The organism is Brevibacillus sp. BD137, from assembly GCF_041644655.1.
Taxonomy (GTDB): domain Bacteria; phylum Bacillota; class Bacilli; order Brevibacillales; family Brevibacillaceae; genus Brevibacillus; species Brevibacillus brevis_D.
The window spans coordinates 1-57,671 of sequence record NZ_JAOTNO010000010.1; the positions used below are offsets into that span (position 1 = coordinate 1).

Below are 57,671 nucleotides of genomic sequence, written 5' to 3' on the forward strand. Positions count from 1 at the left end.
TCATTTCGTTTATATCAAATTCTCCGGGTTCAAGCCTTCCAGCTCTGGCAACACAAAGCGCCCATCTTTTCTGATCAGCACATCGTCAAACCAGATTTCGCCGCCGCCGTATTCAGGGCGTTGGATTTGGACCAAGTCCCAGTGAACGGAGGAGCGGTTGCCGTTGTCTGCTACTGTGTAAGCATTCCCTGGCGTGAAGTGGAAGCTGCCCGCGATTTTTTCGTCAAACAGGATGTCCAGCATCGGGTGGAGGATGTGCGGGTTGAAGCCGATCGCGAATTCTCCGATATAGCGTGCGCCCTCGTCCGTGTCGAGGATGTCGTTCAATGCTTTAGTATTGGAGCTGGTCGCCTCCACGATTTTGCCTTCTTTGAAAGTGAATTGAACATCATTGAAGGTAATGCCGTTGTAGATCGATGCCGCGTTGTAGAAAATCGTTCCTTCCACGGAATCGAGTACAGGAGCGGTGTATACTTCGCCATCCGGGATATTACGTTTGCCGTCACACTTGATGGCATTGATTCCTTTTATGGAGAAGCGCAGGTCCGTTTTTGGACCGACGATGCGTACGCGATCGGTGCGCTCCATCAGCTCTTTCAACGGAGTCATGGCAGCGGACATTTTCGCGTAGTCCAGATTGCAGACGGAGAAGTAGAAGTCCTCAAAGCTCTCGAGACTCATTTTGGACAGCTGTGCCATCGACTTGTTTGGGTAGCGCAGTACAACCCAGCGTTTGTTCGGAACGCGCTCGTTCGTATGTACAGGTTGATACAAGACACGAGCGTAAATGCCCATTTTGTCGTCCGGTACGTCGGCATACTCGTTGATGTTGTCGTAGGCGCGGATGGCGATGTAAGCGTCCATGTCCTTCATCCGGTCATACTCGTATTTTGCCATCAGAGCCATATGTTCTTCGCTCGTGCCTTGATAGAGTGCACGCATGACTTCCTGGTCTTTTAAGGTGACCAAAGGCAGAGCCCCAACTGCAAATGATTCACGCACAAGTGCACGAACGAGTTCAGGTTGCAGGCCTGTATTTTCGATCAGAACTTTTTCGCCTTTTTGCAAATGGAGTGAGTAACGGACGAGACGGCTTGCCAGTTCATTAATGCGTGGATCTGCCATGGTGGTAACCTCCGTAGTAAAATAATTTTGATTAATGATTAATTTGTATTATTACATAACTGAGCGTAGGCTCGCCAGTATGTTTGATCCTTCCATTACAGGCAAGCCTCGTAGATCGAGATTACATCGGAATCATTCAATTTTCGTGAGCTAGGCAGATGCCCGATTCCGCGTCCGCCAATGCGAACCGCTTCCTCAGCCATTTGGGCCAGTGATTGTTTGGTCACACCGAAGTCAGACAGACGTTCGGTGATTCCCATGCGCTCATACCAACGGCGAACGGCATCAATCGTTGCTCGTGCTGCTTCGCCCTCGTTCTCCACTGTAACGCCAAAACAATGACGTCCCATACGGGCTAGTCTCTCGGGACGGTCTTGCAATATCACCTGTTCGAAATACGGAAGGGAAAGGATCGCCAGTCCACGGCCGTGAGCCATATCGTAGATTCCGCTCAGTGGATGTTCAATTCCGTGCAACGGCATACCAGCACCACGTCCGCCAGCAGCGAAGGGACTGATGCCCAGCGTGCTCGCCCACAAAAGGGTGGATCGTGCTTCAGCGTTGTCTGGTTGCTGGATCGCTGTGATGGAGTGCTCGACGACAAGGCGAATGAGTGTTTCGGAAATCCCGTCTTGAACGTGGGTCCCTTCCGCGCTGATCAAATAGTTTTCAAACAGATGGGAAAAGATATCGGCGCAAGACTCTGCTGTGACGCGAGCCGGAACGGTAAAGGTGACAGACGGATCAAGAATGGCAATCTTCGGGTAAAGTGCTGGACCGTTGATCGAAGATTTTTCATGCGTGTCCCAATGAGTCAGGACGCTGATATGGTTTGCTTCCGAACCAGTAGCGGCTACTGTCGGGACGGTCATGATCGGCAGTGCTTCCTGAACGGGTACCAGTAATTGACCAGAACCGCTCGGATTTCCCCGCATGTAATCGTAAATCGGGCGTCCAGAAACGGCTGCTGCCGCAATCGCTTTGGAGGCATCCATTACGGAGCCGCCACCGATAGCCAGAATGAAGTCACACTGATGCTCACGCGCAAGCGCAGCTCCGGCATCAACCGTTGCCGTACGCGGATTCGGTTCGATTTTGTCAAAAACAAGATACGCCACTTGAGCTTCCTGCAACAGAGCCTTGGCGCGGTCCAAAAGTCCTGTACGTTTGGCAGCATTGCCGCCTGTAACGAGCAATGCTTTTTGGCCTAATAATTTTGCTTCTTGGCCCAAACGCTCCAGTTCGCCTATGCCAAAGTAAATTTTGGTAGGAAAAGACACTTCAAATGGAAACATCTGAAATTCCTTCTTTCACGTATTGGTTGTACCATGACAAGTTTATCATAAACAAACGAAAAGAGCCTGCTCCGTGGGTGGGCTCTATGTGTATATAAGGTAGTTTGGATAATGAGTTTGCGAATGTTAGTGAGGTTGAGAAGAAAAATATAGTGTAAATCCCGAACGTTTGTCGAAGTCTATTCCAGCATTTTTCGTTGATAAATGCGTATGTTTGTGTTTTAATGTAGTTGAAACGTTCGTGAATTAACCTAAACTCAACCTTTTTGACTGGGAAGGTGACTCCTACGGTGGAAAAACAGGAACAACTCTACGAAGGTAAGGCGAAACGTATTTATCGGACATCTTTGCCTGATCAGTACTGGGTAGAGTACAAAGACGACGCAACAGCATTTAATGGAGAGAAACGGGCGCAAATCACCGGAAAAGGTGAGCTGAACAACCGCATTACGGCAATCTTTTTCACCATGCTGAAGGAGCGGGGCATCGACAACCATTTTGTCCGTCTGCTGTCCGCCACAGAGCAAGTTGTTCGCAAAGTGGAGATTATCCCTTTGGAGGTAGTCGTTCGCAATATCGCAGCAGGCTCATTGGCCAAGCGTCTTGGCATGGAAGAAGGAACTGTGCTTCCGCAGCCCGTTGTCGAGTTTTACTACAAGGATGACGCACTGGGAGATCCATTGGTGAATGCCTCCCATATCAAAGTGTTGGGGATTGCAAGCGAGAGTGACCAAGCGACATTGGAGCGCATGGGTCTTGCTGTAAACGAGGTCCTCGTACCTTACCTGCGCGAGCGCAACATTACCTTGGTCGATTTCAAACTGGAATTCGGAAAAACAGCGGACGGGGAGATTCTCCTCGCCGATGAAATATCCCCGGATACATGCCGTTTCTGGGATTCAGTAACGAATGAAAAGCTCGACAAAGACCGCTTCCGCCGCGATTTGGGCAATGTGGAGGAAGCTTACAAAGAAATGCTTACGAGACTAGGAGGAGACGTACATGTTTAAAGCTGTTGTTTATGTAACATTGCGCGAGAGTGTTTTGGACCCGCAAGGACATGCTGTAAAAGGTGCTCTGCACACCTTGGGTTTTGATGAAGTAAACAATGCGCGTATCGGGAAGTATATGGAGCTGGAATTGAACACTTCTGACCGTGCGCAAGCCGAAGAGCGTGTACGTGAAATGTGCGAAAAGCTGTTGGCCAATACGGTGGTAGAAGACTATCGCTTTGATATCGTGGAGGGCTAAGGATATGCGAGTAGCCGTTATCGTCTTTCCAGGCTCGAACGCCGACGTTGATTTGTTTAACGCAGTTGAAGACGTAATGGGAGTGCCTGTGGATTACGTATGGCATTCCGATACGGATCTTTCTAAATATGATGCGATTCTTTTGCCAGGCGGATTCTCTTATGGAGATTATCTGCGCTGTGGTGCGGTCGCTCGTTTTTCACCCGTCATGGAACAAGTGGTGAAGGCAGCAGGAGAAGGCAAGCTGATCATGGGAATCTGCAATGGCTTCCAGATCCTGACCGAAGTCGGGCTGTTGCCAGGAGCACTCTTGCGTAACCGTTCACTGAAATTCCGTTGCAAGCTGTCCGAGTTGCGTGTGGAAAACAACGATACCTCCTTTACCCGTGATTTCGCGGCAGGGGAAGTCATCCAGATTCCGATCGCGCACGGCGAAGGCAACTACTACTGTGATGAGGAAACACTGGCGAAGCTTAAAGCGAACAAACAGATCGTTTTCCGCTATCATGGCGAGAATCCGAATGGTTCACTGGAAGACATCGCGGGCATTTGCAACGAACGTGGAAACGTACTTGGCATGATGCCTCACCCGGAGCGTGCCGTCCACTCTTGGATGACTTCCGATGACGGACGCCGCATGTTTACCTCGATCCTGAAGACTTGGAGGGAGCAGAACAGTGTCACAACTCACGCATAAAGAACCGACAGCCGAACAAATTGCCGATCAAAAACTATACAAAGAAATCGGTCTGACTGACGAAGAATATCAGCGTGTCGTAGAAATTCTCGACCGCAAGCCGAACTGGACGGAGACAGGTCTGTACAGCGTTATGTGGTCGGAGCACTGCTCCTACAAAAACTCCAAGCCTGTCCTGCGTCGTTTCCCGACAAAAGGGCCTCGCGTTTTGCAAGGACCTGGGGAAGGTGCGGGTATTGTCGACATCGGTGACAATCAGGCGGTTGTTTTCAAAATCGAAAGCCATAACCACCCATCAGCGATCGAGCCTTATCAAGGGGCTGCGACTGGCGTGGGCGGTATCATCCGTGACGTATTCTCGATGGGCGCGCGTCCGATTGCATTGCTCAATTCGCTTCGATTCGGGGAGCTCAAGTCTCCACGCGTCAAATATTTGTTCGAAAACGTCGTTGCAGGTATTGCAGGCTACGGGAACTGCATCGGGATTCCGACTGTGGGTGGCGAAGTGAATTTCGACCCTACGTATGAAGGCAATCCGCTTGTCAACGCCATGTGTGTCGGCTTGATCGACCACGAGAAGATTCAAAAAGGGGTAGCGTCCGGTATCGGCAACCCTGTTATCTACGTTGGTGCAAGTACGGGGCGTGACGGTATTCACGGGGCGACCTTCGCATCCGAGGAGCTCACAGAAGAGTCCGAGAAAAAACGCCCGGCAGTACAAGTTGGCGATCCATTCATGGAAAAGCTCCTGCTGGAAGCGTGCCTGGAGCTGATCGACACGGGTATCGTCGTCGGGATTCAGGACATGGGGGCGGCTGGCTTGACGAGCTCCAGCTCCGAGATGGCATCCAAGGCAGGGAACGGAATCGAAATGAATCTGGACCTCGTGCCACAGCGCGAAGCTGGCATGTCTGCATACGAAATGATGCTGTCTGAGTCTCAGGAGCGTATGCTCGTCGTCGTGGAAAAAGGCAAAGAGGCAGAAGCGATTGCGATTTTTGACAAATGGGGTTTGGCGTCCGCTGTCGTGGGCAAAGTAACCGAAGACAGCAAGCTGCGCTTGTTGCACCAAGGTGAGGTAGTAGCAGAGGTGCCAGTAGACAGCTTGGCAGACGACGCACCTGTGTACCATCGTCCATCTGCGGTGCCTGCTTACTACGAAGCAAACGCGAATGTAGATGTGCTGGCAGCCATCCAAGAACCGAAAGATCTGAATGGTACGCTGAAAAGCTTGCTGGCTCAGCCAACAGTGGCGAATAAAGCGTGGGTATATGAGCAATATGATCATATCGTGCGTGCAAACACAGCTGTAAAGCCCGGTTCTGACGCTGCTGTTGTCATGGTGCGCGGTACTCGGAAGGCCCTTGCTATGAGCACGGATTGCAACGGTCGCTATGTGTACCTCGATCCAAAAGTGGGCGGTGCCATTGCGGTTGCAGAATCTGCGCGCAACGTCGTCTGCTCCGGTGCAGAGCCGCTGGCGATTACGGACTGCCTGAACTTCGGAAGTCCTGAAAAGCCTGAGGTGTTCTGGCAATTTGAAAAATCGTGCGAGGGCATGAGCGAAGCGTGCGTAGCACTCGATGCTCCAGTTATCGGCGGAAACGTATCTTTTTACAATGAACGCAGCGGTGACGCGATCTATCCAACCCCAACGGTGGGAATGGTCGGCTTGATCACTGATGTTGACCATATTACGACTCAGGATTTCAAAAACGAAGGCGACGCGATCATCTTGTTGGGCGAGACCTTTGCTGAGCTGGGCGGTAGTGAGTATCAAAAGATGGCTACGGGCAGCATTTCCGGACGCCCTCCACAAATCGATCTGACTAAGGAAGCGGCAGTACAAAAGCTGGTTCTCACAGCGATTCGCCAAGGTCTGGTGAACTCCGCACACGATCTGTCCGAAGGTGGTCTCGGTGTCGCTCTGGCTGAATCTTGCTTCGGCAAAGGCGTCGGTGCGCAGGTGACTCTTACGTCTGAGCTGCGTACTGATGCGCTCTTGTTCAGTGAATCTCAATCTCGCATCTTGCTCAGTGCTTCTGGGGAGCAAGCGGCGGCGATTCTCACATTGGCAGGTGAACATGGCGTACCTGCTGAAAACATCGGTACGGTCGGTGGCGATCGTCTGGTAGTGAACGTGAACGGTACAGAAGCGATCAACGCTTCGACTCAAGAGGTGAAAGCAGCCTGGAAGGATGCGATTCCATGTTTGATCGGTTAATCTGGGACAAATTGAATGAAGAATGCGGCGTTTTTGGCATCTACAACCACAAAGAAGCATCCCAATTGACCTATCTGGGTCTGCACGCCCTTCAGCATCGCGGTCAGGAGAGCGCAGGTATCTGCGCCTCCGACGGTGAGAAATGGTATAAGCACCGCGGAATGGGTCTCGTGTCAGAGGCTTTTGGCAAGGGCGATCTGGAGAAGTTCAGTGGTCATATCGCAATTGGTCATACCCGTTATACGACTGCTGGTTCGAGTAAGATTGAAAACGCCCAACCGCTCTTTTTCCGCTATGCACAAGGCAGCATGGCAGTTGCCCACAACGGGAATCTCGTAAATGCCGCTGTGCTTAGAAAAGAGCTGGAAGCAAAGGGCTCCATTTTTCAGACGACCAGCGACACTGAGGTGATCGCACACCTGATTGCCCGCTCTGAGTGCAAGGATTTGCCAGGAGCGGTAAAGGACGCTCTGCAATACATCAAGGGAGCGTATGCGCTTCTCGTCATGAACGAAAACCAGCTCGTGATCGCCCTCGATCCGAATGGCTTGCGTCCGCTGTCATTGGGACGTCTCGGAGATGCGATCACTGTCGCGTCCGAGACTTGTGCGTTCGATATCATTGGCGCGCAGTACTGGCGTGACGTGCAACCGGGCGAGTTGATCGTCATCGACAAGGATGGCATTACCGAAAGCAAGCATACCGAAACGACACAGCGTTCGATTTGTACGTTTGAATACATTTATTTTGCCCGACCAGACAGTGACATCGACGGAATCAACGTCCATATGGCGCGCAAACGTCTGGGCAAGCAGCTGGCATTGGAATCCGCGATTGATGCTGATGTCGTCACAGGTGTACCGGATTCGAGTATCTCTGCTGCTATCGGATTTGCGGAAGCCACAGGAATTCCGTACGAAATCGGCTTGATCAAAAACCGCTATGTCGGTCGTACCTTCATTCAGCCGAGTCAGGAGCTGCGTGAGCGCGCTGTCTATCTCAAGCTGTCTGCGGTTCGCAAAGTAGTGGAAGGCAAACGCGTCGTGATGATTGACGACTCCATTGTTCGTGGTACGACGAGTAATCGGATCGTCCGCATGCTGCGTGAAGCTGGCGCCAAAGAAGTGCATGTGCGCATCAGCTCTCCGCCTGTTATGAATTCTTGCTTTTACGGCATAGACACCTCGTCGCGTGAGGAACTGATTGCGTCAACCAAATCCGTAGAGGAAATTCGTCAAATCATTGAGGCTGACTCGCTGTCGTTCTTGTCTATTGAAGGAATGATCGATGCAATTGGCCGCACAGATTCGGCTCCTAATAGAGGACACTGCCTCGCATGCTTTAACGGAGAATATCCGACAGAGATTGAGTTCGAAGAAGCGCTACCTGCGCTCAAATGCTAACCGTGCTACTTATGAACAACCGCTAATACAAGCACCTCTTGCTAGGGGGAGAAACGATGAGTGAAGCATATAAACAAGCTGGCGTAGACATCGATGCGGGCAACGAAGCCGTCGAGCGCATGAAAAAGCACGTCAAACGAACATTCCGCCCGGAAGTTATGACTGATTTGGGCGGGTTCGGAGCGCTGTTTCGCCTGGATACCAAAAAATACGAGAACCCGATTCTCGTTTCTGGCACAGATGGGGTTGGAACCAAGCTAAAGCTCGCTTTTGCCATGGACAAACACGATACAATCGGCATCGATGCTGTCGCTATGTGCGTCAATGACGTAGTGGTTCAAGGGGCAGAGCCGCTCTTTTTCCTCGATTATCTGGCTGTAGACAAGGTCATTCCGGAAAAAATCGAAGCGATTGTCAAAGGGATCGCGGAAGGCTGCTCTCAGTCCGGCTGCTCGCTGATTGGCGGGGAGACTGCCGAGATGCCTGGCATGTACGCAGAAGGCGAATACGACATCGCAGGCTTTACCGTAGGTGTCGTGGACGAGAGCAAAATGATTACGGGAGCTTCCGTGGCGGCAGGCGATGTACTGATCGGTCTGGCTTCCAGCGGCGTGCACAGCAATGGCTTCTCGCTCGTTCGCAAGGTTCTTTTGGCTGACAAAGGGATGTCCCTGCATGATCATGTTGACGTATTGGGCAAAAAGCTCGGCGAAGAGCTGCTGACACCGACCCGCATTTATGTGAAGCAAGTGCTATCCGTTCTCGAGTTACATGAAGTGAAAGCTCTGGTACACATCACAGGCGGCGGCTTTACTGAAAACATTCCACGCGTGCTTCCAGAAGGAATGCAGGCTGTGATCAACGTTGGTTCCTGGCCTGTGCTGCCAATTTTCGAGCTGGTACAAGGGGCGGGGAACATCTCTTACCCGGATATGTACAAAACGTTCAACATGGGCATTGGCATGATGCTCGTCGTGAAGCCGGAAGACGCAGTGAGTGTGATGGAAAAGCTGCAAGAGCTGGGAGAACAGGCGTATTTGATCGGACAAATTCAAGCGGGAGAGCGCAAAGTCGTATACAACGGGGTGGAATGGTGAGAAAGCTGGCCATTTTCGCCTCAGGCAGCGGCTCCAACTTTGAAGCGATCGTGCAGGCTGTACAGGACGGCAGGCTTGCAGGTGTAGAAGTTGCCTTACTCGTGTGCGACAAGCCCGGCGCCAAGGTTTTGGAACGGGCAGAGCGTTTAGGAATCGACGCCTTTGTATTTCAACCGAAGGAGTATGCAGACAAGGCTGCTTTTGAGCAGGAAATAGTGGCACAGCTCCAAAAACGTGATATATCGCTGGTTGTGCTGGCAGGCTACATGCGGTTGGTGGGCGACACTCTTTTGTCATCCTACGAAGAAAAAATCATCAATCTGCATCCGTCACTTTTGCCTGCTTTCCCTGGAAAAGACGCGGTTGGTCAGGCACTCGCATACGGGGTAAAGGTAACGGGGGTAACGGTACATTTGGTTGATGCCGGTCTGGATACAGGGCCGATCATTGCCCAGATTCCCGTAGCAGTGCAAGAAGCAGATACGGCTGAGACTTTGGCGGCTCGCATCCATGCTGTGGAGCATGAGCTTTTGGTGAAGGTCATTGGCTACTTAGCAGAAGAGAGAGTGAAGCTGGAAGGAAGGCTTGTCCAGCTGACGTGAATCGAGAGAGAAAGCAGTAACCGACATCCTTTTACGATGTCGGTTTTTTGGTCATCCGTTTTAGAAATACTTCTTTCTCCAAAACAGGAGAGCTGTTACGGACGTAATGGCGGTGGACATGATCATAATGATCGTGAATGCGTGCGGATGATTCTGAAAAGGAAGCCCGACGTTCATCCCGTAAAAGGTGCCAATCACCATAGGTAACGTGATGACAATAGTAATGGCGGTCAACAGCTTCAATACGCGATTCAGATTATTGGAGATGACGGAGCCAAAGCCATTCATGATGTTCCCTAAAATGGCGGTATAGATTTCCGTCATTTTGATGGCCTGCTTAGTTTCGATTTTTACTTCTTCCAGCAGCGCCTTATCTTCCTCGTACATTTTCAAATAACTGCCGCTCCGAAGCAGGGAGATCAACAGACTGTTCGTTTCCAGGGACGTCGAAAAATAGACGAGACTTTTCTGCAATTCAAGCAAGGTAAGCAGTTCATTGTTTTTCGTCGATTGCCGCAACGATTTTTCCAACGTCTCTGTCTGCTTGTTGATTTTTTTTAAGTAATGCAAATAATCATGCGACGTATTTGACAAAATTTGCAGGACAAACCGGTTTCGCATGTGCGTGTGAAAGCTTTTCACTTTTCCTTGGACGAACTCATTCATGACAGCCGTTTCTACCAGACAAACCGTTAAGATATAATCTTCCGTCACCATGATTCCCAATGGAACCGTCGTATAGTTGTCCTTCGTCGCTTCTTTCGTGGAGACCGGGATGTCCACGTAGAGCTTCACGCGGTTCCCTTCCTTGTCGATCCGTCCGATTTCTTCGTCATCAAGGGCATCCTGTAAAAAATGAAGGTCAATCGACAACTCCCTGACGACTTGTTGCTTTTCTTGCTCAGAAGGATCAGTCAGATGAATCCAGCAGCCTTTTTCAAATTGTTGCAGTTCTTCTATTTTTCCGAGGGTATTCGTTTTGTAAATGTTCAACATGGTTTTCTCATCCTTTCGCAAAGAAGGATCGGAGGGATACGACCATGTTGCGCAAGCATGTCTGCATATAGATATCTACATACACTCGTCCCATAAAAAGGGAGAATGATAAATAAGGTATGGGGAACATGCCGCAGCGCCACAAGGCCGGAAAATTCTCCGTACACAATCTTGATTGCAGTTATTCATTCCGCAACTTGGACTACTGTCCATTAAAACGTTCCCCCCTTTCGAAAATAAAAACCATCTTGCTTTCTCGTCCTTCATGCATGTTATTCATGTCCTTTCAGACGGTGTCGGCTTCTAACATGACCGACTCACCCTATTTTGCTGCTATTCATCCTCCGCGAATCATGACAAACCAAATCAACTCTTGTGACATACAGTAATAAAGAAGGATATTCCCACAAAGGGAGGGGCCGACTTGAGCGGAGATTTTGTTTCGAACTTGCTCGATAAGCTAAGCCAAAAAACAGGGCGGCAATGGACGCTTAACGATATTATGAAGCTCGCGGAAAAAATGCCGAAGGGCGGAGCCAATGTAGATGCGCTGCTCGATGAGCTGGGAAATATGGGATTCGAAGTGCCAGAGGAGACGAAAGAGCGCGTCAGGGATCGTGTAAAGGACGGCAATTCCATCTCCATGGAAGAGCTAGGGAACATAATGCCCAAAGAAGTAAAGGCGAAGAGCCGCAAGTCGAAGAAGCCGATCAAGCCAATCAGGGCGACTGCCAAAGGCAAATCAGTCTCCCTATCAGACCGCATCAAAAGGCTATCAGGCAAAGGCAAGAAAAAACGATAATTTCATCAAAGCAAATACAGGTGGATGCAGTCGCAAGTGCCGAACAGGCATGGGCGGCTGTGTTTGTTTTCCTTACGAAGTTATTGATAATAGCGTACAATTATTTTATAATATATAAGTATTGTTCGTGTTTTGGTCAATAGTTACTCATGTTTTCACTAAAATTCAGGAGGTTCTATCCGTGAGTGTGAAAAAAGCGTTGATCAGCGTTTCTGACAAGACAGGATTGATTCCGTTTGCCCGTCGATTGGTAGCCGCCGGGGTACAGATCATTTCTACCGGGGGTACGGCTTCTCTTTTAAAAGCAGAGGGAGTTCCCGTCATTGGCATTTCTGAAGTGACTGGATTTCCAGAGATTTTGGACGGTCGCGTCAAAACGTTGCATCCCAATATCCACAGCGGCCTCTTGGCTGTAAGGGACAGTGAAGCACATGTGCAGCAACTAAAAGACCTTGGGATTGAGACCATTGATCTGGTTGTCGTAAACCTTTATCCTTTCAAGGAAACAATAGCGAAGCCAGACGTGACATATGAAGATGCCATTGAGAATATTGATATTGGTGGACCAACAATGCTGCGATCTGCTGCGAAAAATCACGCGTTTGTCAGTGTAGTGGTCGATGCAGCCGATTATGAAAAAGTAGCAGAAGAAATTGAAGCAAATGGCGATACTACGCTAGAAACCCGTCGTAAGCTGGCAGCAAAAGTTTTCCGTCATACAGCTGCCTATGATGCCTTGATCTCTCGCTATTTGAGTGAGCAGGTGGGCGAACTGCTGCCTGAGAGCTACACCGTGACTTACGAGAAAGTACAGGATTTACGCTATGGGGAAAATCCACACCAACGTGCGGCATTTTACCGTGAGCCGTTATCGGATCAGTTGAGCATCGGGAATGCGAGTCAACTGCAAGGAAAAGAGCTTTCCTATAACAACATCAATGACGCAGACGCAGCGTTGGCGATTGTACGCGAATTCGCTGAACCTGCTGTCGTTGCAATCAAGCACTCCAACCCTTGTGGAGTAGGGATTGGCGCTGATATTCGCGCCGCTTACCAAAAAGCGTACGAAGCAGACCCTGTCTCTATTTATGGTGGGATCGTGGCAGCAAATCGCCCGATTGACCGTGACACCGCACTCGCGATGAAAGAGATTTTCTTGGAAATTATTATCGCACCAGACTTCACCGACGAGGCGTTGGCTGTTCTGGCTGAGAAAAAGAACCTGCGTCTGTTGCGTATTTCTGCGCTGAATGAACCAGCCAAAAAAGTGGACAACCTGTTCCGCGTGGCTCCTGTTGCAGGCGGGGCACTCATTCAAGACTTCGACTACAAGCAACTCGAAGAAAACGAGATTCAAGTGGTTACAGACCGCAAGCCTTCGGAAGAGGAACTGGCACAGCTGAAATTCGCGTGGAAGGTCGTCAAGCACGTCAAGTCGAATGCGATTCTCTTGGCTAAAGACAATATGACCATCGGCGTGGGTGCAGGCCAGATGAACCGCGTTGGGGCAGCGAAAATCGCCATCGAGCAAGCAGGTGCATTGGCAAGTGGCGCGGTTATGGCCTCAGATGCGTTTTTCCCGATGGGAGATACCGTGGAAGCGGCAGCCAAAGCAGGGATTACCGCTATCATCCAGCCAGGCGGCTCCATTCGCGACCAAGAATCGATTGATGCTTGCAACCGAGCGGGCATTGCGATGATCTTTACCGGCACGCGTCATTTCAAGCACTAAAAGAGGCTATTCGGGAGTAACTTTCGCTTTTTTAACACGTATGAAAGAGTGGATTACCTCTCACACAGGAGGAAATATGATGAAAATATTAGTGATCGGTGGCGGCGGTCGAGAACACACGATTGCCTGGAAGCTGTTGCAGAGTTCTAAAGTAACAAAGGTATACTGTGCGCCAGGAAATGGGGGCACCGCCCAAATCGCTCAAAACGTACCGATCGGCGTCCATGATTTTGCTGCACTGGTTCAATTCGTCAAGGATGAGGGAATCGATCTGACTGTCGTTGGCCCGGAAGATCCTTTGCTGGCGGGGATTGTAGACTTTTTCCAGGAGCGCAATCTGCCGATCTATGGCCCGAACCAAAAAGCGGCAATGATCGAGGGAAGCAAGTCTTTTGCGAAAAGTTTAATGAAACGCTACGAGATTCCGACGTCTGCCTATGAATCATTTTTGGATTACGAATCGGCGAGTGCGTATGTGAGAGAGCAGGGTGCTCCTATCGTTGTTAAAGCGGATGGCTTGGCAGCGGGGAAAGGGGTCGTTGTTGCAGAAACGGTGGAGGAAGCGGAAGAGGCACTTCGTCAGATTATGCAGGAAAGCGTCTTTGGTGAAGCGGGAGCGCGCGTGGTCATTGAGGAGTGCATGTTCGGCGAAGAGCTGTCGCTGTTGTCTTTCGTCGATGGAGAGACGGTTAAACCGATGATTACTTCTCAGGATCATAAGCGAATCTTCAATGAGGACCGCGGCCCGAATACAGGCGGCATGGGGACATACGCCCCGGTACCGCAAATGTCTGCTGAGCTGGTGGACGAGATCGTTAAAACGATTGTCCAGCCGATGGCGTCAGGGATGGCCAAGGATGGCATTCCGTTCAAAGGCATTCTCTATACAGGTCTGATGATTACGGAGCAAGGCCCGAAAGTCGTGGAGTTCAATGCGCGTTTTGGCGATCCAGAGACACAAGTGCTCTTGCCGTTGCTCGAAACAGATTTGCTCGATATTTTTGTCGGAACGATCAATGGAGAGCTCGATGCAGTCGATGTGACATGGCAAAAAGGAAGTGCTGTCTGTGTCGTCATGGCAGCGCCGGGTTATCCGGGAGAATATCCAAAGGGTGCGCTGATTCACGGACTGGGTCAGGCAAACGAGGGAGCTACGGTGTTTCACGCAGGTACGAAGGAAACCGAGGAAGGTATCGTTACGAGCGGTGGCCGTGTGCTTGGCGTCGTGGCAACCGGAGCGGATTTGGCGCAAGCGCGTGAGACGGCGTACGCGAAGGTGCAGGGGATCTCGTTTGATGGGGCACAGTATCGCACGGATATTGCGGCACGAGCGATGAAGTATCAGCAAAAGGGATAAAAAAAGAATAAGCTGTTCCTTCTGTAGAGATTTCTACTTGGGGAACAGCTTTTTTTAGTTATCACATACCCACGTTTTCACCCGCGATGGCCGCTTTTTTCGCTTTAGCCGCAGCCACCTGTGAGAGGAAATAAACGATGAGGAACAGCAGCAGGCACGCCGCCGACCAGCGGTACATGACAGAGTAGCTCGAATGTGTCGCGATGACGCCGAGGAGCATAGAGCCGACCGCGATCCCCAGATCGATGGAATTAAAGAACAGTCCATTCGCCATGCCGCGTTGCTCAGGTGTAACGACCTTCACCATCCACGCCTGGATAGATGGCTGAATCATGCCATAGCCAAGGCCATAGAAGGCAGCAGAGACGAGAAGCAAGGACTCTGTCGTTGTCAGGGACAGGAGCAAGAGGCTGATCCCGACGAAAATCGCACCGGGAGGCAGGACGGCAATGTGCCCTTTGCGATCATACAGCTTGCCAGAAAACGGGCGAATCAACACCATCGCCAGTGCATTCGTAAGGAAAAACCAGCCGACATTCTCAATGTGGGCTTCTTTTCCATACAAGGCCAAAAAGCTGAGAATCCCGCCATACGTAATGGATAAACAAAAGTTCAGTCCAGCTGGAAGCAGCAGCTTTTTATCATAAAATCGACGAATGCCTGTGACCGTTTGTGTGTTCCCGGACGACACTGGAAGCTGATTGTAGGCACGGATAAAATGCATTAACGGAAAAATAATAGCAACTAACAACACGAGAACCATGAGCATCGATCCGAATCCAAACCCATTTAACACTCCAAGTCCAATCAACGGGCCGAGTGCCATAGCCAAGCTAGTCGATAAGCCGAAATACCCCATGCCCTCGCCGATTCGTCTGGTAGGAATCACATTGGAGACAATCGTCGGAAAGGTCGTGCTGCCCATCCCAAAGCCGATGCCGACTAAAATTCGCAACAGAAGAAAGAACACAATGCTTCCCGCCCAGTAATAACCTGCGCTGAAAATCGCGACAAATCCAAGTGCTACGATTGCCAAGAGCTTACTGCTTTTCGTTTTCAAAGCTTCCCCGGTAAATACCCTTGCGATCACTGCTGCAAGTGAAAACAAGCTAATAACCAAGCTGACAACAAAATCATTGGCCTGATAAGCTTCCTTCACATAGGCAGGGAATGTTGGGGTTTGCATTTGAACCGTGAGAAACAACAACAAATTACATACAGTTAACAGGACGAAATCTCTCGTCCACAGTCTCTCTCTACTCTCTCCCAATGCTGTCACTCCTAGTCTGTCGTTTTTCTATTGATGTTCTCGTTAATCTCCAGCAAGATTTCCCGTAAGAAGGCCAGCTTTTCAGGAGAGATCCCTTCCAATATGTCCGCAACGGCCTGAGCCTCTACAGGAATCGCCTGCTCCAGCCATTCCCGTCCTTTCGGGGAAAGGGTAATGATGTAAGCGCGGCGGTCTTGTTCGCTCAATGTCTTTTCGATAAAGCCTTTTTTGGCGAGTGTGTCTAAAATGCGTGTCATGGAAGGCTGATCCTTCGCAGAGCGCTGAGCCAGCTCTTTTTGATTGATACCCTCTTCCTCTCGTAGCCGATAAAGGACGGCAAACTGCTCCGTGGTCAAATCAAACTCCTTTAAAAAAAGGGAAACATAATGAATCATTCTCCGGTATGTATTTCCAATGAGAAATCCAACCGGTTCTTTTTGCCAATGATCGATCAGGGGAATAACCCTCTTTCGTTCAAAAATACTTGCAATGACAATTATATGTATAACAATTAATTTTGTAAATGGAAAAAACCGCCCGATGACAGGCGGTTGGTTGCTTCTCCTTTACTGACGATATCTCCCTCTCTTTCGCGAGGTGCGAAAAAAGTAATAGCCCATTACGCCGATGACGCCAATGATCGTGGCAATAACAAAGAAGTTATGGGACATCCATTCATACATCTGGGAGCCGACAAGCATATGCAGTGCCTCCTCTCCTTATGTGTACGTGGGGTAGCGAGTGCTGCTGTTGTTATTTTCTTGGGAGCGAAATGAAATGATCTCTCTTGCCGCTTTTTCGAGAAGTTGATCCTCGGGAGTAAGCTTCGTGTTTTGCTGATTGTTGATGGAGTGTTTTTCCTGGTTCTTCGATAGTTGTGGGCTTGTGGAATACTGTATGTTTGCCTTATTCGTTGTCGCTGGCGTGTTGCTCTCATCATCTTTGCTGGTGTTCGAGTCTTTGATGGGCGCGATATTCATGGAGCGGGTAAACTGGTTGACTGCCATCTGCACGCCTTTTTTCTTGAGCTGATCCATCATGCCTTGCATGCCATTCCCTTTTTTCGTATTGATGCCCATCGCTGCGTACATCGGACAAAAGCGAGTAGCTCCTTCTGCTACTTTCATAGCTGAAAAAGCCATGAGCAGCCATGGAGTTTTGGATGGGCGACGACTCATTTTTCCGATGCCGTACGCCAAGCCCAACAGACCGCCAGTTATACGAATCATGGCATCAGTTCTACCTACGTTTTTATGCATGAGAGTTGTCCTCCTGTCGCAATTACGTCTATTCCCTAGTGTGTAATAAAGGGCGACAAGACACCCGTGGGAATTGTTACTACCATTACCAAGCTTGCAGGGGAATGAATGATGGGCGGAGAAGCTGTAGTGGCGATGAACGATCGTTCATTTTGTAAAACATCGGGAGACAAGCGAGGAGAGAAAAAATGATGCGCGTACGAGCCATATCAGATCGTGATTACTTGAACATGATTCGCGTGAGCAGACGTCAGGCACCGGCAAGCCTCTGGATAAAAGGCGCAAGCGTTCTGAATGTGTACACAAAAGAATGGCAAGAGCATCACGTCGCAGTGGCAGGAGAACGTATTGCTTATGTAGGAGAAAAAGAGCCGTTGGTCGATGATCAGACCGTGATCATAGAGGCGGCTGGGCAATATCTCGTGCCGGGTTACATCGAGCCTCACGCGCATCCGTTTCAATGGTATAACCCTTATACGTTGGCTGACTTTGCTTTGCAAACGGGTACGACTGGTATGGTGTCGGACACGTTAATGCTCATGCAACTGCCTTTTTCGCAAACGGCAGCGATCATGGATTCTTTGGCAGCACATCCCGTGAAGCAATTTTTCTGGGGCAGACTCGATCCGCAGACAGGGAAAGCTCATCCGTCGTTTACGAAGGAAAATTTGGCGCGAATGCTGGAACATCCACGTGTGATCCAGGGCGGGGAGTTGACGAATTGGGGCGGTGTTTTACAAGAGGATGAGACGCTGCTTTTTGGTCTGAAGCATACGAGGGACTTGGGCAAAAGGATGGAAGGGCATCATCCGGGGGCGTCATACGAGACATTGAACATTGCCGCAGCAGCCGGCATAACAGCTTGTCATGAGGCTATCCAGGCTGCCGATTTGCTGTCGCGCATCCGTTTAGGGATGTATGCGACATTGCGCCATTCCTCTATACGCCCTGATCTGCCTGAGCTGGTGAAGGGCTGGCTGGAGTTGGGGGTTCCATGGTCTTCACGGATGATGCTGACATCGGATGGAAGCACGCCGCCGATGCATCGTGACGGGTTCATGGATAGTACGCTCCGAGTTGCCATGGAAGCGGGAATGCCGCCAGAAGAAGCGTATGTCATGGCGACGCTGAACCCAGCTGTCTATTATGGGCTGGACGCGGAGATCGGAGGAATTGCGCCGGGCCGAATCGCCGATATGCTATTGTTGACGGCAAAGGATCAACCAACTCCATCCATCGTGATTGCGAATGGACAACGGGTGGCAGAAAAAGGGACTCTGCTCGTTCCAACCGTTCAGCCACAATGGGAGGAAGCTTCGTTACGCTTGGCAGATCCATTGAAAAAACAGGCACATTCTGATTGGTTCCGCCTGCAGCCAGATAAGGACGGCAAGACCCCTGTGCTACAGATGCAGAATGCCGTTATCACGCGGCTGTCGCTAGAGGACATGCCTGTTGATCAGGATGGATACGTATCCTTGCAGCATGATCCGCAGTTGGCATTGATCACCATTATTGATGCAACTGGAAGGAACCGAACAATGGCAGTGCTTCACGGCTTCGGTGAGCATCTTGAAGGGCTAGCCAGCACCTATTCAGCTTCTGGCGATTGGATCGTAATCGGACGCGATCCCCAAGCGATGGCGCAAGCACTGGAGCGTATTCGGGAAATAAAAGGTGGAGTCGTCCTAATCGATGAAGGAAAAATCATTTGCGAATGCCCATTGCCTCTTGCTGGAAAATTCGCGTCGGCACCGATGGAGGAAGTGATCAGCATGGGTGAAAATTTGGTAAATCAACTCCGTTCCAAAGGACATGTCCATCTCGATCCGATTTATTCGCTTTTGTTTTTTACGGCTACCCACTTGCCATATGCACGTCTAACGGCAACAGGCATTGTCGACGTGAAGAGTGGGCAAATCGTCGTTCCGGCACTTCCTCTACCTTGAGGGAGTGTTTTTTTGCGGTCACACAAACGCCCGTGATCGTTTGTGAATCAATGATATATGAATATAAAATATATTTTACTTCTTGTAAATTATCAGATTTATTTTAAAATAAAAACAACCAAGCCTATCTATCTTTATCCCCGAAGAGTATCGTTTTTGAAAGTCGCAACCTGGCTAACATGGTGGATGGATTGGGTAACAAGAACAAAGAATGATAGAAGGGGGATTCATTCTGAATGAAAAAGCGTTCTTATGTGGGGGTTTTATCTGCGGTATTGGCTGCGAGTATGGCATTAACAGGTTGCGCAGGAAACAGCAATTCAAGCGGAGGAAGTAACGCAAGCGGCGGGCAAAGTCAGCCAGCCCCAGGCAACAGTGGTGGAGGAACGACCGAGGGTGGCCTCATCAAAATTGCCACACAATCTCCTCTGTCCGGGAGCAATTCTGCTATCGGAGATGCGATTAAGACAGGTGCTGGTTACGCTCTCGAAAAGCGCAAGGAAGAATTTAAAGCACTTGGATTTGATCTCCAGCTTTTCCCTCAGGATGATCAAGGCGACCCGAAAATTGGGGTATCGAATGCAGAGATGCTCATCTCTGATCCCGATGTGTACGGTGTAGTCGGGCATTATAACACAGGGGTTGCAATTCCATCGTCTGTAAAGTACGACGAAGGCAAGTTGGTCATGGTATCCCCGGCAAATACAGGGGTGAAGCTCACGGAGGAAGGCAAGAAAACCGTCCATCGAATCTGTGCTCGCGATGACGCACAAGGACCAAAGGCTGCTCTTTATGCAAAAAATACACTTGGTGTAAAAACGGCCTATATTATCCATGATAAGACAGCATACGGCCAAGGTCTGAGCGATCAAGTGAAGATGCAATTCGAAAAGGACGGGGTCCAAATCCTTGGCTTTGAGGGTATTACCCAGGGCGAAAAGGACTACAGCGCGGTACTTAACCAGGTAACGGTGAAAAATCCGGATATCATCTTTTTCGGGGGCCTGTATCCAGAAGGTGGAATTTTGATCAAACAAGCTCGTGAAAAAGGATTTAAGGGTTATTTTATGGGTGGCGATGGCTTGGATTCTTCTGATATGATAAAAATAGCCGGTAATGCTGTCGAAGGTGTAGTCTTTACGTCAGTAGCAGGGGACGTAACGCAAACCGAAGAGGGCAAAAAATGGGCTGAAGAGTACAAGAAAGCCACAAACAAGCCTCTGGAAACCTATTCCGTCTATGGTTTCGACTCCATGAACGTCATCCTCAATGGTGTCTTGGAAGCTGCCAAAGCGAACGGAGGCAAAAAACCAACCCGCGAGCAAGTCCTCGATGCAGTCCACAAAACCAAAGATTTTCAGGGTCAATTCACCAAGGTTACCTTTGATGAAAAAGGTGACAACACAAATGCAGACGTGTTCATTTACAAGTTTGACAAGGACAAATCCATTTTCGTAGGCAAGGCCGAGTAATCACACCACACAACGCGCACACACTCCCATGCCTCATACCAGGATAGGGGGCTGCACGCCAGTGTTGGCCCCTTTTCCACGAGAAAACACGTCCAGTCAACGAATTGAATGCAGAAAATTTGTACAAGTCTACAAGGGAAATGAGGGATGGGAAAGCATGATCAATATTTTGCCTCAGGTGTTGGTTGACGGATTGACACTTGGATTTATGTACGCAGTCGTGGCTTTAGGCTACACAATGGTTTACGGGATTTTGGAAATTATCAACTTTGCTCATGGAGACATTTTCATGGTCGGAGCCTTTATCGGTACAGAGGTATTGTTGATCTCTGATGCGCTAGGGGCACTTGAAGGTATGAATCCATTTGTCGCACTTTTCATAACACTCATAATTGCCATGGTATTAACTGGTGCCTTGGGGGTAGGAATTGAGAGGATTGCCTATCGACCATTACGTGGAGCACCTCGTCTTGTGCCGTTGATCTCGGCGATAGGTGTATCGTTTTTGCTGCAGGACCTCGTACGTTTTACAGAAGCACTGGCTCGCAATGAGTTTTATCTAAACAGTCCCGCTCTTTTTACGGGCTCGATTCCATTAGGAAGTATCGCTACGATTCCAACAAAAGGTTTGATCGTAATTGTAATTGCGATCATCATGATGATTGCGTTGACGTTGTTTGTGAATAAAACAAAGTGGGGAATCGCCATGCGCGCCGTCGCACAGGACCAGAGTACGGCTTCGCTGATGACCATAAATGTAAACAAAGTAATCATGCTTACGTTTTTGATTGGCTCCAGCCTGGGTGGCGCGACAGGCGTTCTGTTTGCGCAAAACTACGGGACGATCGATCCATATATCGGTTTTATTCTCGGTCTAAAAGCATTTACAGCTGCCGTACTCGGCGGGATTGGAAACCTGCGTGGTGCGATGATCGGTGGCGTACTCCTCGGTCTTCTGGAATCCTTGTCCGGTGCCTTTATGGGACCGTTGACTAACGGAGCCTTTGGTGCAGAGTACAAAGACGTGTTCGCGTTCAGTATTTTAATTCTCGTGCTTCTCTTCAAGCCAGAAGGACTGTTTGGCGAAGCTGTAAAAGAGAAAGTGTAGGTGAAATAAATGGCAAATCTCGCTTGGAAATCGTTCAAAGGCATTCCGCTCGTATTCACGTTGATCTGGATTGTAGGCTTTTCTGCCGCATTGTACCTGATGGATAAATCAGTGATCGCGTTTCTCGGCATTCTTTCATCCATTGTGCTTGTTTATTACACCAATACCACCAAGTCGATCAAAATGGCGATTGGCGCTATTGTTCTCCTCCTGATCATTCCATTGGTAGCCGGCGAAAACCGTTACTACATGGAGGTAGCCTCACAGGTAGGCATTTACGTAGCGATGGCTTTGGGCTTGAATATCGTAGTAGGCTTTGCTGGTTTGCTTGACTTGGGTTATGTCGCGTTTTTTGCTGCTGGGGCGTATGCGTACGCGATTTTCTCGACCTCGCAAGCGAATGAGTTTATTGCAGGGAATCTATTCCCGCTCTCCGGTGAGTGGTTTTGGCCATTTCTCATAGTCGGCTTGATTGTGGCTGCCGTTTTCGGAATATTGCTAGGATTGCCAGTTCTCAGAGTAAAAGGCGATTACCTCGCGATCGTGACCTTGGGCTTCGGTGAAATCATTCGCATTGTCTTCAACAACCTGGACAAGCCTATCAACATCACCAACGGTCCGCAGGGAATCACGCCGATTCCGTCTCCTGAGCTGTTTGGGATCAAAATGGGGACGCCGTTTTACTTTTACTTCATCGTATTGTTTGTGATTGCCTTTATCGTATTGGCGAATATACGCTTTGAGCATTCCCGTTTGGGACGTGCATGGATTGCGGTACGTGAGGATGAGCTGGCTGCCCAGTCCATGGGGATTTCCTTGTTGAATACCAAGCTGGCTGCATTTGCATTGGGTGCTTCCTTCGCAGGTGTCGTGGGGGTTATCTTTGCGGCCAAGCAGACGTTTATCGATCCGACCTCCTTTACGCTGATGGAATCGATCGGAATATTGGTCATGGTTATTCTGGGTGGTAGTGGCAGCATTCCAGGCGTTGTGCTTGGAGCCGCATTTGTGACAATCTTGCAGGTACAGCTGTTAAAAGAATTCTCCAACTTCCTGCACAGTCTGCAAAATTCGGGGATCATCAGTTTGCCGAACCAGCTGGACCCATCCAAGTTCCAGCGCCTCATTTTCGGAATCATGCTCATTCTCGTAGCCTTGTATCGCCCTAACGGATTGATTCCAGCCAAACGGAAGAAAAACGATCTCGATGCGATCAAAAAGAGCGAATTTGGCAAAGAAAAGCTGGGGATTCTCGGCAGACTGTCCCAATTGACTTCTGGAAAACAGTCATAGCGGACGAGGAGGGAAAAGAGCATGGCATTGTTAGAGGCAAAAAATTTGACGAAGCGCTTTGGTGGCTTGGTTGCCAATCAAGATGTCTCGATTGGCATCGAAAAAGGAAGCATTACAGCGGTAATCGGGCCGAATGGAGCCGGAAAAACGACTTTTTTCAATATGATTACCGGATTTTATGAGCCAGACGAGGGAGAAATTCTGCTGAATGGCAAAAGTATCAAGAAGCTTCGTCCCGATCAGATCGCGAGTCGCGGTATCACCCGTACCTTTCAAAACATTCGTCTGTTCAAGGAAATGACGGCTTTGGAAAATGTCATGGTGGGTGTGCATAGCCGCTTATCCGCTGGAATTCTTGGAATCTTGTTCAACTCCAAACGTGTACGCCAGGAGGAAGAGCGGACACGCGTCGAGGCTTATCAGCTCATGGAGTACGTCGGGATCGCGCATATTGCCAATGAAGCGGCAGGGAGTCTGCCTTACGGGTTGCAACGACGATTGGAAATCGCGCGGGCGATGGCAACTAATCCGCAAATCATTTTGCTCGATGAACCGGCGGCAGGGATGAACCCTCGCGAAACGGTTGAGATGACAGATTTTATTCGTCGGCTGAAAAAAGAGCTCGATTTGACGATTATCTTGATTGAGCATGACATGAAGCTGGTCATGGGACTTAGCGAATACATTCACGTGCTGGATTACGGGAGAAAAATTGCAGAAGGAACACCCGAACAAATCCGCAACAACCCTAACGTCATTGAGGCCTATCTCGGAAAAAGTGCGTCGGACGTGTCGTAGAAGGAGGAAAATCGATGGCATTGCTAGAGCTGACTAACGTTCATACGTATTACGGCGGCATCCACGCATTAAAAGGATTGAGCATAACGGTAAACGAAGGCGAAGTGGTGACGCTGATCGGTTCCAACGGGGCAGGTAAATCAACCACGTTGAAAACGATATGTGCACAGACCCGTGCCAAAGAAGGAAAAGTCATCTTCAATGGCAAGGACATTACGCAGATGCGTACACATGATATTGCCTTAGCAGGAATCGCTCACGTCCCGGAAGGCCGCCGTATTTTTCCAAAGCTGACCGTACGCGAAAATTTGGAGATGGGGGCCTTCAGTGTATCCGACAAAAAGGTGATTGAAGAAGGCATCGAGCGTGCCTTTGCCTACTTTCCACGACTGAAGGAACGGGTTAGTCAAAAAGGCGGCACGATGTCCGGTGGAGAGCAGCAAATGCTGGCGATTGCTCGTGGACTCATGATGAAGCCAAAAATTCTCATGCTCGATGAACCTTCGATGGGATTGGCGCCGATTCTGGTAGAGCAGATTTTTGACATCGTTACGGAGCTGAACAAGGAAGGCATGACGATTCTCTTGGTAGAGCAAAATGCGAATCAAGCGCTGTCTGTCGCCCATCGCGGTTATGTGATTCAGACAGGCGAAATTATTTTGCAAGACGATGCCCAGACATTATTGATGAATCCGCAGGTAAGAGAGGCGTATCTGGCGTAATCGTGGTGTAATAGAAACGTGAGTGCCGATGGGGATTTTTACTCCCGTCGGTTTTTCATTTATTCAGCGAGGAGGATGTGGCTTGCTAGATATTAGTCCCCGCTTTGTAGAAGGGAGCGAGCCTCTCTATCTACAGCTTTATCGCTATTTTTGTACAGAAATCCAAGGGAGGCGCTTAATCTCTGGGACGCGTCTTCCTTCTGTTCGGGCATTGAGCGGATTTTTGCAAGTGAGTAAAACGACTGTCGAGAGTGCCTATCACCAGCTCATGGCAGAAGGCTACATCGAGAGTCGGGAGCGCAGCGGATTTTATGTGGTCGATGTGGACTGGGATGGGCCAGTGCCTGTACCTACAGGGAAAGGGCAGCAACCAGCTCAAACGGCTTACGTCCAAACAACTCCATCTACGCCCACAATAGTTCCGATCCAATATGATTTTCACCAAGCGCGCGTAGATGCCGAGCATTTTCCTTTTGACCGTTGGCGCAAGTACACCAACCAATGCATGCAGGAAGAAAACAAGCATGTGCTCTACTACGGAGACCGTCAAGGAGAGCCGCAGCTGCGGGAGGAGCTCGCACGCTATCTCGGACGAGCTCGGGGTGTGCAAGCTACGCCGGAACAAATTGTGATCGGTGCGGGGACGCAGGTGATCATCAGCTTATTGGGGTTCCTATTCGGGACACGGGGACAGGCTGTAGCGATGGAGGAGCCGGGCTATCACGGTGTTCGTACTGTATTCTCCCATTTGGGCTATGATGTGCGCCCGATCAGACTGACAGAGGATGGGATTGATGTGGAAGCGCTCAGTGAGAGTGGAGCGCGGCTGGTTTATATCACACCCTCTCATCAGGATCCTTCCGGAATTGTCATGCCGTATGCCAAACGGCTAAAGCTGCTCCACTGGGCGAATCAGACGGGGAGCTACATCATAGAGGACGACTACGATGGGGAGTTTCGCTATCATGGCAAGCCAATTCCTTCCCTTCAGGGGCTAGATACGCAAGGACGAGTCATTTATTTAGGGACGTTTTCCAAGGCGTTGCTGCCGTCGATTCGGATGAGCTATATGGTTTTGCCGCAAGCGTTATTGGCGGTGTTTCAGGAGAAATTGGCGGATTTTGACCAGTCGGCATCGCGTATTCATCAGGAGACGCTGGCCCTGTTCATGAAAAATGGTGATTGGGAGCGGCATATTCGCAAGATGCGTACGCTTTACCGCAAAAAGCATGGGGTGTTGCTGCAGTGCTTGCAGGAACAGCTGGGGGCGTACATCCGGATCAAGGGTCAGGATGCCGGACTGTCTGTGACGGTAGAAGTGAAAAGTGAGAGCACTCCGCAACAGTTGACCCAATTTGCGGCTGCATCAGGCGTTCGTGTCTATCCAACCGCACATAAATGGATTCATCCACAGGAAAATGGACTGCCGGCTTTCCAGTTCGGCTTCGGGGGGCAGACCATCGAGGAGATTGAGGCTGGCATTCGTCTGTTGAAACGTGCATGGGAGCCTTATTTGCAAATAGAAGGGGAAAATAAAAACCCAATCCAGGGGATCGGGTGAAGGAACGGAGTGCTGCAAATAATTAAGGGACGTACTGTTCTGTAACTTTTGTGATGATGCCATTCTTTACTTCAACGTGGAATGGTATCTGATAAGGAATTCCTTTAGAAAGCACAAACTTTTTAAAAGTATCGGTGTTTACTGCTTCATTCCAATGGAAATTCCCATCTTTTTGTGTAGAGTTGGTTTGAAGAATAAACGAAGCCTTTGGAGAAACTTCAAACGTTCTAATTTTAGGACTGCTATTACGAATGTAATATGGCATTGGATAGTCCTCTTTTTCCGATGGATGATCTTGACGATAAGCTTTTACTGCTGCCTCACCGAAAAACCATTGAACATAGTCAAGTGAGACGAGTAGCTTTCCATTTTTCACTTGTAACGTTTTCACATATGCCATTGATTTTTCAAGGGTATTTCCTTGTTTATCCTTGCTACTTGTTGGAACAATTACTTGGGGAGGAACAGGTGCAACCGTTCCTTGCTGTGAAGCTGCATGAGCGTCAGTAACAAACAATGAACAGAATAACAAAGAAGAAAGCAGCAAATATGTTTTTCTCATAGGGTGTCATTTCCTTTCTGTACACGAAATACTATTCATAAGTAGTAGACGAAAAAATAACAAAACCGTTTCTCCTCAAGATGAAAAATTTAACATAACTATATCGAGTGAAAAGTAAGTGAACGGATTGAGCTGTTATCATAGGCAAAACAAGTGAGTTAGCATGAAGAGTAGCCTCCTGTCATCAGAGCAGACTGATGAACAGGAGGTTTTTTCATGGCATCTTAAACGGATTTTAAAACATTCGATACCCTAATTGAGCTGACATCGCACGTACCGTCGCTATCGTTTCTTGTAAAATCTCTTCTTGTTTCGGCATCACGCGGTCGGAGGGACCGATGACACTGACAGATGCAGTTACGTGCCCAGTTGAATCAAAAATCGGGGCAGCGATTCCGGTCACGCCTGTATTGCGTCGATTCGAGCTGATTTCATAGCCTCGTCGGCGGATCGTCACCAAGTCCTCTTTAATTTGCTCAACAGACGTGTACGAATGAGGTGTGTAGCTTTTCAGCGGATGTTCCTGCAAAATCTCATCTTGAAACTCTTCTGGCTGATAGGCCAGCAAAACCCTTGCAGCGGAGGTAGAGTAAAGAGGAAAACGCCGAAAGGATTCTACGGTAAAGCGAACGGGATGAAGCGAATCCTCTTTGGCTACATAGATCGCGTCCTTAGAATCTTGTACACATAAGACCGCCAATTCGTTTGTGCGTGAGACAAGCTGGTCCAAGAATGGTTTGGAAAAATCAACGATATCGTGATTCGTGAGCACCTTCGTGCCCAACTCCAAAAGCGTGTAGCCAAGCGTATACTGCTTGGTTTTTTCATTTTGGCGGATAAAGCCTTCAGACTCCAGCGTGGACAGGAGCTTGTGAACGGCTCCCTTGGACAGCTGGAGTTTTTTGCTGAGCTCCGTTACCCCGAGTTCCTTTGGCGAATCGAGAAATATTTTTAACAGCCGACAGCCATTTCGAACAGAAGACAATACTTGGTCCATACAAAGGTCTCCTTTAACGTACAGTAGCCCTTCTATAAAGAAGAGTCTCGATTGAAGTAATTTTACCATTAGAAAGAATGCTGACAAGCCTGTAATTGGGGGAATGGTGCTTCTAGTACGACTACCTTGAATAGTCAGTATCTTTATGCTAGTATAGCATTATCGTTCCCGAATAGGAAACGTCGTTCTCTATTCGTGAACAATATAGACAATCGGGGGTCGAACTTACATGAAGAAAAAGGCATTATCCGTCTTGTCCATTTTCGCTTTGACTGGTTCCTTGCTGGCTGGATGTGGCTCCTCCACGCCGCAAACATCTGCTCCTGCACCGGCTGCTGGCAACAATAGCGGCACCGAAGCACAAGCTCAGCTGGAAGACACACTGGTAGTAGCAGGAAACGGCGCGACCGTTGAAAAGATGATGAAGGATGAAGTCTTCAAGAAGTTTAACGAGAAGTATCCGAATGTAAAGCTGACCTATGTTTCTGGTGTTTCCACGGAGATTGTAGCGAAGGTTAAGGCACAGAAAAATGCACCGCAAATCGACCTTACAATCGTTGAAGGCGGCGAACAAGAAAAGGGACGTCAAGAAGGCTTGTGGGAAACTGTATCCGCAACAGATATCCCGAACATGAAAAACGTGCCAGAAGATTTGCGTGTGACGGAGGATAGCGGTGTAGTTGTAAACTTCACGCCGATGGGGATTTCCTATAATGCGGATCTGGTAAAAGAAAAAGGCTTGCCTGTACCGAAGTCCTGGAATGACCTGGCGAAGCCTGAAGTGAAAGGCTACATCACGATGACAGACGTAGCGAGCAACTTTGGACGCTCAACGATGATCATGCTGGCGTACGCAAATGGCGGGTCTGAGAAAGACATCGAACAAGGCTTTAAGAAAATGGAAACGATTGCAGGATACATGCCGACCTTTGCGAAGAGTGCTGCACAGCTTCAGCAAAATCTGCAAAACAAAAGCTCAGCGTACACCACTTGGACAATGGCGCGTAGCTTGACACAAAAAGAAGCAGGCGTACCATTGGAGTTCGTTTTCCCTGAAGAGGGCGGAAACATCGTACCGAACGTAGCTACGCTGGTAAAAGGTTCGAAGAGTCCAAAAGCGGCAAAAGCATTCGTCGATTTCCTTTTGACAGATGAAATTCAAACGATGTACGCAACGAAGCTGTACTACAATCCGGCAACCTCTGTGAAGCTGCCAGACGATGTAGCGAAAACATTGGAATTCGATCGTAAAAAGGTTGTCAACTTCGACTATAGCGTAGTGAGCAAGGAAACATCTGCTTGGCTGGATCGCTTTAACAAAGAAATCGCACCTAAAACAGGAAAGTAGGTATTCACGTGACCAAGGTGATTGATGTTGAACTGCGCGGCATCATGAAAAAATTTCAAAGCAATGTCGTGGTTCAAAACTTCAACCTGCAGGTGGAGCAAGGCGAATTTATTTCATTCCTCGGCCCATCTGGTTGCGGTAAGACCACGACCTTGAATATGATTGCTGGTTTTTTGGACCCGGATGGCGGGGACCTTTTGATCAAAGGGCAGCGAATGAATGGTGTGCCTCCGTACAAACGGGAGCTGGGCATGGTGTTTCAGACGTACTCGTTGTTCCCTCATATGACTGTGGCGGAAAACATCGCCTACGGCTTGAAATTACGCAAAGTGAACAAACAAGAAATGCAAGAGCGTGTGAATCGTGTACTCGGGCTGGTCAAGCTGCCAAACGTAGCAGACCGCTATCCGAAACAACTCTCCGGCGGACAACGCCAGCGGATTGCGATTGCGCGGGCGCTTGTTATTGAGCCGTCGCTCCTGCTGTTGGATGAGCCGCTCAGTAACTTGGATGCCAAACTTCGGGAAGAGCTTCGCGATGAGTTAAAGCGCTTACATCACGAGATCGGCGTTACGACTATTTTCGTTACCCATGACCAAGAAGAGGCGCTAGCGCTTTCTGATCGCATCGTGGTCATGAATCACGGATTCGTGGAGCAAATCGGTACACCGCTTGAGATTTACAATCAGCCCGCTTCTGAATTCGTACATACCTTCATCGGTAAGACGAACCGTTTGGAAGGGGAAGTCATTGGAATGGACGGGGATGTACTCACGCTGCGGACGACTGATGGAATGCTCGTGAAGGCGGCAAAGCAACAGCGAACCGTGGCACTCCATGAAAAAGTGATCATTTTTATCCGACCAGAGAAAATCAAGCTGACCGATACAGCAGTCAGTGAGGAAGCGAATCGGGTAAAAGGACATTTGCAGCTTGCCTCCTTCCTGGGCTCGTACACAGAATGTGAGGTCAAGGTCGGGGAGCATACGCTCTCGGCAAAAGTCCAAATGACCGATAGCTCGGTGGACCGCCAAGAAGGTCAAACGGTTTACTGTCAATGGAACGCGGACGACGTACTGGTCATGCCCGCAGGAAGGGGATGACGGATGAGCAAGCGTCTCTCGGTTACATTGTTGACAGCACCTGCGATGATTTTGCTGCTTGGCGTATTCATCCTCCCGATGCTGATGATGCTTTTGCTCAGCTTTCAGGATGAGAATCAGGCGTTCTCTTTGCACAATTATTCATTATTTATACAAGATCCGTACTACTTGGAGATTCTTTGGCGGACGATTCGCGTGAGTCTCTGGACGGTACTGGTAAGCCTCTTGCTCGGATTTCCTGTAGCGATGTACATGGCGCAAGCTACAGGGAAAATGCGTGGAATCGTCACGATGCTGATCCTGGCCCCTCACCTCATCAGTGTTGTTATTCGCAACTTCGGTTGGGTAGTGGTTTTGGGGGAAAAAGGGTGGATCAATGAGACGTTGATCAGTCTGGGGCTGATCGATCAACCGTTGCGGCTTTTGTACAACGAGTTCGGTATTGTGATCGGTCTGACGGATTCATTCGTTGCCTACATGGTTCTGGCGATTGCAACCAGCTTGTATGCCATCGATCCGTCCTTGAATAAGGCGGCATCGATTTTGGGGGCTTCCCGCGTACGTACGTTTTTCAGTGTGACATTGCCCTTGTGTTTGCCGGGGATTATTGCAGGTACGACACTGGTGTTCAGCTTGTCGATGAGTGCCTTTGTGACACCAGCCTTAATGGGCGGCACTTCCGTGAAGGTCTTGCCTGTCATTGCCTATGAGCAAATCATGGCGACATTGAACTGGCCTTTGGGCGCGGCACTTGCCTTCCTGCTTTTGGGAAGCACGATTCTATTGGTGACTTTGTATACAAAGCTGATTGAAACCAAGCGGTATAAAGAGGTGTTTGCGTCATGAAAAAAATAAACGTACTCGGACTCATCACGTTCTTTGTGCTTGTTTTGGTCAATCTGCCGTTTTTGGTCATTATCCCGAGCTCCTTTACGGCAGCCGGATACCTCGCTTTTCCGCCCGAAGGATTTTCGTGGCAGTGGTATGAAATGATTTTGGATCGGCCGGAGTTCATCGATTCGTTGTGGATCAGTCTAAAGCTAGCTACGGTAACGGCGATTTTGGCGACTTTCCTAGGGACATTGGCTGCATTCGCGCTGTCCAAATACAAGTTTCGTGGGAGCGGCATCATCAACGCACTAATGCTTTCACCGCTTACCGTTCCTTCGCTCATTATCGGGATTTCCGCGCTGTTGTTTTTCACGCGAATTGGTATTGCGGGGACGTTTACAGGACTTTTGCTGGCGCACATGCTGATCTCGATTCCGTATGTCGTTAGGCTGGTGCTCACAGGGCTTAGCTCGTTCGATTATACGCTGGAAAAAGCGGGATACATGCTGGGGGCCCATCCGTTTCGGGTGTTCTGGGATATTACGTTGCCACTGTTGCGTCCGGCCATCGTGTCGGGGATGATCTTTTCGTTCTTGACGTCGTTTGACAATGTCACGGTTTCTTTATTCTTGGTGGCACCGGATACGACGACGCTGCCACTCGCGATTTTCACCTATATGCAGGAGACACTTGACCCGTTGGTGGCTTCGATATCCTCCGTGGTCATCCTGCTGAGTCTGGTGTTCATCGTCTTGTTGGAAAAAGTGTACGGACTAGAGCGCCTGTTCGGACTCAATTCACAATCTCATTAAGGAAGAGGCACTATGTCAATCCACACTTATGTACAAGAGAATATACCCCACTATCTTCAGTTACTCGAAGAGTCAGTTAACATGGACTCGCCTTCTCGTGACAAACAGTTGGGTGACCGCATGGCGGGCTGGTTCGCCCTGCAGTTTCAACGGCTGACAGGGGGAGTAGCAGAGCTGATCCCGAATAAGACGTATGGCGATCAGGTGCGTTGTACGCTGGGCAACGGGGAAAAACAAATCCTCATCATCGGCCATTACGATACCGTATGGTTAGAAGGAGAGGCGGCTCGCCGACCGTTTGCGATTCGGGATGAAAAAGCGTACGGGCCGGGCGTATACGATATGAAAGCGGGCGTTTTGCAAGCAATGTTTGCCATGCGGGCATTGGTAAAGCTGGATCGCCTGCCAGCAGATAAAAAAATCGTGCTCTTATTAAACAGTGACGAGGAGATCGGCAGTCCGACTTCTCGCCGACTGGTAGAAGAAGAAGCCGCGCGTTCGGTGGCGAGCTTTGTGTTGGAGCCGCCAACCGAACCGAGCGGCGCACTCAAAACATGGCGGAAGGGAAGCGCCCATTTTACCTTGGCAGTCAGCGGAATTTCCTCACACGCGGGCGTCGATCATCAAAAAGGCGTCTCTGCTATTGAAGAGCTGGCGAGACAGGTGCAATTTCTGCATGCCTTGACCGATTACGAAAAAGGAACAACCGTCAATGTGGGCGTCATCAAGGGCGGGATTGGCTCCAATGTCGTAGCGGATTCGGCAGAAGCTGAAATTGACGTGAGATTTATCTCGATGGAAGAGGCCCTACGCATTGAGAAGGTAATGAGCGAACTCACGCCAGTGCTCGCCGGTACAAACATCAGCGTAACGGGAGGCATTCGCCGACCGCCGATGGAGCGAACCGAAGAGACAGGCAAATTATTTTCCCTTGCACAATCGATTAGCATCAATGAACTAGGGATGGCTTTGGAAGAGTCAGGTACAGGTGGAGTCAGCGATGGCAATTTCGCGGCTGCTTGCGGAGTCCCGACGCTGGATGGACTTGGTGTAAAAGGTGGTTACGCCCACTCGCCGGATGAATGGATCGAACTGGGAGAAATATCGACGCGTGCTACCTTGTTGGCGCGGTTGATAGAAGAAGTATAGAGAGAAGCAAGAGAAAAAGAGAAGAAGCACCTGCCTGATGCGTAAGATGGTTGCATCAGGCCAGGTGCCTTTTTGTGTGGAAAAGGAGAGGCTATTGCTTCGAGGATGTATTTAGCTTTTTCACAAAGCTATTAAGGTAGTTCGCTCCGCGGCTGGTGAGGATACCAGCCAGCACGGCAGAAACGTAGTAGCCGCTGCCCTCAAGACCAAAGGGGTTGACTTGAAAAGCGAGGGAGAGCGAAATGCCAATGAGGATAGAGAGGATATAAGTGAAGCGGTCTTTTAGTACGGGGAAGGCATTCTTTAAAATTTCGGTAACGGCTTCAATCAAGATTGCCATAAAAGTAAGCAGACTCAGGCTGTGAATGAATGGGTCCATGTCAATCAAAGGTTGGTTCCTCCTTTTGCTAGTAGAGCGGGGCGTACTTCGGGGAAAACATCCAGTCGTTATTCATTTGGAAGGGAATTCATTCGCGAGGCGAGATTTCGCCCCAAGGCAGGTAGGTGTCACCTTTGTGGATGACTTCTTGTGGAGGAGGTCGGCCGGATCGGCAACATCTAGGAAATCCTCGCTTGCATGTACGTTTTGAGTTCGGTCTCTAGCTCTTTGACACGGTACTCCAGCTGTTGTCTTTCTACGACCAGCGTCGTGTATTTATCTCGCCACTCCTGCACGATGGTTTCAAGCTCCATGCAACGGTTGCGCCAAACATGGAGTTCTTCTCGAAGCTTGTCCATTTCCTGACGAAGCTCCTGGCGAATTTGCTGGTTTTCTTGTGAGATTTGCTGCCTGTCTGTTATCATCAACTCTTTCTTGTTGTTGTGACGTGCAACCAGATACGTGACGATTGCCGTCAGTACACTGGATACTACCAAGGGGAGAGTGGAAGAGTTGAGTAGTGTTTGGATCATCCGTTTATTCACCTGCTTTCTCTTGTGCGGTCTATATATAGAGTAGACAGTTTGAGGAAATTCTCACGGTGTTTTGAGTGAAAATGCTACCACAACTGCTTGATTTGGAAGTAGGAATAGGTGGGGATGGCTTCTATGACGCCATTGGCAAAAAAGGAGTAGCCGAAAAGCTCTACATAGTCGCCGGGCTTTAGTTGGACGATGCTTGAACCGTTTAAACACCAGGCATGGTTGGAATAGGAGACGATGCTGCTGAGTACTTTATGGAGTTCACCATTGATTCGGATTTCTAGATGCAGTCCGTTGGGTGAAGTAGTTGGGCTTTTGATGCGTGCCGAGCCAACGATTAAGTAGTCGCCCGGTGTCTTTGCGATAAAACGATTTAGGTTTTTATCGAATTCTAGCAGTTCATCGTGGGTGGGTGTATTGAAAGTAATTTTGGTGAAGGTGTCGGGGGCAGTTAGGGTTTGGTCTGCGGACATGATGACGGTAAGGTTTGTGCTTGTTTTTGCTGGATTAAGTAACAGGTTGGAGCTGGTCAAGGTATAACCAGAGACGGTAGGGGATTTCACGGAGCCAGATAGGGAAGTAAGGACTGCTTTTACCCGTAAATCTGCGTAAAGTGGGTTCTTAAAGGAATGTTTGCGCCCTAAGACAGTGGATTCCCATGTAGAGCCGCCGTCGTTAGACAGGTACCAGTTTATAGAGCCATCTTGCAGTGTTTGATCCGCAGTAATCGAGGCATAAGCAACAGGAGAGACAGAAGGAAGCTTAGTGCTTACAAACTCTTGGATGACCTCCCCTGAGAAACTACCTGTAATTACACGATAACCATACAGTTCGGGAGAAAGGTTTTCAGTAGGTGAGTTTAATCTGGCCCGTAAAAGCAGTGAGGTGGAGGGAGTTTGAAATGTAATCTCTTCGCCGGGAATAGCATTTCTCCACTCTAGCCCGTTGTTGTTTGTTACCTCTAAAGTAACGGTAGCTTTGGATGCTCCAAAACTGTATTCGTCAATGGCTTGGTTAGAGTCGTATCTGGAAGTTAACGACAGTGTTCGCAGGACTCCGTTGCTGTCTTTGAAGGGGAAATGTTTGCCGGCATAGGTAGAGACCGTTACAGAAGAATCGACGACGGATAAATCGGCAGCTTTGAACGAGGCGAGGTAGAATTTGTTTAGCTCTACATTTGAGGAGTACACAAAGTGATAGTTTGAACCGTCAGCAACTAGTCTGGAAACCCAATTTGCGTTGATGTTTGCGATTGAAGTGGTGTGAGCCAGCGTTTCAGGATGAAGAGAATAGAGCTTAACTGTGTAGGATGTCGTTGCGCTCGTATAAATTGTTTGTATAGCGATGTATCTATCGAGATTCGAGTCGTACATCATGTCCAGTGAGCTGTCATGACCCCCGCCGATAGTTATACTTACATTTCGAACAATGCGAAATGCACTATCAAATAGGATTACTTTGAAAACATTTGAATTAATTGCAGCTACAGCAATTTGATTTCTTGTAGGATCATAGGTTGAGCGTAGGTAACTCGTAGTCCCAGAACTAATGATATTAGTCAAATCTTTAACCAAGGAGCCATCACTGTTAAAAACGTGAAATCGAGTAAAGGCGTCAACAGAATGAAATACCCATATTCTGTTTTGCCTATCTACCGTTAATGAAGTCGTGAGTACCCCAAATGATCCTGTATAAAAGGGATACCAGTCCTTGAATGTGGTACCGTCGCTATTCACAATACCAATCACACCGTCTAAGGATGAATGTGAAATGGAGAACCAGACACGATTGTTGTAATCTACGATATAATCTATCGATTGAAAAGGGAATGTATGGGTAGTACCCGTAAATGGCAGAATGGTTCCTTCAAAAGACAGGCTGCCATCAGAATTTGTTACTTTTGCATAAATACCCTTCCCATTGACAAGTGCTACTTTCCATGTGCGATTTGTCCGGTCCGTAAAACCCATAGGCTGCGAAAAAACACTTCCGGAATAAGAAAAGCGAGTGGCTTCTGAGAAAGCGTATATGCTCGGTTCGTTAACTACAGCATTTATCGTTACTTTATTTGTGCTAGAGGTGGAAAGTGGCTTCGCATAAAAAATACCATTCTTAATCCCCGCTGAGTTCCTGATTAGACGATTGGTTGTATCTACTGTGATTCCTAAAGAATTCGATGCGTCAAAATAGTTTGTAGTACTGAAGTCTTCCGTAAAGTCAGGAGTAATGGTAGGAGTTACCCTTCCGCCTACAATTCCAGCTGTTGACTTCTCGGAGTCGACATAGGTTAATGTATCGAATTCTTCGGAGTAAGTGTTGGTGACTGTACTTCTGTGCCTTTCAAGCTCTTCTACACGGTTTGCGAGAGTGGGATCAGATGCAGCAATTGGAACCAAGTTGTCACCTGTTCCGACAAAAAGTTCATGGGTATCGGTTGTAAAAAGAGGCTCCCCCGCTGATGCAGCGAAGGGGAGATTAGCTTTTAGTCCGCGTTTGAATTTGATTGGTAGTTTCATTAAAATGTACCTCCATCTACTTCAGTGATCGTGGAGCCACTGCTACCGCCAGAGCCTACGTTTATTTTGTAATCTCCATCTGAAAGTAAAAGGACTCGCAGGTTGGTATTTCGGTTATACCCGTATTTGTATTCGACTCCGGGCATCGCCATGTCCCACGAATCTAGTAAGTCTACATTCATGGTAAGGGAGTCTAGGCTTGTTTCATCAGCGGATGATGACTGTTCGAAGTAGAACGCACATCGCAAGTTTCTAGCTTGGCCAATCTTCTCGTCCCATTCAGAGATACTATTGAAATCGTCTATTGTCATTGCTTTTGCTTTGAAATCAATGGGGGTAGTAACATCAACTTTTGTCCACGAGCCATTCTTTTGTTTTGCTTCCCATGTTGTTCCACTGTCCGTACTTATTGCTACTCTTAAAATGCCTTTCTCTGTACCTGATAAGGTTAAAGATTTGATTTTTGCAACGCCAAGAAAGCTAGTATCATTTTTCATTTTTTCGATCTTTGGTACAGGAACTCCAGTAAGATGAGCAACCGTGGGCTCTCTTTTAGGTTTGGAAACAAGGATTTTGATGTTGGATTTGTCGATTAAATCTTTCAAGTAAGGGGCGCAAGTAGAGAGGTCGAGCATGCCTTTATTTAGAAACATTTCGTCTGTGGGGGGAGTAGTACCAACAGTTTCCCAGCCGGAAGAAGTGTACGTTTTCACGTCTGTTCCGTCTTGTACGAGGAATCTATTGTTTATTGACTCAATCAGGAGAACCGGACGGAAGCCTCGGCCTGGAGTTGTAAGATCTGTTGAACCAGATGTCCAGTTTGTGAGACCGTTATAACCTCGAATCACGCGGGCCTTTGAATTAGATTGGTCGGTCGTACTGGTCCATGAACCGTGGTCTACATTATTCCAAATCTGGTCATCGGTCATGTACTTATCCCATTCGTTGTCTTTATCCGATGCATTTACTCCACCTGTCGGCAGTCGCAATGTTATTTCTCTATCAGAGGATGTGAACAATTGGGCAGTATAAAAGCCGACATAATAAAGCCCGTTCCACATGTAACGTTCTGATACTCTGATGCGATATTGTGTATAAGCTTTGTCATTTTTAAATGAGAAGGTCTTTTTGAGACCGTGCCAGCTTGATACTTCATTTCCATTATGCAAGATGTCCCAAGAAGTTCCGTCGTTAGAGGCTTCGAAGAACCATTTTTTCGGACTATATATGGCATATAGATAATACGAAGTAATTGTTGTTGGTGTTGAATACTCAATCTTTAAAATCTCTTCTGTTGTTTCAGTTGCAGCAGTACTTGTCCAGTACGTAGTCTCTGATCCGTCAAAAGCCTTCCATGCATGATAACTTGCTGTGTCATACTCTGTTGAAGCAGAAACTTTACACACGGCAGAAGAATACCCAGACAATCCTGGAATGGTGTGCAGTTTTTTTATTGGCAGTCCGCTTCCGCTTGCAATCCCCGCTGTATTTAAGGCATCCCATGAAATGGTTTGGATATTGCGGTCGGCCATTAGCAACTTATCACCTTTGTGATTTGTACCGTACATAATGAAATACCCATCACCATTTGCACTTGTTGCAGGAACATTGGGAAGAAGTCCTGACATTTCTTTTCCGATAGATATGGTTCCAAACGTACCAGCAGGTGCCAAGTAGTTAAAACGAATACGTTTTCCTACAGTTAAGTCTTTCACAGCTATTACTTCATCAGGGTGGAGAACCCTACCATCAGCATCAATATCAATGGCATCAATCTGTATATTCTTCACGTTCATGTTATTTGGGTCAAAACCAATACTTCCTGAATATGAAGGAAGTGTAATCTCTACAGTGTGCTTTTTATTGTCTAACCCTTTTTTTTCGTACAGTAAAGCTTGAAACTTTAAATCCCCATACTGACTGAATGTTTCAGTGGTACCATCAATCGTTATTGGAACGTTAGGGAATTTGTTCTGGTACATGTTACCTATTATTCTGATTTTAGTGCCAATAAAATTAAATTTAATCCTAAAATCTGCACTTGTTGCATAGTTGGAGGTTCCTCCATAAAAGCTTTGATTTGATTCTCTTACGAAAGTTCCAAAGTACTTTATAGATGGATCACCGTCGTCATACCTTTTCCAACCTTGAGCTGGTGCTGTTAATTGAACGCCGATAGGAAATTCAATAGATCCTGTATCATCTATATCAATGGCATCAATTCCAAGATAATCCGTCCCAGAATTCAATTTCAGCTCAACACGGTGCTTGCCTTCAGACAATCCTATTTTTTCAAAAACAATGACTTGTGGAGTATTTGCAGCACTTCTTTCACTAAATGTATGTGCGACCCCATCAATCGTGATCTTCGCATCTGTCGTGAAGTTGTTCCAAAAAAAGGATATAATACGGATTTTTGTTCCTACAAAGTCAAACGTTGCCGTGTCTCCTGCTGTTGAAGTGTAGGTATCTGTTAATTCATAACTACCTGCATATCCTGTTCTTTTCGCCCACGTTCCGTTATAGGCAATAGACGGATAAGTGTTATCATATCGCTTCCAACCTGCCTCTGGTGCAGTTAATTGATCTCCAATTGTAGCCATGTATTACACCTCCCTATATTCAAACACTGGTCGAAAACCTTGGGAAGTGCCATTGTAAATCGTTCCCCAACTGGATTCAGACCAATCAAGAATTTTTCCGTTTCTATGGATGCGTCCAATATTACTCGATGGATTAGGAGTTCCTACGCTAGGTTTAGTCATCCCAATGACAGGTGTATCCTGACACCAATTCACAGTTGTTGTTTGATGATTAAATACATCACCAATTCCTTTTCCTTGCTGAATTTTATCTTGCGGAAAGTTTAAAATATACTTATCCCATTCATTATTGGTGGGCCAAGCGTTGTATCCCTGATTCGTCGAAGCACGATCTCCATTCGCATTTGCATAAGCAACTCCGCCTGTTAAGCTACGTATAACTCCTACTGTCTCGTACATTCTAATGTCTCCTATACGAACGTAGGTGTTGTTTCCGACTCTTTCTGTGACATGGACCCTATATTTTTTGTAAGGAGTGTTGTTATCAATATTAACTTCAATTTTATCTGTCCATGTGCTATTTGACCTGCGATCTAGAACATCCCAGTTTACTCCATCATTGGTGCCTTCAAATGTCCAGTCCCTTGGTCTTCCGCCGTCTCCAGATGAATAGGAAAGAATATCATATCTCTTTACTATTTTTGGTTCAGGGAATTCATAAGCGATCCATTCTGGTGATGTAGTTGTTGGAGGAGTTGTAGAATACCAGTGTTTTGTTATGTCCCCGTTAAAAGCATGCCACGGGTGATTAGTTGTTCCACTACTCGCGCTTGCTACTCCACTAGGAGTTGCATCTCCTGTCATTACTGGAATGACATTTCCATTATCCCAAAGGCGCCCTTGGATAAAACCTCCTGTATTTACAGCATCCCAGGAGATGGAGTGGTTTACAACTCGGTCGCCTATTAACAGTCCTTTATCGACTTTGACAAAATAAAATGTTCCACCATTTCCGCTTGTTGGTGCTGCTGTCATCCCTATCACTGGAATTTCGCTACGAGTTGCTGTACCAAGAGAGCTAAGGCTTCCAGTTAAGCCTGCTGTGTTCTGCCAATAATCACAGATGATATAATCACCAATTTGCATATCTGAAACTTTTGTTCTTAATTGTCCAGTTGTTGCTGGAATTGGCATGTTTGTCACCTCAAGATTTTATTGAACTTTTCGAGACATGGAGTTGATTTCTAGTACTGTCATATTCAAGTCACCTTGATTTTCTCAATACTAGAATATTGATCCATATTGAGAGTCAATGAGTACACACTGTTACCAGACGGAAGCACAACGTCTTCTACCAATTCAATCGAGTAGTCGGTTTTAAGTCGTAAGGTTCCATCTAGCTCCATATAATACTTGTCATGGTCAAAGCTAGGGGCTTCGTTACTAGAAAAGGATGCCATTTCGAGAGTGTAATTTTGTTTACCTGGGGCAAATTTCAAAACCTCAATAGGGGGTAATTTATAGTCAGAAGTGTAGGGGATGGTGATATTTACTTCTGAGGGAGAAATAGGTGAGGCGGTAACTCCATACTTTTCTACTTGAATCATTGAAACACCGTTGCCAGGTACGTTACCCCCTGAACTACCGCCTACCGTATCTGTATAGGTTGGGAGAGTGTCTTTGTCATACCAAATGCAGCCGATGCTATTGAGTACTGCTTTATCACTAAGGTTGGCGCGAATGACAAGAGAATTACCTGGTAGGAAAGTGCTTAAGTCAACCAGCTGATTCAAAGGAACACCGGCTGTGAACGTGGTTCCTCCATCGAGTGACAAATCAATGCTGATATTTCCCTCGTACTCTGCATCCAGCACAAGATGGGTCGGAGCTTTTGCCAATGGAATCGGTTTGGAAACCATGACAGGAATTTTTTCAGATGCCTGTAATATTTGTACCTCAGTAACGGTCATATATGAGCTTTTATTCCAGACAGTTACTTTGACTTCATTAACGAGATGGTCTAGGTTGATGGGGTAGTGCCATGAACCGTCACCATGTACTCCTTTATCGGTCTTTGAAGTGAGATTAATCCTTGGAGTAACTGCTTCCCATTTACCTGTTGATGGATTTTTGACAAAAATTTGATGATCGCAATAATCGTGTCCGTTTTGTCCTAAACTACCATTCATCCAAAGAATGATTTTATATATTTCTACAGGTGTTACCCATTTCATGAATAAGTCAGCGCTTGTACCACTCTGAAGCCAGTAATCAGTATTTCCACCCGGTGTTGCAATAGCATTATCGTCAGCGATTTTTTCAACGGCATAGGTTTGGGTCGTACTATTTGATTTGTAAGGTCTAAAACTAGTGCTACTATTATACCAGTCTCCAATAGATGAAGAGGTTTGCACGCCTAAGTCCTTCCAAGAGAAAGGTACTCCAGCAGCTTTGGTAAACTTTCCATTTTGGATTTGAAATGCTTCTGATTTAGATACATCGACCCCAGATAAATCTACAAAAGCATCTGCATACAAATTATGCCGAACCGACGCTCCCTGATTCGCGCCTTCCAAAGTACGATAAGCATTACGCAAAATATTCGTAGCGGCCACGACGTCTACTAACGGTTTGGTAATGCTTCGATCTCCGCCTCCCCCTTCTTTACCTGGCATCTCAACAAGCATGCTATCGTCATACCAAGTAAATCCCAAAGATTTTAAACTGCCTGTAGACGGAATGTTAGCTCGTAATTGGAGGTTTGTACCTTTTAGTGAAGAGGTATCGATTAGCTTGTTTAAATCGATGTTGTTTACCCAAGTTGTTCCATCAAGGGTCAGGTCGAAGGTGACCGCGTCAGTATACTCCGCAGTTGTAATAATCTTCTTTGGAGATCGGCCAACATTAACTGCCTTAGTCACGAGAGTAACAGCGTCAATAATTTCATAGAATTTAATCTCGTGCCAACCGGTATAAATTACCGTGTTTGCACTGCGATAACTGCGAAGCTTGGCCAGGCGGTAATAGCGGTATGCTGAGGTATTCGTAAAGCTGTGTTCTAACTCTGAACCTGTGTTTGCATGAGATCCTACGTATAAATCTGTCCAATTCGTATTGTCTTGTGAACCTTGCAGAGTAAACGTGGCAAGACCGTACTGTCCAGCTGAGATTCCAATAGCTCGTATTGCGACCTTAGTAATAATTTTGGGGACGAAAAAGTCAATTTGCCACCAATGACCTTCTGCCGGAGGAGTCGCTCCATCTGTATAAAAGGAATCAGTTAAATTTCCGTTGATTCCCATCCATCCAGGGTAACCAGATGTTTCACTAGACGAGGTTACGTGATAAGGGGCGGGTTCAGTTGGACTGGACATGATGATGTTTGTATCGTAAAGCCCGGGTGAGACAGTACCATTTATAATGGCAAAAGAAGACGACTTCTCGATATCAATTCCTGAGGAATCGCTAAATACATCTACATACATGTTGTTTTGACGATAGGCGGGTCTATTATGTGTTTCCGCATCACGGAAGGTATTCAGCAAAATATTGATGGGGGTCTGTAAATCAAAGGAGCTGCTCGTGGCTCCCCCATTATTTCCCCCGCCACCCCCAGAACCAATCTTCCCCTGCATATCATCCAACCGAGTTTTTAGACTGGGAAAAGTCTTCCCATCCCGATCTCGGCGTGCAGCGACCACCTCGGCGTTCGGGTTAGATGAGACATCGCTTTGTAGCTTCAAAATGGCTTGGTCTTGCTGTGCGTTTTTTTGTTCGACTTGTGAAAGACGGAGATCTTGCGTCTGATTTTTCGCTTCTGCCGCGCTGACGGTTGACGATAACGTATTCAGCCCCGTTTGAAAGGTAGAAACAGCACTTTTCACGGCATCAAGCTGACGATCCTGTTCATCGTCTTTGTCTTTTAGCTCACGGAATTTATCCTGTAAGCTCGGTTTATCCTCTCTAGCGTCATCCAACTCCTGGAGATAGGAGTCGATTTCGATGTGGGTACGTTTTCCCTTGTTGGCCAACTCATTATGATCGAGGACGACTTCGGTGCCTGTTCGGGTGATTCTGACCGACATACATTCAGCTCCTTTTCGATTTATTTGGTATAAACGGCGGACAAATTGAGCCCAAAATGGACATGCGTCGTTTTATCTACGAGGGATGGATCGGTCTCACGGGAAATCCGCGTCCAGAAAACTTGTTCATTTCCTGCGGCAGTATCCGGTAGGGTGAAAGAATCGCCCCACGTACCAGGCACTCCATTTTTGTCTGTAGCGACATCTACCAGCCGCTTGTATTGATCGGTACCTGCATAGGAGGTGAGAACCCCTTGGATACCCGTAAAAGTCCCATGATGCATCGTATTTCGGGCGATCATTTTCACTTCCCTATATTGGCCTTGGAGCATATGACCGAGAAACTCCTCCGTGTTGTCTTGCAGGTGGACTTCCTTTCCTTCTCCATCGATAAAAAAGAGGGTGAGAGAGGGGGAAAAGTCATATTCGTCTCCGCCCCACATTTCCATCTGGTCGCTGGAGCTAATGGTTGTTTTTCCGTCAGCTTCAATAAAACGGAGGGAGCCAAGGAAAGGAATGGGGTACTGGGTCATGTCAAACTGAATAGAGGTTTGGCTTGTCCGACACGTTTTAGAGTCGACAGTGGCTCCTGTGGAATCGAGCAGCTCCACGCGGATGCCGGGGGAGAGGTTTGAGACTGTGAGAGTGGGGAGGGAGAAAACGCGGACGTGTTCCATGTCCAAATAGTCGTCTGTAGCGCTGCTGTTGAGAAAGATACCGATTTTGGGAGCAAGGCGGTTAAATTCCTCCGAACCGATGATGTGCCAGATGGCTCCGTCCTCGGACCAATAAGCGGTGTAGGTATTGTAATCGCGTACTAGACGGAGCCAGGGGAAGGTTTTCGTGGTGCCTTGCGATGCATCGTAATATTCTTCGACGTGGAAAAAATCATTGTGGTTTATGAAGACAGTCAGTCCACCTGTGCTTCCGGAAGCTTTCGGATTGTATGAATTTTTCATATCGAGGACGAATTGTTTCACGGGTGTAAGTGTGTCTAAAAAGAGTTGAAGCGGCTCGGCTCCGCCTTTTAAACGGAGCGAGCCTGGTGCGTCAGATAGCGACCACCTTGAAGCGTCATTTGGTGTCATGTTCCACTTGGAATCGAGGGTAAGAGAATCGAAAGAATCCTCGAAGAGAAACCCCGATTTACGCCGAGAAACTACACTCATAGAAGTACCTCCTTACGTAAATAGCCATATTCGTTTGCCAATCACACATGCCTCAGGGCGTTGTTTCCAGATCGCGAGCAAGCATTTGATCAGTGCTTCGACGCATTTGTCTCCGCTGCCGGGATCGCAGTAAGGGGTGACGAGGACCTTGTCGCAGATCCAGTTGGTTAGTTTGATGTAGTCTATTTCGCAACCATCCCAGACTTGTCCGCTACTTTGCGCGATGAATTTCCATTTACAAGTATGCTTGCCCGCTTCGACAGGGTAGTAGTGATCATAGAAGCCGCCTTGTTGCGTGAAAGTGTCCATTAATACGTTGTCGATATAAAATTCGAGCTTGGAGTTGAAAGGTTCGGGAATCAGCTCCCATGTTTCTATAGCATGGAAATCCCTCATTCGGAATGTTGTTTTGTATTCTTTGCCAGTGACGGCGCTGGTTGTACCTTTTTGTTCGGTGATGAATTCAAAGCGATAGGAGGGGGAAGGGGTAGGTAGGAGAGAATTAACGGCAAAGGATTGTTCGCCTTCTTCCAAAAACGTTTGTGAATGAATTAGTTTTCCATCCTGTGCGTACACGTTTAAATACATTTTGCTACCGTTACACCCTCCCATCCAGATTGCTGTGTTTTCGGTTACTTTGAATCCGAGGACAGTACAACTGGAAGGCTCAACAGGTTTTGAATCTGAAATCTTTACTTGGGCATCATAAAGAGTGACCTTGTCACCACAGTCAGAATAATATCTGTATTTAATGCTGTAGTTTTTCACGTCGCTACTTGTATTCTTAAAGCTTGCTGTTATTTCTTGCTCCTTTTCCCCCGTATAATCTTCTTCAGAAATTAAATCACCAGAATCCTCATCATAAATGCGAACTCGAAGTCTAGTATTTTTACAAAGCTCAACCGGTTTAGGGCTCTCCCATATTTCAATATGATCGATCCAACACCAAGAATCATCAGGGATTATCCAATCAGTTTTAGGTGGAGTAGGTGGGCTGCCAGTGTGAGGGGAGTCTTTTTTGGGATAGCAGTGACCAGTAGAATCACAGCAGTAAGGAACCCATTTCTCTGAAAACGTACCCTCTGTTAACGCGAAGGAGCCGCCCTTACCTGATAGCCCACCAGTTGTGCCTTTACCTTTTAGTAGAGTGTAACGAATTTGATAGGTTTTTCCTGGAGGGATATTAATGTTAATAGGATAGCTAAGGTAATTAGAAGTTGTAGTCCCACCACCTTTATATTCTTTAGATTGAATAATCTTATTTGTGGATTTATCAATGACTTCCATTAGTACTTTCGAGCTATCAAATATCCCAGTTCCTGTTTTACCAGAATAAGTTGATGTAATTTCTGGAAAGCTAATATTTGCACCTTGTCTGTATCCCCCGATTTCAACATGATCAAACACGATATCCTCGAAGACAAGGGTAAAGTAGTACCTTCCTTCTGGTTTGTTCTCAATAGTTTTAGTAATTAAAGGGCATTTGTTCCAAACTGGACCTCCTTCAGTACGTCTATGACCAATGTTATTAGAAGTGCTATATATGAGATCACCAGTATGGCTATGCCGGCTTTTAGAAAGATAGATTGAAAATATACCTCGTGGGCCATCGTATTTAGAATTATAAAACTCATCACCTGGATTTGCATTTCGTAAAAGGGTAAGTACTTTAAACGAAAATTTCAGATCACCCCCGGGATGAATAAAGCCAATAGAATTGTATGCTCGATAAGGTACGGGGCGCCTTTCGATTGGACCGATATAAGGGTCGCCCAAGTGGGTGTAAGTAAAGTTGTCTATAAAGATAGGATTAACTACATATTTATGAGGAGCCCCTGTTCCACCATAGACATTTACGGTTTCCTTGTAAGTAAAGGAAGTATAATTGGGGGAAGTAATTTCTCTGACTACAGTGGCTTTGTTAGTAGATTGGTTATGCCCCTTCCAAGTTAGTTTAGCTTTTCTATCATTGGGAAGCCCGCTTTCGTATAAATCATAACGTAAATCAGAAACTGCATTCCCACTCGGAAAACAAATCTCTGCAGCTTCATCTGGAGTAAGTTCTTCAGTTCCGTCCGAGCCAGACCCAACTTCAACCTCTACTTCATCATAGTCTTGATATACCCACTTTAGTTCATGGTTTCCTGCAGGAAGATGTACGGTTTCATAAATGCCCACTGCTGCTTCGTGATTCTGATTTCCTTCCCAAATTAATTTGCCGTTGTCATATAGTTTCAGTGATTCATACTTACTATATTTTCCTCCATACTCAAAACGAACATAGCCAGGTCTACGAAGGCGAAATTCTCGTAATAGGATTCGATTGGTTGTACCATCCTTGTCTTTAACCATCAGTACGCCGTCATCAATATCTCCAGTTGCAGAATCAGGATTGTAAAGCTGGTAGATATCTACCCATTCCCAATTGTCGCGAACATCGAGGTCGGAACTCCATTTACCATTGCCTTCGTTGAATTCTTCACTCCAGATTTTTTTATAATATTGGAAATCATTTGGATTAGTAGTTGGTTCTAAAGTAAGATTTTCAGAAAAATCGAGGGTTGCTCCAGGGTTGAGAGATATATTGTACTGTATTTCGGCACGATCAGAGTCTGTGAAAGCAATATTTTGGCGGTCGTTATAATCCCAATCTCTATCTCTTTCAACCTCAATGTAACTCTTAAACCGTCCCCTAATCTTCTCGCGATTATCATCGTAATCAAAGTCTGCAGATTTTTCATCTATATAGGGCAGTTCTGTGAACGAGTCTGTTACTCTAAATGTGATTGAGTGAGTACCCTTAGTAAGAGGGATTTTAACCGAACGGATATCATCGGTACTTAACGAATAAAGAGCTTGTTCGCCATCTACTAGAACCTCAAAGTACTCTGACCCTCTGAAATTACAGTAGTAGTCAAATTCAAACCAGCCATCATCATTAATGGTAATTGTGGTAGTGGCATCACCAGTACCTTGGATTATTGGATCTTCCATAACAAGGGCTTTTACATCGGTTTTAGGGTTCAAACAGTTTCTCCATATATTTACCCCATTAAAAGAGAAGGATGCTGTACCATCATCAATATCGGCTACAATTCTGGGTTGATAATGGTCAATTTCTAGTGGAGGACAAATTAGCTCTACTTTTCCATTAATATCAACCATTGCTTTATCACCAACGATAGCGGTATAAACTGAACTAGCCGCGTTGTCAGTGGTCTGGGAGAATTCATTGGGGTGTAAAGTCCATTCAATGCCGTGAGAAGAGTCCGCTTTACTATGGTGTGGGGCGACCCCCGATTCAACATGCTCAGTGTAGCTATCCGTGAAGAAGGTATTTATGTCAAAGCGGTATGGAGGAGTCATTCTCATTAGCTTATGAGAGAAAGAGAATATGCCATCGCATTCATTATCAAGCTCTATACTATGCTCACGTATGTTATTAGTGGTTGTTACTCCTCCAAAAAAGTTTGTCATCATTATGCTTTCGCTAGATTTTGTGATCCATTGCAAACCAAATTGCCTATAGACCTCTTCAAAGAGTGTATCCACATCCGGCGGCGTCTGCTCATCCAAGCTCTGCACCACCTCAACACACTCCACATCTTTAACATAAACCGCATTCTTCCCAAACCGCCGATCACTCATCCGCCGCACAAACCAATCAAACTTATAAGTCTGCCCCGGCTTGACGTGAAATTTCGCTTCTTGCCAACCGCTGTTCTGATTCCATTCCCCGCCAACCTGATTGTTGTTAATAAAAAACAGCAACCCATCGCCAGGGGCGGTGCTAGCCATGTATTTAAAACGAATAAAGCCCTGCTTTTTAAAGCGCCACTGAAAAGTCACTTTGCTGGAATTACCGTGCTTGAGCGTAGTCACATCCAGCTTCATGATATTTTCATTCCCCGCCATCTCACTGGAACCGACAGAGTGAACCATCTTCCATTCCTGATCTTCCGTCGAGGAGACATAACGGAAAAGGCCGTGAAACTTATCTGACAGCGGGAGAGTCCGCATATCAAATGTAGGGACTTCTTTATCAATGGCATCGTAATGATTGAGATAGTAACCGCTAAAGTGATAATAGTAAGGAGCTGGACAAACTGGCAGCGAAACATTTTGATGGGTTCCATCCGGCTGCTCGGCGTTTTTCAGGATTTTGTAAATGCAATCGCGTACCATGAGCAAGGCACGCTGGTAGTCGTTTTTTTGCGGATCGATTTGCTGGTTGACCCACCATTCCAGGCGACGATACATGTTCCAAAGTGCTTCTCGGCAGCGAACTTTGGCGTACCAATTTTTGTCCCGGACAAATTGCTCTATCATCTGATCGATCACGCTTTCGAGAGAGTCGAGATTGACCGTCTGCCAACGACCAATCTGACCTTTGCCGGGATCGCCTAAAAGCGGATTCTGATACCCGGCATAACGATCCTCTGCACGAGGACGATTGGGGCTGTCCCGATTGTCCGGATGATTCGGGTGGAATGCGCCCTCTACCAATGAGGAGCGCATTTTTCCGAATGTGACGTTGCCCACTGATTTAGAAAAAATGCCAAACGTATGACCCAAAATGATCACCTCTAATCCGTAAAATCGTATTGCAGGTTGTGATCTACCCAGACGCGGATGCGGTTACCCGTAACCCAAACACGCAGCGTGTACCATTTCTCTTTTTCCCAGGCAAACGGGTTCATCGGGGTAGAGTACATGGTTGATCTGCCATTCTCTACCTTAAAAAGCTGCATGGGTCGCGGCATACCGCTTGCGCTTCCGTCACTGACGACGAACATCCAGTAGTTCTGGTCGTTGTGATATTTGAACACGATACCAGCACTGTCTCCATCTGCGGGCTCATCTACTTTGAAATCGACCTCAAACTGATAGTCTGTATAGGTGAAGTCATTTCGAATGAAGCCACTCATGCCACTGGAGCCCTTTGTATGGGTAAAAGTGCCTTGGTCGCGATTATGCTCCCAACTGCCAGAGCCAAAACGAGTCCAGTTGTCTTGCCCCATCGCGAGTGCATTCATATCCGTCGTCCATGGATAGTACGCATTGAATGGATCGTGGGGATCGTACGCTTCTGGAACAGAAAAACCACCTGACCAATGCTCGGGATCGTGCTCAGCCTCGAGTACATCGTTGGAGTAGTCGTAGACCAAACCTTGCCCTATTTCTTCTATACGATCTGCCCATGCTTTCTTGTAGTCGCGAACAGAAAGTAATGGTTTCTCGATATGACCTTTTCTATGATCCAATTGGCCAGCCAAGTATTCCAGGATGACGGCATCTGCGAGTTCTTTTTTACCCATGATTTGGGTGAGCTGCGAGGTAGCGCGCTCTTGGTTGGAAGCGACCCAATCCGCGTTGATAACAGCTTGATCTGGTAGCTTGTAACTGAGGATGGATTCGAACAAATGAGCAGCTGCTTCCGGCTGATAGGCAATTAGTTGCTCATGCAATACCGTTTGTTCCAACGCGAGCTTGGCATACTTTCGCCATTCATCGTCTTGCAGTTCTCCATCACGCGCGCCTTTTTCTGCCACATCGTATAAGTCGACGAGGTAACTGGCTCGTTCATGCGGGGAGGTAGCGAAGAGATAGCCGCTGCACAATTCCGTGATTCTGCTGCGCAACAGTGCGGTGACCGGCAACTCGTCAAGGTCGCTGGCGTGAGCGGATTTGCGGGCTGTATGCTCATCGAACAAAAAGGACGGATCGGGTTCCATGTAACCAAAAGGATTCTCAATTTGCAGCTCGGCTGGACGGAATACATCTTCGCCGACTAGTGCTTCTGAAAGGGATGAAGGGGCTGCCTCCATTTGGCTGGTGATTTCCACCTCTTCAACCGTTGAAGGGAGCAATACGTCCCGTTTTCCTACAACCCCATCTTCCTCCAGATGGGAGAGAATCTCATTCTGACGGGTGGACTCCCATGTCTCAAAGGAAAGAATGCCGGCCCTGTCTTGCAACGTTTTACTGAAAATGACCTCAGATTCGATCAATGCCTGAACCCGCGTCCGTACACCCTCCAAAAATTCCTCATCTACGTAAGCATCGAAAGTCTTGTTGGTCAGCGCCCATTCCATAAGTGCTTCCAGAATGCTTTGGCCGTCTGTCAGGCGCGAGGCAAAAATCATGTCGTCCATCAGGTGGGAAGGAAATTCTTTGGAACCAAGGATGTCTTCCAAAAGATGAGCGGGCAGTAAGCGCAAGATGGTTGCGAAGATCATTTCTTCTGTCAGGAGACTTGGGCGTACATTTTCCAGATTGGCGAAAATGTCATCCTCATCCTGATAAAAGGATGGCTTAGGTGCTTTGCCCCCACTAAGATCGATGACGCGTTCCTTTTCCCAAAGATGAGCAGCATGTACGAGCTTGCGATCTGCGCGAAGGTCATCCTTGATGATCGAAGTGGGACGAGAAGTATCCTTCTTTCCGAGTTCGAAGTGCTGGGGAATCCAGAGCGGATTGGTTTTCTCTCGAAGGGAATCATTGATGGGATTGGGAACGAACAAGAGGGGACTGTTGTGTCGGGAGCTTTGTTCCAGATAGGTCATGAGCGAAGCATCTGTTTGAATCGTTCGGGTTCCCGTAATCTGTGATAGGAAAATAGCGAGCTCTGAAACCACGTCCCGATTACCAAGAGCATATTCCGTGATGAGTGTACCTGGGGATTGATAGGGACGAGCAGCATAGAGTCGAGAGCGATTGATGAATAAGTCATTTTGGTATGGTCGGAAGGCGGTTGGTGAAAAGGAATCGAGTGAGAGAAGACGCGTAAAATCTCGATAGCCCCAGTCGCGATTCTGTAAAAGGGAACCATCTTGGAGCATGGTTCGAAAACCTGTTGAAGCCCGATGGATCGCTAAATCTTGCGTAGCGATCCTGCTGGCACGTTGAAGGAAGTGCAGCAAGGCGTCATACTGACGGGCTTTGAGGTAAGCCCAGTCCATATCGCGAAGCACTTTCGTCGGCTTTGTTTTCATTCTGTGGAAGGCTTGCACGAAGTGTCGGGTCATCTGGAAGGAAGTATGTCGCTCGCCAATGGAATAGGACCAATCTGTAAACATGGTATGTCTGTTGTTGCGGTTGGAAAGAGGTAGGCTGTTCTCAATAGATAGGTGTTGAGTGATCGATCTGGTTGCGTATTCTTTTTCCATCTGCACAAAGAGAGAAGCCCAAAACTTTCGCTCAGCCAAGCTTCTTTCGGTGTTGACGAATAAATCGAACGTGGAAGCACGCTCTCCCGTGAACCACTCGTTTATCTTTTTTCCGGCGAATCGCTCGGTTCGTCTTGCTCCAGGTTGTTCTTTCCTGACGACAGCTTCTGACGATATGGAACGACTTGCCAATGCTGGTGGCAAATCGATATGCAGCTCATCCTTATGCACACGCACGGACATTTGGGAAGGGTTGAGCTTAGCCATTCCTGCTGCTTTAATCCGATCTGATAAATGTACACGACGAATGACTTGTAGCGGTTGCTTAATGATTCGGTCAGCATCCAAGGTCTCGTCTTGGAGGAAGCTCTCTTTAAACGGCGAGCGATCAGATACTACGACCAGCTCCATGGGATTGGCTATGCTAGTATCATTGCGGATCATATCCTGCAAGGAGTCATGAAGATCAGCGGCAAATGATTTCCGATTCGCGAGCAAATAATCTAGCATGACCATACTGGCACTTTGTCCATAGGGAATATAGACGAAGGAATACTTACGGGAGGGCGAAGTCGTGAAAGTTACTTTTCCGATATAGTTGCGGATAGAAGCGTAGTGATCTGCAAGTCTGAATTGATAGGCTGCTAGAGAAGAAATCCCGGTCAAATGGTTCACCTCCCAAAAAGAAGGGGGAACACCAGAGATGCGTTCTAGTTTTCCCCCTTTTGCTAGCTATACGGTTTTAGAGGGACTTCTTTTAGTAGCGAACTTCCTTCAGGAAAGCGACCCCCATTTTTACGTTGGCGGAGTAGTTCATGAAATTTTGTTCGGTATTGTGGTCGAAATAGCGGTACACTTCCTGCTTGTGTTTCTTGGTCGTGTCGCTTGGATCAACATCAATGATCAATTCATCCAAGTGGAGAATGTTGTTTTTCGAAACAGCAATGCATGCATCCAAGCTGCCGCGGTATCCATCATATCCGTGTACGACATAAATCGGGCTCAAATGGTAGCGACGTGTCCAAGCAGATGCGTTAAAGCCTTGTGGCTCCAGAAGAAGACCAGTGTCCCCGAGCTTGCTATCGGAATATGCTTTGCCCGGCTGTGGAGCTTGGGTAATGAAGGCAGGATAGTGCTTTTGGAAGCGAATGCCCGATTTGGTCGCCAGCATTTGCAAGGTGTTGTTGCCAAAAGAGGTGTATTGACCATAATCGTGTGGGGCGATTGGAGCAGTAGGCTCAGTAGCGACAGCTCCAGCCGTCAGCATGATGTTTCCAACCACATCATCCATGTTGTACTTGAAAGGCTTAAGTGCTCCTACGTACAGGAAGCTCTTGCGATAATCTTCAAAGTGAACAGCCGGATCGCCAACGGCAACTAGAGAAAGGCGGTTGTTCATCACGTTCATGTACAGGTAGACAGGTTTATCAATTGTACGGTCTGTCGGTTTGCCATTCACGACGAATTTCTCGTCAGCCCATTCGAAATTAACCGGATGACCTTCTGTTGCGAAGGTTTTGGCTGTGGCATTGTAGTCTGTTAATACTTGAACCGTCAAAGAACTGTGTTCCTTCGGGTTGGTGAAGCCTGGATTGACGAATTTAACATAAAACTCTTTGGTCACGTTGTTAATGTTGGAGATGCCCTTCAGGACAAGCTCGGAGGTTTTGCCAGAAGCGGAATCTTTTTTGGTGAGATCTGTCATAACTGTCCAGGTTGATTTTTCTTGTGTCTCTCCGGCAGCTGGGTTAAAGGTATAGTTAGTAAGTTGTTCGATTTCAGATTTAATCGTATCGAGGAGCTCTTTAGAAGTGGTGATTTTTTCAATGTATTTAAAATTGGCCATGTGAAAATCCTCCTTTAATATACTTCTTTTAAGATGGCGATGGTGCAATCAGTAGGGTTGGGAGAATACTTGAAGAAATTAACAGGGGTATTGATTCGGAAGAACTTGTATACCTCTGTCCAAGTTCCGGCAGCGGGGTTCTTCGGATCTTTTGGTTCCTCTGTATCGACGACGAGCTCGTCCTTGTTGATCAGATTATGGTCCTCGATTGCTACGACACTGTCGAGGAAGCCACGATAGCCTTCGAACTGGTGTACCAGATAGATTGGCGATGCATGATATTTCTTCGTCCATTTCGAGCTTTGGAAGCCGTTTGCTTCGAGTACCATTTTGGACAGATCAGGAGGGAGTGTGCCCACTCCATCGTATTTGGGGAGCTGGGTAATGAAGGCAGGGTAGTACGCTTGGAAGTAGACGGAGCTTCGAGTTTTCAGCATGGAGAAGGAATACATGCCGTTGGAGGTGTAGCGTCCCCAGCCCGAATAGTTAGGATTGGTGTCCTGCTTGATGTCGGCAGGAAGGAAGCTTGATTTTTCCTTGGTCAAATCACCCATGCCGACTGTGATGCCAAAATTGCCTTTGTGGTCATAGTCAGCAAAAGGAATCGTTTTTCCGATATAAGCAAAGCTGCTGTAGTAAGCATCCATATCAGGCGAAGGGTCTCCCTCAATTACGATTGCTACACGATCATTGCTTACAGAGAGGTTGTATTCCACCCAATAGTCTGGGCGACGCTTCTTGTTTGGTACCCAAGAGACGACAGAGTCGGCGCCGTAGAAAAAGTGGGAGGAAGGGCTTTTAATTTCGACCTTGTCGTCGTAATCGAGTGCCCATGCTTCGTGAGGCGGGATGTATTTGTCGGTATCATCAGGATTGTTCCATTTGTTGTATTGAAGTTCTGCTTGTTTTTGGTCGATGATGACGGGTACTTTTCCTGGAATAACGCTGTTTTCATCGCAGGCAAGCTGGTACGTATCGGTAGAGTTTCCAACCGGATTTTTGCCTGTGAAGCCTTTGCCGTAGGACACATCCAAGTAGTTGTATTGCTGGATGGGATGTTTTAGCATGACGAAGTAGTCGTTAGGCGGTTGGCCAGAAGGTACGTCAGGAACTGCTTTTAGAACGACAGTGCGGTCGTAGTGATGGACGGGGTTGGCAATGTATTTGACCATTCCGAATTTGTAGGGAGTGGGATCTACATAGGTTGAATTACCTCCTGCGTAATAGACAGTCCATTTGGATTTTGCTAGAACGTCATTCCAATCGGAAGGCATTTGTGTGATGATCTTATACTCGTTCCACTCAGCTCCAGGTGTAAAAGTAACTCCATCAAGCTCGTATTTACCTTGAAGAAGTACATAGCACTTCTTACCGACTGTGTTTGCAGAATCGGTATCATCGACATTAACCACCAATAGACCTGGGACAAATAGGGAAATGTCTTTGCCTTCATCATTTTTATAGACAAACTCTTTTACCTGAATTTTTTTACCCGATTTCGTATTGGCAGAGTTAAATGTTTCATAGACATATCCATCTTCATCAACGAGGGGTGTCCCTGAGTATACAGCTCTCAACTCCCGCAAATCTGGTAACTTATAAACCGGATAAGTCTTCCCGTCCGTATGCTTGTACGTTCCTGGCGTATTCGCAACGGTCGTCTTCGTATACGTGACCCACTTATCTTCATTAACCTCAAACACCTTTTCCCAGCGGTTCTTCGTATCCGGGATTTTGGCATTGACGATTTCATCAGCCAGCTTGTTGATGAGCAAATCGGCTGTAACCTCGCCCTCGATCCAAGCTACTTGTTTACTAGGCATCCATACGCCTCCTTTACAGTTTCTTGCGTAAAAATTTCACATTGTACCAAACTTTCTTTTCCGTACCTGAAATGTTGTGGAAGTCAAAGCGGATCTGCGCATTTGGCTTTAGTGGATAGACGATCCCAAAGCTGTTTCCCATCGAGACGGACTCCGGGAGCTCTTTGGTATAAATCGTTTCACAGACCTTCACGCCGTCCAAACTCAGCTCCCAGTAATCGCCGACGCAGTAATTATTGGTAGCAAACGCCACGGATAAAAATTCTGTCGGGTAGGGAAGGGCATAGGTATCGGAAAAGACTTGCTTGGACGCGGTTACATCAATCATGCGTCCGCGAATGAAGGGCTCGGTAAATTTGGAAAAGTGCGGGTAGGGGAGCTCACGTACCTTGTCGATCACGCCCCCGCCCGAATAAACAACGGAGAAGCCCACTTGTACTCACCTCTCTTTCTCTATACGAAGGACATCGGTGCCAGTTAAGAGGCCCCTCGTATCATAGAGTAGACGGATCAGATAAGATCCTACCGTTTTTCCGTCAGGTGCGTAGCCCGCAGCGGTAACCGAGGTCAAGCGCCATAGAGAATAGTACTCCCAGTCTGGATGGAGCTGATCGACCTCAAGCGGGAAGGTGGTCGTGTCTGTAGAGCCAAATGTGAGGGAAATATCCAGCATATAGCCAGATTCGTAGAATAGCTTTGCACCCGTAACCTTTTCCGGATCGAGGGGATGCTCCCGGATTAGACGTACGGAGGGTTCCTCGACGAACGGGTCTGCTGTTACTGTCTTGGTACGGTGGACTTCATCGCGGATCAGATCGAGGATTGGATAAATCAAATAATCATTCGCAATCCCGGCCATTACACAATCGCCCCCTCGTTGTTGCTCCAAAATAAATCGAGGATTTGCATATAGCCGTTCTGCGCATCGAACATCGAACGGATTCCTTTGATGGTATACGCTTCGCGGGTGGTTGTATTGGAGTCGATAATGTAAATACGATCGAGGACATCCAAGGCAGGGTTACCGGGGATGGAAATTTGCAGTGTACGGCACAAGCGTTTTATATCAAAAAATGTTCGTCGCGCGGCCAGTCGCTTCAATTCGTCAGTCTTGGCAGAAGGAACGTGCCTCACGCCTGTGCGGACCTCGCCTTTTAGCTCCATCAAAATCTCGGTATCTACGAAATGACCAGCCTTATTTTCTTCGTCCAAAATAACAAGATGGCTCCTGCCACGGGAAAAGTCGATCGTCTTATGAATCGTGATCAAATTGTCGTGCTCCGTATAAGTAGCTACAATCGGCCGATTCATATCAATCTCTTCCAAGCGATACGTACCGTAACGGTCACAATAGGAACGGAATTCTGTATCCTTCATGATTTCCGCGATGGCTTCTCCCACTTTGTATTGATACGATTCGAATTTGCGTCCGGGCGGCTCAATAAAAGGATTTTTCCAACCTTTTGGGGTCAAAATGGATTCTGCATCGACTTCTACGAATTCGCCTTCTTTATTCGGTACAGCCTTGAAAACCTTGCCTGTCGCTTGCGTCGCGTGGGTATAGCTCGTTTCTTGCACAATGGCATAGGGGTAGTAAATGTCTTGCGGATTGCTGCGCCAACTATACATTCCTGCATGGGCGATCAAGTCTTGTACGATAGCGGATTTGAGGTAGGCGGCTTTAGCGGTTGGTTCGGTTGGGACAGGTGCAGTACCCTCCCACTCAGGGATCGAATCAAACTCCGTGCTGGGACGGAACTTTTGATAGATTTGCCATACACTGTTATACCAATTCGTATCGCTTGCCCATTGATAGGCTCCTTTGTCTCCTCCTTGCCAAAAATATTTGACGTCGTCGACAGATTGGAAGCGCCAGCCTTTGCTCGCCATGGCTTCCCGATAGCGAACGGCTCCGCGATAGAGCTGTCGCTCGATTCCTTGGTATTGCGGATCGCATTTTTCACCGGTATAGCATCCATATCCGAGAATGAAATCACCTGGGGGAAGACCTTTGCCCAATGTCCCCATTTTGGTTTCGTGCTCAGCAATGGCAAGCAGAAATTTATAATCGAGCTCTGGGCCCTGCTGCTTGGCCTGCTTTTTGGCCATCGAGATGATTTTGTCCCGACGAGACATCGAGGAAAAAACGGTGGTATCATGTGCGGCAGAATGCCCGACGTCTGGAGGATACTGCTTGTCTTCGGTAATGACCTTGTTCATGATCTTCTTGTACATATCTCGGCAGTAAATGGTCATGGTCGATTCCTCGCCATTCAAATCGAGCTTGTCGATCAGACCAGTAAACACACGCATCAAATTCAGACCATAACCCATGTAGATCCGGACAGGAGTATTTTCGGAGAGAACACCAACATGGAATCCATTCACAAAATAAGACCAAGGCGTTTCCTTATAGGTTTCCGGAAAGTAAAACGGATTATAGTCCGGGCTGTAGTAGCCGCCAGGGTTCGAGATTGTGATGCGTGCCTCACATGATTCCATTTCATATTGGTCGTCCATTTCGATGTGGTTAATATTGTCCAGAGTAAGGGTATCCATATAGACGAACTTTCCGACCTGGAGCGATACTTTTCGCGGCTGACCAGGCATGAAGGTGCTCGTAATTTCCCGTTCCTCAAAAAACTCCTGCTGTATCGTCGGATCGACTTTATCTTTGTTTCCGTACAGATCGGGTCGCCCTTGCAATTCCTTAATCTGAATGTATTGGAGGGAAAAACGATTGACTTGTTTTCCATTCCAAAACAGCTCCATACGGATTTCCAT

General features: G+C 47.5%; 45 protein-coding genes (1 of these 45 running past the window's edge). 22 read left to right on the forward strand and 23 right to left on the reverse strand.

Annotated elements, in window-relative coordinates:
- Positions 1-9: 9 nt before the first annotated feature.
- Entirely contained in the window at positions 10-1,125 is a 1,116-nt protein-coding gene (locus tag ODZ53_RS20070; protein ID WP_372679467.1) for an aminopeptidase, read from the reverse strand.
- A 95-nt stretch (positions 1,126-1,220) separates the two neighbouring features.
- A complete protein-coding gene (locus ODZ53_RS20075) occupies positions 1,221-2,420 on the reverse strand; it encodes an iron-containing alcohol dehydrogenase (protein ID WP_372679469.1) in 1,200 nt (399 codons plus the stop codon).
- Between the two features lie 290 nt (positions 2,421-2,710).
- On the opposite strand from ODZ53_RS20075, the gene purC reads away from it, so the two are divergent.
- From purC to purN, 7 genes are read left to right on the forward strand one after another with little or no spacing between them, the layout of a single operon-like run.
- Positions 2,711-3,430, forward strand: coding sequence for a phosphoribosylaminoimidazolesuccinocarboxamide synthase (gene purC / locus ODZ53_RS20080; protein ID WP_012684340.1), 720 nt, complete (start codon positions 2,711-2,713; stop codon positions 3,428-3,430).
- The gene (purS, locus tag ODZ53_RS20085; protein WP_007717324.1) at positions 3,423-3,671 is read left to right on the forward strand and encodes a phosphoribosylformylglycinamidine synthase subunit PurS; all 249 of its coding nucleotides are present in this window, start codon (positions 3,423-3,425) and stop codon (positions 3,669-3,671) included. Before purC ends, purS begins: the two co-directional genes overlap by 8 nt.
- 4 nt (positions 3,672-3,675) lie before the next feature.
- Positions 3,676-4,368: a phosphoribosylformylglycinamidine synthase subunit PurQ gene (gene purQ / locus ODZ53_RS20090; protein ID WP_064201856.1), complete on the forward strand. Its 693-nt coding sequence runs from the start codon at positions 3,676-3,678 to the stop codon at positions 4,366-4,368.
- Positions 4,349-6,592: a phosphoribosylformylglycinamidine synthase subunit PurL gene (gene purL, locus ODZ53_RS20095; RefSeq protein ID WP_372679472.1), complete on the forward strand. Its 2,244-nt coding sequence runs from the start codon at positions 4,349-4,351 to the stop codon at positions 6,590-6,592. The genes purQ and purL overlap by 20 nt, the downstream gene beginning before the upstream one ends.
- Positions 6,577-7,995 (forward strand): amidophosphoribosyltransferase, encoded by a 1,419-nt coding sequence (gene purF, locus ODZ53_RS20100; RefSeq protein WP_372679474.1) that lies wholly within the window; start codon positions 6,577-6,579, stop codon positions 7,993-7,995. The genes purL and purF overlap by 16 nt, the downstream gene beginning before the upstream one ends.
- 56 nt (positions 7,996-8,051) lie before the next feature.
- A complete protein-coding gene (purM, locus tag ODZ53_RS20105) occupies positions 8,052-9,092 on the forward strand; it encodes a phosphoribosylformylglycinamidine cyclo-ligase (protein ID WP_372679476.1) in 1,041 nt (346 codons plus the stop codon).
- The gene (gene purN / locus ODZ53_RS20110) at positions 9,086-9,694 is read left to right on the forward strand and encodes a phosphoribosylglycinamide formyltransferase (protein WP_372679478.1); all 609 of its coding nucleotides are present in this window, start codon (positions 9,086-9,088) and stop codon (positions 9,692-9,694) included. The genes purM and purN overlap by 7 nt, the downstream gene beginning before the upstream one ends.
- A 60-nt stretch (positions 9,695-9,754) precedes the next feature.
- Here the strand turns inward: purN and ODZ53_RS20115 are convergent, their stop codons facing one another.
- The gene (locus tag ODZ53_RS20115) at positions 9,755-10,690 is read right to left on the reverse strand and encodes a magnesium transporter CorA family protein (protein WP_372679480.1); all 936 of its coding nucleotides are present in this window, start codon (positions 10,688-10,690) and stop codon (positions 9,755-9,757) included.
- Between the two features lie 424 nt (positions 10,691-11,114).
- On the opposite strand from ODZ53_RS20115, the gene ODZ53_RS20120 reads away from it, so the two are divergent.
- The 3 genes from ODZ53_RS20120 (at position 11,115) to purD (ending at position 14,581) form a co-directional block, all read left to right on the forward strand.
- Complete coding sequence (locus ODZ53_RS20120; RefSeq protein WP_012684348.1) at positions 11,115-11,492, forward strand: hypothetical protein; 378 nt, start codon at positions 11,115-11,117, stop codon at positions 11,490-11,492.
- Between the two features lie 181 nt (positions 11,493-11,673).
- Positions 11,674-13,224 carry a bifunctional phosphoribosylaminoimidazolecarboxamide formyltransferase/IMP cyclohydrolase gene (purH, locus tag ODZ53_RS20125; RefSeq protein WP_372679483.1) on the forward strand — a complete coding sequence of 517 codons (1,551 nt, stop codon included), beginning with the start codon at positions 11,674-11,676 and terminating at the stop codon, positions 13,222-13,224.
- A 79-nt stretch (positions 13,225-13,303) separates the two neighbouring features.
- Complete coding sequence (gene purD / locus ODZ53_RS20130) at positions 13,304-14,581, forward strand: phosphoribosylamine--glycine ligase (RefSeq protein ID WP_142498397.1); 1,278 nt, start codon at positions 13,304-13,306, stop codon at positions 14,579-14,581.
- A 61-nt stretch (positions 14,582-14,642) separates the two neighbouring features.
- Here purD and ODZ53_RS20135 read toward each other — a convergent pair whose 3' ends face one another.
- The 4 genes from ODZ53_RS20135 to ODZ53_RS20150 form a co-directional block, all read right to left on the reverse strand.
- On the reverse strand, positions 14,643-15,851 hold the full coding sequence (locus ODZ53_RS20135) for an MFS transporter (RefSeq protein ID WP_199928796.1): 1,209 nt from the start codon (positions 15,849-15,851) through the stop codon (positions 14,643-14,645).
- An 11-nt stretch (positions 15,852-15,862) separates the two neighbouring features.
- Positions 15,863-16,246 (reverse strand): MarR family winged helix-turn-helix transcriptional regulator, encoded by a 384-nt coding sequence (locus ODZ53_RS20140; protein ID WP_012684352.1) that lies wholly within the window; start codon positions 16,244-16,246, stop codon positions 15,863-15,865.
- Between the two features lie 171 nt (positions 16,247-16,417).
- Positions 16,418-16,552, reverse strand: a complete 135-nt coding sequence (locus ODZ53_RS20145) for an EYxxD motif small membrane protein (RefSeq protein ID WP_012684353.1) — start codon at positions 16,550-16,552, stop codon at positions 16,418-16,420.
- Positions 16,553-16,570: 18 nt separating this feature from the next.
- Positions 16,571-17,110 (reverse strand): YgaP family membrane protein, encoded by a 540-nt coding sequence (locus tag ODZ53_RS20150; RefSeq protein WP_142498395.1) that lies wholly within the window; start codon positions 17,108-17,110, stop codon positions 16,571-16,573.
- Positions 17,111-17,301: 191 nt separating this feature from the next.
- On the opposite strand from ODZ53_RS20150, the gene ODZ53_RS20155 reads away from it, so the two are divergent.
- From ODZ53_RS20155 to pdxR, 7 genes are all read left to right on the forward strand, one after another.
- Positions 17,302-19,059, forward strand: a complete 1,758-nt coding sequence (locus tag ODZ53_RS20155) for an adenine deaminase C-terminal domain-containing protein (RefSeq protein WP_372679788.1) — start codon at positions 17,302-17,304, stop codon at positions 19,057-19,059.
- Positions 19,060-19,295: 236 nt separating this feature from the next.
- Positions 19,296-20,531: a branched-chain amino acid ABC transporter substrate-binding protein gene (locus ODZ53_RS20160; RefSeq protein ID WP_372679486.1), complete on the forward strand. Its 1,236-nt coding sequence runs from the start codon at positions 19,296-19,298 to the stop codon at positions 20,529-20,531.
- Between the two features lie 61 nt (positions 20,532-20,592).
- The gene (locus ODZ53_RS20165; RefSeq protein WP_173606279.1) at positions 20,593-21,639 is read left to right on the forward strand and encodes a branched-chain amino acid ABC transporter permease; all 1,047 of its coding nucleotides are present in this window, start codon (positions 20,593-20,595) and stop codon (positions 21,637-21,639) included.
- A gap of 9 nt (positions 21,640-21,648) precedes the next feature.
- The gene (locus ODZ53_RS20170) at positions 21,649-22,932 is read left to right on the forward strand and encodes a branched-chain amino acid ABC transporter permease (RefSeq protein ID WP_064201865.1); all 1,284 of its coding nucleotides are present in this window, start codon (positions 21,649-21,651) and stop codon (positions 22,930-22,932) included.
- Between the two features lie 21 nt (positions 22,933-22,953).
- A complete protein-coding gene (locus tag ODZ53_RS20175) occupies positions 22,954-23,730 on the forward strand; it encodes an ABC transporter ATP-binding protein (protein WP_106652489.1) in 777 nt (258 codons plus the stop codon).
- A gap of 14 nt (positions 23,731-23,744) precedes the next feature.
- Complete coding sequence (locus tag ODZ53_RS20180; protein ID WP_007717358.1) at positions 23,745-24,452, forward strand: ABC transporter ATP-binding protein; 708 nt, start codon at positions 23,745-23,747, stop codon at positions 24,450-24,452.
- Between the two features lie 82 nt (positions 24,453-24,534).
- Positions 24,535-26,013, forward strand: coding sequence for a MocR-like pyridoxine biosynthesis transcription factor PdxR (pdxR, locus tag ODZ53_RS20185; protein WP_372679490.1), 1,479 nt, complete (start codon positions 24,535-24,537; stop codon positions 26,011-26,013).
- 22 nt (positions 26,014-26,035) lie between these two features.
- Here pdxR and ODZ53_RS20190 read toward each other — a convergent pair whose 3' ends face one another.
- A complete protein-coding gene (locus ODZ53_RS20190) occupies positions 26,036-26,575 on the reverse strand; it encodes a hypothetical protein (protein WP_372679492.1) in 540 nt (179 codons plus the stop codon).
- 235 nt (positions 26,576-26,810) lie between these two features.
- On the reverse strand, positions 26,811-27,572 hold the full coding sequence (locus ODZ53_RS20195; protein ID WP_372679494.1) for an IclR family transcriptional regulator: 762 nt from the start codon (positions 27,570-27,572) through the stop codon (positions 26,811-26,813).
- A gap of 229 nt (positions 27,573-27,801) precedes the next feature.
- Here ODZ53_RS20195 and ODZ53_RS20200 point away from each other — a divergent pair, with 229 nt between their 5' ends.
- From ODZ53_RS20200 to ODZ53_RS20220, 5 genes are read left to right on the forward strand one after another with little or no spacing between them, the layout of a single operon-like run.
- Complete coding sequence (locus ODZ53_RS20200) at positions 27,802-28,920, forward strand: ABC transporter substrate-binding protein (protein ID WP_372679496.1); 1,119 nt, start codon at positions 27,802-27,804, stop codon at positions 28,918-28,920.
- Between the two features lie 8 nt (positions 28,921-28,928).
- Positions 28,929-30,023 carry an ABC transporter ATP-binding protein gene (locus ODZ53_RS20205; RefSeq protein WP_372679498.1) on the forward strand — a complete coding sequence of 365 codons (1,095 nt, stop codon included), beginning with the start codon at positions 28,929-28,931 and terminating at the stop codon, positions 30,021-30,023.
- A gap of 3 nt (positions 30,024-30,026) precedes the next feature.
- Positions 30,027-30,869: an ABC transporter permease gene (locus ODZ53_RS20210; protein ID WP_087342204.1), complete on the forward strand. Its 843-nt coding sequence runs from the start codon at positions 30,027-30,029 to the stop codon at positions 30,867-30,869.
- A complete protein-coding gene (locus ODZ53_RS20215; protein WP_012684369.1) occupies positions 30,866-31,666 on the forward strand; it encodes an ABC transporter permease in 801 nt (266 codons plus the stop codon). The genes ODZ53_RS20210 and ODZ53_RS20215 overlap by 4 nt, the downstream gene beginning before the upstream one ends.
- A 12-nt stretch (positions 31,667-31,678) precedes the next feature.
- Positions 31,679-32,815 (forward strand): M20 family metallopeptidase, encoded by a 1,137-nt coding sequence (locus ODZ53_RS20220; RefSeq protein ID WP_372679501.1) that lies wholly within the window; start codon positions 31,679-31,681, stop codon positions 32,813-32,815.
- Between the two features lie 91 nt (positions 32,816-32,906).
- On the opposite strand, the gene ODZ53_RS20225 is transcribed toward ODZ53_RS20220, so the two are convergent.
- The 14 genes from ODZ53_RS20225 to ODZ53_RS20290 form a co-directional block, all read right to left on the reverse strand.
- Positions 32,907-33,194 carry a hypothetical protein gene (locus ODZ53_RS20225; RefSeq protein ID WP_012684371.1) on the reverse strand — a complete coding sequence of 96 codons (288 nt, stop codon included), beginning with the start codon at positions 33,192-33,194 and terminating at the stop codon, positions 32,907-32,909.
- Between the two features lie 179 nt (positions 33,195-33,373).
- The gene (locus tag ODZ53_RS20230) at positions 33,374-33,727 is read right to left on the reverse strand and encodes a hypothetical protein (RefSeq protein ID WP_017249740.1); all 354 of its coding nucleotides are present in this window, start codon (positions 33,725-33,727) and stop codon (positions 33,374-33,376) included.
- Positions 33,728-33,813: 86 nt separating this feature from the next.
- The gene (locus tag ODZ53_RS20235) at positions 33,814-36,252 is read right to left on the reverse strand and encodes a hyaluronate lyase N-terminal domain-containing protein (RefSeq protein ID WP_372679503.1); all 2,439 of its coding nucleotides are present in this window, start codon (positions 36,250-36,252) and stop codon (positions 33,814-33,816) included.
- The gene (locus ODZ53_RS20240; RefSeq protein ID WP_372679505.1) at positions 36,252-38,855 is read right to left on the reverse strand and encodes a hypothetical protein; all 2,604 of its coding nucleotides are present in this window, start codon (positions 38,853-38,855) and stop codon (positions 36,252-36,254) included. Before ODZ53_RS20240 ends, ODZ53_RS20235 begins: the two co-directional genes overlap by 1 nt.
- 3 nt (positions 38,856-38,858) lie before the next feature.
- Positions 38,859-39,989, reverse strand: a complete 1,131-nt coding sequence (locus ODZ53_RS20245) for a discoidin domain-containing protein (RefSeq protein ID WP_372679507.1) — start codon at positions 39,987-39,989, stop codon at positions 38,859-38,861.
- 65 nt (positions 39,990-40,054) lie between these two features.
- Complete coding sequence (locus tag ODZ53_RS20250) at positions 40,055-42,880, reverse strand: galactose-binding domain-containing protein (RefSeq protein WP_372679509.1); 2,826 nt, start codon at positions 42,878-42,880, stop codon at positions 40,055-40,057.
- Between the two features lie 20 nt (positions 42,881-42,900).
- Positions 42,901-44,049: a beta-xylosidase family glycoside hydrolase gene (locus tag ODZ53_RS20255; RefSeq protein ID WP_372679511.1), complete on the reverse strand. Its 1,149-nt coding sequence runs from the start codon at positions 44,047-44,049 to the stop codon at positions 42,901-42,903.
- A gap of 12 nt (positions 44,050-44,061) precedes the next feature.
- Positions 44,062-48,624 carry a hypothetical protein gene (locus tag ODZ53_RS20260; RefSeq protein ID WP_372679513.1) on the reverse strand — a complete coding sequence of 1,521 codons (4,563 nt, stop codon included), beginning with the start codon at positions 48,622-48,624 and terminating at the stop codon, positions 44,062-44,064.
- 11 nt (positions 48,625-48,635) lie between these two features.
- Positions 48,636-51,893, reverse strand: coding sequence for a 3-keto-alpha-glucoside-1,2-lyase-like domain-containing protein (locus ODZ53_RS20265; RefSeq protein WP_372679515.1), 3,258 nt, complete (start codon positions 51,891-51,893; stop codon positions 48,636-48,638).
- Between the two features lie 82 nt (positions 51,894-51,975).
- The gene (locus ODZ53_RS20270; RefSeq protein WP_372679517.1) at positions 51,976-53,064 is read right to left on the reverse strand and encodes a hypothetical protein; all 1,089 of its coding nucleotides are present in this window, start codon (positions 53,062-53,064) and stop codon (positions 51,976-51,978) included.
- A 14-nt stretch (positions 53,065-53,078) separates the two neighbouring features.
- Entirely contained in the window at positions 53,079-54,887 is a 1,809-nt protein-coding gene (locus ODZ53_RS20275) for a hypothetical protein (protein WP_372679519.1), read from the reverse strand.
- Between the two features lie 13 nt (positions 54,888-54,900).
- The gene (locus ODZ53_RS20280) at positions 54,901-55,320 is read right to left on the reverse strand and encodes a hypothetical protein (protein ID WP_012684382.1); all 420 of its coding nucleotides are present in this window, start codon (positions 55,318-55,320) and stop codon (positions 54,901-54,903) included.
- A 6-nt stretch (positions 55,321-55,326) separates the two neighbouring features.
- Entirely contained in the window at positions 55,327-55,746 is a 420-nt protein-coding gene (locus ODZ53_RS20285; RefSeq protein WP_064201880.1) for a hypothetical protein, read from the reverse strand.
- Positions 55,746-57,671, reverse strand: partial view of a M23 family metallopeptidase gene (locus ODZ53_RS20290; protein ID WP_372679521.1) — the 3' portion only. 1,110 nt of this gene lie beyond the right edge of the window; the window shows 1,926 of its 3,036 coding nt (coding positions 1,111-3,036); the start codon falls outside the window, past its right edge; its stop codon occupies positions 55,746-55,748. Before ODZ53_RS20290 ends, ODZ53_RS20285 begins: the two co-directional genes overlap by 1 nt.

Bases quoted from the DNA above. Each gene is read 5' to 3' on its own strand.
- ODZ53_RS20070 (WP_372679467.1), bottom strand. From the start codon at position 1,125: ATGGCAGATCCACGCATTAATGAACTGGCAAGCCGTCTCGTCCGTTAC.
- ODZ53_RS20075 (WP_372679469.1), bottom strand. From the start codon at position 2,420: ATGTTTCCATTTGAAGTGTCTTTTCCTACCAAAATTTACTTTGGCATA.
- purS (WP_007717324.1), top strand. From the start codon at position 3,423: ATGTTTAAAGCTGTTGTTTATGTAACATTGCGCGAGAGTGTTTTGGAC.
- purQ (WP_064201856.1), top strand. From the start codon at position 3,676: ATGCGAGTAGCCGTTATCGTCTTTCCAGGCTCGAACGCCGACGTTGAT.
- purF (WP_372679474.1), top strand. From the start codon at position 6,577: ATGTTTGATCGGTTAATCTGGGACAAATTGAATGAAGAATGCGGCGTT.
- purM (WP_372679476.1), top strand. From the start codon at position 8,052: ATGAGTGAAGCATATAAACAAGCTGGCGTAGACATCGATGCGGGCAAC.
- purN (WP_372679478.1), top strand. From the start codon at position 9,086: ATGGTGAGAAAGCTGGCCATTTTCGCCTCAGGCAGCGGCTCCAACTTT.
- ODZ53_RS20115 (WP_372679480.1), bottom strand. From the start codon at position 10,690: ATGTTGAACATTTACAAAACGAATACCCTCGGAAAAATAGAAGAACTG.
- purD (WP_142498397.1), top strand. From the start codon at position 13,304: ATGAAAATATTAGTGATCGGTGGCGGCGGTCGAGAACACACGATTGCC.
- ODZ53_RS20140 (WP_012684352.1), bottom strand. From the start codon at position 16,246: ATGATTCATTATGTTTCCCTTTTTTTAAAGGAGTTTGATTTGACCACG.
- ODZ53_RS20145 (WP_012684353.1), bottom strand. From the start codon at position 16,552: ATGCTTGTCGGCTCCCAGATGTATGAATGGATGTCCCATAACTTCTTT.
- ODZ53_RS20150 (WP_142498395.1), bottom strand. From the start codon at position 17,110: ATGCATAAAAACGTAGGTAGAACTGATGCCATGATTCGTATAACTGGC.
- ODZ53_RS20155 (WP_372679788.1), top strand. From the start codon at position 17,302: ATGCGCGTACGAGCCATATCAGATCGTGATTACTTGAACATGATTCGC.
- ODZ53_RS20160 (WP_372679486.1), top strand. From the start codon at position 19,296: ATGAAAAAGCGTTCTTATGTGGGGGTTTTATCTGCGGTATTGGCTGCG.
- ODZ53_RS20170 (WP_064201865.1), top strand. From the start codon at position 21,649: ATGGCAAATCTCGCTTGGAAATCGTTCAAAGGCATTCCGCTCGTATTC.
- ODZ53_RS20175 (WP_106652489.1), top strand. From the start codon at position 22,954: ATGGCATTGTTAGAGGCAAAAAATTTGACGAAGCGCTTTGGTGGCTTG.
- ODZ53_RS20180 (WP_007717358.1), top strand. From the start codon at position 23,745: ATGGCATTGCTAGAGCTGACTAACGTTCATACGTATTACGGCGGCATC.
- ODZ53_RS20190 (WP_372679492.1), bottom strand. From the start codon at position 26,575: ATGAGAAAAACATATTTGCTGCTTTCTTCTTTGTTATTCTGTTCATTG.
- ODZ53_RS20195 (WP_372679494.1), bottom strand. From the start codon at position 27,572: ATGGACCAAGTATTGTCTTCTGTTCGAAATGGCTGTCGGCTGTTAAAA.
- ODZ53_RS20200 (WP_372679496.1), top strand. From the start codon at position 27,802: ATGAAGAAAAAGGCATTATCCGTCTTGTCCATTTTCGCTTTGACTGGT.
- ODZ53_RS20210 (WP_087342204.1), top strand. From the start codon at position 30,027: ATGAGCAAGCGTCTCTCGGTTACATTGTTGACAGCACCTGCGATGATT.
- ODZ53_RS20215 (WP_012684369.1), top strand. From the start codon at position 30,866: ATGAAAAAAATAAACGTACTCGGACTCATCACGTTCTTTGTGCTTGTT.
- ODZ53_RS20220 (WP_372679501.1), top strand. From the start codon at position 31,679: ATGTCAATCCACACTTATGTACAAGAGAATATACCCCACTATCTTCAG.
- ODZ53_RS20225 (WP_012684371.1), bottom strand. From the start codon at position 33,194: ATGGACCCATTCATTCACAGCCTGAGTCTGCTTACTTTTATGGCAATC.
- ODZ53_RS20230 (WP_017249740.1), bottom strand. From the start codon at position 33,727: ATGATCCAAACACTACTCAACTCTTCCACTCTCCCCTTGGTAGTATCC.
- ODZ53_RS20235 (WP_372679503.1), bottom strand. From the start codon at position 36,252: ATGAAACTACCAATCAAATTCAAACGCGGACTAAAAGCTAATCTCCCC.
- ODZ53_RS20240 (WP_372679505.1), bottom strand. From the start codon at position 38,855: ATGGCTACAATTGGAGATCAATTAACTGCACCAGAGGCAGGTTGGAAG.
- ODZ53_RS20245 (WP_372679507.1), bottom strand. From the start codon at position 39,989: ATGCCAATTCCAGCAACAACTGGACAATTAAGAACAAAAGTTTCAGAT.
- ODZ53_RS20250 (WP_372679509.1), bottom strand. From the start codon at position 42,880: ATGTCGGTCAGAATCACCCGAACAGGCACCGAAGTCGTCCTCGATCAT.
- ODZ53_RS20255 (WP_372679511.1), bottom strand. From the start codon at position 44,049: ATGAGTGTAGTTTCTCGGCGTAAATCGGGGTTTCTCTTCGAGGATTCT.
- ODZ53_RS20270 (WP_372679517.1), bottom strand. From the start codon at position 53,064: ATGGCCAATTTTAAATACATTGAAAAAATCACCACTTCTAAAGAGCTC.
- ODZ53_RS20275 (WP_372679519.1), bottom strand. From the start codon at position 54,887: ATGCCTAGTAAACAAGTAGCTTGGATCGAGGGCGAGGTTACAGCCGAT.
- ODZ53_RS20285 (WP_064201880.1), bottom strand. From the start codon at position 55,746: ATGGCCGGGATTGCGAATGATTATTTGATTTATCCAATCCTCGATCTG.